This window comes from Streptomyces sp. NPDC052910 (assembly GCF_055585605.1).
Genome location: NZ_JBVJJR010000003.1, coordinates 848,658 through 906,328, shown reverse-complemented (window position 1 = coordinate 906,328; position 57,671 = coordinate 848,658). Strand labels below are relative to the sequence as shown.

Here is a 57,671-nt window from a genome sequence, read left to right as displayed (position 1 = left end):
GGGACGGCGCCCGTGGGCGCGGAGACCCCGGTCATCCGGTGGCCGCACACCTCGCACCAGTCGTCGGCCACCGACTGGTGACCGTTCGGGCAGGTCGGCATGTCGGTCGTTCCCCCTCTTGCGCCGTTTCCGGTGTTCCATGACCTTGCGGTGTTCGCCCGGCCGGCGTGCTACTTCTTCACGCGGACCGTCTTGGTCGAGCGTGTCTCCAGTGTCTTCTCCGCCTCGGCCGAGACCTTGGCCTTCAGCCGCACAGTACCGTTCACCGCGTCCACCACGTCCACCACCTTGGCCAGCAGTTTCGCGGTGTCCTCGTTGCCCGAGCGGCTGGCGAGCTGGACGGCCCGGCCGAGCTTGGCCGTGGCGCCGTCCAGGTCTCCGGACTTGCGCAGTTCCAGGCCCTGTTGGATGGCCTGCGCCAGTTCGGCCTGCCCGGTGTAGTGCGCGACCTGCGGGTTGATCGTGGTGGAGGCGGCGAGGTCGTCCGTCCACACGGCCCGGACCAGGCCCTGGGCGAGGACCTCCGCCGAGCCGTCGCGGGTGGGCCGTACCAGGGACGCCCGGGCGGCCAGCATCTCCCGGCCCACGCCGGCGTCGGGCACCCGCACGCACACGTGGTAGTCGCGGGACTCGTCGCCCCAGGAGCCGGTGGGGTAGTCGCCGGCGCGGGGGCCGGCCTCGGTCCGACGGTCCGTCAGGTCCCGTACGGTGGGCGCGACCTGCTTGACGAACTGCACCTCGGCGCCCTGCGGGGTCCACAGCCGGAGGGAGACGTCGGCGAGCTCCTTGCCCATGACGTTCTCCATCATCCCGGTGAAGTCGGCCGCCAGGCCCGTCGGGTCGGCGACGATGTCGGCGGTGCCCAGCAGGGCCGAGGCTATGCCGGTGACCTCCTTGACCTCCCAGTCCGTCCCGACACCCCGCGCGTCACAGGTGAACCGTCCGGCACAGGCGTCCAGGGAGGCCCGCAGGGCGTCCGGCTCCTCGTGCTCGTTGCGGCCGTCGGTGAGCAGGATGCCGTGGCGTATGGAGGCGTCGGACGAGGCCAGCAGCCGGTCGGCGAGCCGCAGCCAGGTGCCGATGGCGGTGCCGCCGCCGGGGCTCAGCTTGCGCAGGGCCTCCTTCGCCTGGGCGCGGGTGGTGGCGTCGGCGACCGCCAGCCGGCCGAGCCCGGGGTAGACCTCCTTGGCCTGGTGGGTGCCGGCCACCACCGCGAAGGAGACACCCTCGCGGAGCACGTCGATCGCCGCGGCCGTGGCCTGCCGGGCGTTGCGCATCTTGGCCGGCGGGTAGTCCATCGAGCCGGAGCAGTCCACCATGATCACCACGGCGGTGTCCGGCGCCGAGGCGGTCGACGCGCCGGTGGCCGTGCCGCCGCCGGTGGACGTCACCGTGACGATCGCGTTCACCTCGCGCCCGCCCTCGGGCAGGTACTCGTTCTGGTACACGTCGACCGAGAAACGCGGCACGTCCGGCCTGGACAGGTTCGACATCCGATCCGCTCCTTCGCACTCACCTGGTCACATGGCGACCGACGGACGGACGGACGCGCGCGGCGCCTCCCCTGGCACCGGCGTGCGGATCCCCCCGTGACGCTCGGGCGTCAGGCCGGTCCCGGCTCCGCGGAGCGGACGGGGAACGGCAGTACCGCAACGGTTACGTTGTCGTGGCCCCCGCCGTCAAGGGCGTAACCGACCAGCCGGCGCGCGGTCTCCAACGGCCGCTCGCGGGCGTCCGAGGGGACCACGGCGGCCATCCGCTCGGCGGTCTCCGCGTAGTTCCACAGGCCGTCGGTGCAGACGATGACGACGCCCGGGCGGTCCGGCTGGAACGCCGCGGTGTGCGGCTCGACCTCGTAGGCGTCGGCGCCCAGCCAGCCGGTGATGGCGTGGGCCCGCTCGTCCGCGTACGCCTCCGCCTCCGTCAGCAGGCCGGCCGCCACCATCTGGGCGGCCCAGGAGTCGTCCTCGGTGAGCCGGGCGGGCTGCGCGGAACGGTCGTCGGGCACCCAGTAGGCGCGGCTGTCGCCGACCCAGCCGACGGTCAGCAGCTCGCCGGTGACGACGGCGCTGACGATCGTGCAGGCCGGGGCGTTCTCCTGCTGGTGGTGGCGGTGCTCGCGGGGGCGGTGGCCGGACGCGGCCAGGGCGTCGACGGCCCGCGCGGCGTCCAGGATCGCCCGGTGGGTGGCCTCCCGCGGCGGGGTGCCCGCCGCGACGGCCGCCTCCAGGGAGGCCAGGGCCCCGGCGCTCGCGGCGGCCGACGCCTCGTCGGACCGCGCGGCGGAGGACACGCCGTCGCAGACGACGGCGAGCACGGCCGGACTGCCGTCCGACTGGCTGGTGGTGGACACCGCGAAGGCGTCCTCGTTGCGGTGGTGGCGCAGGCCGCGGTCGCTGACCGCGGCGACGCCCGGCGTCTCGTGCTCCATGTGATCCCGTTCGCGCGGCTGTGCATGCCCGCAGTGCTCGCAGTACCCGTCGTCGTCGATCATGCCGGACCGGCAGGCCCCGCAGACGCGCCGGCGGCCTGTGGCACCGGACGCGCCGGGAACCCCGGTTGACGGGAGCCCGGTCTGGCCCGGGACGGCCGGCGTCCCGGGCGGCGGGGGCAGCCGGTAGTCGTCCGGCTCGCGGTAGCGGGCGGTCCGCCGGGGTTCCCCGGCCGTACCGCCGGGGGAGACCGCCGCAGGGGCCGCCGCCGAGAGGTCCGCGCCGCAGCCGCCGCAGAAATTGTCGGCGGGGTCCAGCGGCTCATGGCAGACGGGACAGGCCGTCAGCTCTGCGGATTGCGGCAGTTGCGACATCGATCACACCCATGTCCTGGGGCGGAAGCGGTTGGCCCGTTCCACCAGTTCGATCCGTTCCCCGCCGTCCCGGGCGAGGCGTGCGAGCACGCGGTACGAGCGTTCCAGCCCGAAGCGCAGGCTCCGTTCGTCCGTGTCGGCCCCGAGCAGGACGGTCCGCCGGCCGTCCGCGACGGGCGCGCCCGCGCGGCCGGAGAGCACCCAGTCCAGGGCGGTGCCCAGCACTTCGGTGGCCAGCCGCTCGCGGCGCTCCGGGTCCAGGCCGACCTCGGAGAGCCGCTCGACCTGCCCGGCCGCCGCCGTCAGGTCGTCGAGCAGGTGCTCGTGCGGCGAACGCCGGCGCAGCCGGGCGCGGACCGCCGCGACCCGGGCCGCCGTGAAGTGGATGGACGCCTCGGGCACGGACTCCAGCACCTCCACCGCGCCGGTGCGGTCCCCGGCCGCCAGCCGCACCCGGGCCAGCCCGAAGGCGGCGCTGACGAAACCGGGGTCGGTGCTCCACACCAGACGGTAGTACTCGGCGGCGTTGTCGAGCTGGCCGAGCACCTCCGCGCAGACGCCGAGGGCCAGCTTGGGGGCCGGCTCGCCCGGGAACGCGTCGTAGACGGCGTCGAAGGAGAGCGCGGCGGTCTCCTTGTCGCCGGTCACCAGTGCGTGCAGGCCGCGGTACCAGACGATCCGCCAGTCGTCGGGGTACTCGGCCTCCAGGGAGGCCATCGCCTCGCCGGCGGGTACGAGCTCGCCGAGCTCCAGTTGGGCGCGGAAGCGGCGCAGCCGCAGCTCCAGCGAGTCGACGGGCGCGGTCCTGAGGGCGGCGTACGTCTCGGCGGGCCTGGCGGAGAGCAGGCCGGCGAGGAAGCCGGCGTTGGGGTCGGCCGGGTCGGTCATCGGGACGGGCAGGGCGAACGCGGCGGCCGGTACGTCGAGCGGGGCGAGGGCGGGCGGCCCGGGCGGGGGCGCGGCGGCGACGGGGACCGTCGGGCGGGGCGCCCGTGACAGGAGGGAGCGGGCGGCGCGGGCGCCGAGCACCGACGGATCCCGGCCCTCGTCCTCGAACAGGACGGTGTCCACCACCCGCGGCTCCGGCCCGAAGATCGTGGACAGGGCGGGGCGCGGAGTGCCCGTCTGGAGCGACACGACCTCCCGCAGGACGCCCGTGAGCTGGTCGGCCATCTCCGCGGCCGAGGAGAACCGGCGGGCCGGGTCGGGGTCCGTGGCGCGGACCAGCAGCCGGTAGAACGACTCGTAGCGGCTGAAGACCTCGATGTGGTCCGGGTCGGGCAGGCTGTCGGCGAAGACGTTGGTGTAGCCCTGGAAGTCGAAGGTGAGGACGGCGAGGGTGCGGGCCACCGTGTAGAGGTCGGAGGCGACGGACGGACCGACCTCCGCGACCTCGGGCGCCTGGTAGCCGACCGTGCCGTAGATGGCGCTCTCGTCGTCGTCCATCCGCCGGACCGCGCCCATGTCGATCAGCTTGAGCTGATCCTGCTGCTGTATCGCGTTGTCGACCTTGAAGTCGCAGTACAGCAGGTTGCGGCTGTGCAGGTGGCCGAGCGCCTCCAGGGCCTCGATGCCGTAGGCGCAGGCCTGTTCGACGGGCAGCGGGTCGCGCCGGCCGTCCGGCAGCCGGCGCTCGTTGGCGATGTCCTTGAGGGACTTGCCGCCGACGTACTCCATGACGATGTAGCCGTCGAGGCTGCCGGTCCGCTGGTCGAGGTGTTCGACGAAGTTGTAGATGCGGACGATGTTGGCGTGCTCGATCTCGGCCAGGAAGCGCCGCTCGGCGAGGGCGACGGCGAGGGCGTCCTCGTCACCGGTGTCGAGCAGGCCCTTGAGGACGACCCAGCGGTCGGAGACCGCACGGTCCATCGCCAGGTAGATCCAGCCCAGGCCGCCGTGGGCCAGGCAGCCCGCCACCTCGTACTGCCCGTGCACCACGTCGCCGGCACGCAGTTTGGGGACGAACGAGTAGGGGTGGCCGCACTTGGTGCAGAACCCCTCGGTGCGGCCGGGACGGTCGCCGCGCGAGCGGCCCACCGGCTCGCCGCAGTCGCTCTTGCTGCAGAACCGCTTGCGCTCGGGCACCTCGGGGTCGGCCAGGACGGCCGCGCGCGGGTCGGGGCGCGGCACGCCCGGCACGCTGATGAGGCCGGCCCCGAGCCTGTTCCGGGCGGAGGCGGCGGTCCCGGAGCGGGAACTGCGGACGGACACCGAGCGGGACGAGGCGCTCGCGCCGCCCAGCGTGGAGCGCGACAGCCGGCCCGAGACGGACCGGCGGGACGGCGCGGACCGTGCCGAACGGGACGACCGGGCGGACCCCGCCGAGCCGGTCGAGCCCCGCTGTCCCGCCGGCCCCGGCGCCCCGGTGCCGCCGCGGGCCGTGCCGTGGGCGACGATGCCCGTGGCCGGCGAGGAGAGCGTTCCCGCGGGCGAGACGACCGGCGCGAGGCCGCAGGTGTCGCAGTACGTCTCGCCGCCGCCGACGTCCTCGTAAGCGCCCGCGCAGCCCGGCCGCTGGCAGGCGGTGGTGCCGTTGTCCCCGTTCATCTTTCCCCCCTGTGGTCATGGACGCTGTGGCCCGGGTTCCCGTTGCCCGGTGGGGCCAGGATTCCGGCGACCGCCTGCTGGTAGCGCAGCACGGCCTGTTCGGCGGCCACCAGGTCGCAGGGGGCGGACCAGAGCATGCGGCGGGCGGCGTCGTACCGCTCGCCCAGGAACGGGTCCTCCGCCAGGCCGTGCCGGCCGGCCTTGGCCCGGTAGGCGTCGAGCCGGCCGCGCAGCTCGGCCCGGACGGCCAGGGGCGCGGTGACCGCGGTCAGCGAGGCGCGGGCGCGCAGCAACTCCTCCTCGGCGCGCTGCTCCAGGCTCTCCAGGAGCGGCGAGAGCCGGTGCCAGCAGGCGCGTCTGCGGTGCTCGGCGGCGGCGGACAACTGCTCGTAGAGGGCGGTCGGCGGGCCGGAGACGGCCGGGACCTCCGAGGCCGCGATCTTGGAGAGCACCTCCGCGCGGGCCTGCCGGGCCTCCTCCAGGGTGCGGTCCGCCCGGGAGAGGACGTCCCGCACCCGCATCAGCCGCTGCTCGGCGTCCTGCCGGACCGTCAGCACCGCCTCGATCTCCCGCCGGACCTCCTCCAGTGCCCGGGCGGCGCGGTCGTAGCGGGTGGTGTCGGTACGGCCGCCGCCCGGCGCGGAGCTGGGGGACGCGCCGGTCCAGAAGGCCAGCGGGTCGGATATCACCTCGGCGCGCAGGGCGGTCAGCTCGCGGGTGATCTCCTCCAGGTCGTCCCCGGACGGGTGTTCACCGGGGCGGACGCCGACCGAGTGGGCCAGCGAGCGGGTGCGCCGGAGCTCGGCGGCGAGCAGGTCGATCCGGGCGGGGAGCGCGGACCAGACCGCGTCGGCGACCACGACCACGTCCAGGGCCTGCGCGTACCAGCCGTTCATCCGGTCGACGAGCTCTTCGAGGGTCAGCCGCTCGCTGAGCTTGGCCGCGCCGCCGAGCGTCGTCAGCCCGGCGGCCGGGTCGCCGCCCGGCAGGGTGATCCGGGGGCCGCGCAGCAGGTCGGTGAGTTCCGACAGCTCGCTCTGGTGCGGCCAGCGGCGGCGGGAGCGCAGCTCGCGGGCGTGGGCGAGGGCCCGGGTGTAGGCGTCGAAGGACGTCCAGAGCCGGTTGATGAGCTGTTCCGCGACCGCCCACCGGGCTTTGGTGACGCCGGACAGGTCGGCGCCCTCCAGCAGCCTGCGGCCGGCGTGGTCCTGCAAGGCGAGCAGGGAGGACTCGACGGCCTCGTGCTCCGCGCCGAGCCGCGCCAGCGCGCGGTCGACCTCCTCGCGGCTCAAGACCGGCCCGGTGGGCCCCGCGACCGCCATCGGTCCCCTCTCCTGTCCGCGGCCCGCGCCGCTTCGTACCGGTGCTGTGCCGGGGGACCGCCGATCGGCCTCCCGGTGCTGCTTCCCGCCCGCTCCGTTTCTCGCTTCCGTCCTCTTTCGTTTGCTGCCCCTCAGGCTTCGTTTTCCCCCGCTTTCCGTCGTCTCTCGTCGTCTCTCGTTGTCTTTTGTCCTGACGTTCCGCTGCCGTGTACCGGCGGGTCGCCGGGGCTTCCGCCCCGGGCGCGCCGGCCCTCACCGGCGCCCGTCAGTCCCGGTACTTGGGCTCCGGGGGCGCCGTGATGCCGAGGTCGGCGCGTGCCAGCCACTGGCGGTAGGCCTGCATCCAGGGGCTCGACGCGCCGCCCGCGCGGTAGTCGTCCAGTACCGCGTTGACCCGGCGTACCAGGTCCTCCGCCCCGCGGTTCATCGCCACGCCGTAGTACTCGGTGGTGAACGGTTTGCCGACGAGTACCACGGACGGGTCCTGCGCCGCCTGTCCGGCGCCCAGCGCGTTGTCGGTGAGGATGGCGTCGACCTGACCGAGCTGGAGCCGTACCAGACAGTCGAGTTGGTTCGGGACGGTGGTCACGTTCGCGGCCGCCGCCCGCTTCGCCAGCTCGGACTCGGCCGTGGAACCGGCGGCGGCACAGACCTTCCGCCCGGTCAGGGAGCCGTCGTCGACGCCGGTGACCGGCGAGCCCTTGGGCGCCAGCAGTTGCTGGCCGGCCTGGAAATAGGCCGTGGAGAAGGCAACTTCCCTGATCCTGTCGCAGCTGATGCTCATCGTACGGGCGACGATATCCACCTTGCCCGACTTGAGGGCGGGAATGCGCTGATTGGTGGGGATGGCCAGGAACGTCACCTTGTCCGGATCGCCCAGGATGGCCTTGGCGACGGCCCGGACCAGGGCGATGTCGAAGCCGTCGAGCTTGCCCGTGGCCGGGTCGCGGTAGCCCCAGCGGTAACTGTTCTGGTCGACGCCGGCGATCAGCCGCCCGCGCTCCTTGATCCGGCGCACGGCCGGGCCGTCGGCCGTGGAGGGGCGCAGACTGGCCTCGGGGTCGGCACAGTCGGCGGCGCGCGCCGCCGCGGCCGGGCGCGCGCCCGCCGCCGCGCTCCGGCCGCCGTCCCGCCCCGGCCCGGTGCCGGGGAGGAACAGCGCCGCGACCGCGGCCAGGGCGCACGTCACCAGCACGGCCACCGTGGCCCCGAACACCGTCCGGGCGGTCCGGACCGGCCGGGCCGCTCCGGCTCGTCGACCGCGCATGGTGCCTCCCCCGTTCGTCCCTGCCGTCCCCGTTGCCTCTGACGTCCCTGCTGCTTCCGTCGCTCCCGCTGTTCCTGACGTCCCCGCTGTCGCGCCGTTCATCGGTACTCCGAGAGCCGGCGGCCGATGCCCGTCACCACGGCGGCCGCGCCCAGCACGGCGAGGACGCCGGCGCCAACCGCCAGCCCGGTCAGAGCGCCGCGCCCGTCGTCGGCGGCCCGCCGGAAGTCGTCCTTCTCGTGGTCCAGCGCCTTCCGCAGCGCGGTGTCCACCCGGTCGAACGACTCGCCCGTGCTGTTCCGTTCGCCGATGACCTGCGGCAGCGCCCTGTCGTACTCGCCGGCGACATCCGCCGCGCGCGCCGCGGCGTGCCGCCGCTTCCAGTCGCGCACCCCGTCGATCGCCTCCTTCACCGGGGCGCGGCCGTCCGCGCCGTCGGCGAGTGCTTCCGCCCGGTCCAGCAGGCTCCCGGCGGTCGGGGCGTCATCGGCGCCGCCGAAGAGGTCGCCCATCTCCCGCCCGTAGCCCTCCTCGTAGGCGTCCTTGCCGTCGTCCGTGAGGACGGCGCCACGGGCCACCAGCGACAGGCTCTCGGCGCCGTGCGCCTGGAGCGCGCTGATCCGGGCCATGCCGATCACCTGGAGGGACTTGGCGCCGTGGTCGTACGAGTCCTCCAGTTCCGCCCGGGCCAGGCCGTGGCCCACCCCAAGCCACACCAGCACCACCAGCGTGGCCGCCGTCGCGCCCAGCAGGCCGCGGTCGAACACCCGGTTCGTCCGCAGGTACGCGCGGCGCTGCGTCCAGCCCAGGGCGCCGAGGGCGAGGAGGCCCACGGCTATCGCGGCCCAGGGCAGTTCCTCGGCCTCGGAGTAGTCCGCCTCCAGCCGCTTCCGCTCCGCCTCGTACAGCCGGCGGGCGGCGGGCAGCAGGTCCTGGCGCATGCGGTCGCTGGCGTAGCGCAGGTAGGCGCCGCCCAGCGGGAGGCCCTGCCGGTTGTCGGCGCGGGCCTGTTCGACCAGGCCCGTGTAGACCGGCAGTTGTTCGTTCAGCGTCGCTATCTGCCGGCGTTCGGCGGGGGATCCGCCGGTGTTGGCGGCCGCCTTGACCAGCAACCGGGACGCCGTGGCGATGTCCTTCTCGTACCGCTGCCGGACCGCGCGGGTCTCGTTCGCGCCGGCGAGGAAACCGGTGGCGGCGGTGGTGTCCGCGTCCGCCAGCGAGGCGTAGATGTCCGCCGCGGCGGCGCTCAGCGGCTCGCTGCGTTCCACCACCGCGTCGGCGGCCCTGGCCCGGTCCGTGACCTGCCAGGCGGTGACCGCGCCGAAGAGGACCAGCACCGCCGCCAGCGCGGCGCCGATCACCCGGAGCCGGCCCGGCTCCGTGCGTCTCGCGGCCGTCCGCATCCGCGCGAACTGCGCGCGCCATGCGGCACGTTCCGAGCCGCGCGCCGGAACGCCCGCCGGTCCCGGCCCCGGTGGCGCGGCTGTCCTGAGCGGTTGTGACACGAGACCCCCCCTTGGTCGCCGGTGGTACCCGTCACCGCCCGGCGCGGGGTGGGACGGGGCACCTGGCCAGAAGTATGGCGGCAGGGACTGACAAAGACACCACACACTTCGCGATCTTGTTCGGATCGCGATCTACGGCGGGGGTGGTCGGCCGGTCTCTGTGCAGGTGTTCACGCGACGTGGGCGCCGGGCGGTTCCGCGCGGGACGGACGGGGCGGGGCGGGGCCCGGAGGCGGAGAGGGAGCGGGGACGGAGAGGGACACGGAGACGGTCCCCGCGGGCCGGTCCGCCGTCTGCCCCCGCCCCTACGCCCACCGGGCCCGCAACGCCGCGTACCCCTCCGCCTCCGCTTCCAGGCGGTCCAGGGCCAGCAGGGCCGCGCCGAGGACGGGCGGGGCCGTCACCACCACCGGCTCGGCCCAGGGGGCGTACGCGGCCAGTCCTCGGAGCACGTCGTCGTGGAGGAGCGGATGGCGGGCCGCCAGGACGCTGCCGCCGAGGACGACGGGCACCCGCTCGCCCAGGAGGTCCAGCCTGGCCAGCGCGGTGCGCGCCATGATCACGACCTCCTCGGCCTGCCGGGCGACGATCCGCCGCGCGACGGCGTCGCCGGCCGTCGCGACGGAGAAGAGGACCGGGACCAGCTCGTGCCTCCGTGCCCGCGCGATGGCACCCAGGTGCAGCGCCTCGATGAGTTCCGGCATGCCCGGCAGCCCGAAGTGCGCGGGCAGGGCGGCGGCCAGGGCGCTCGCCTCGCCCCGGCCGTCGGCGGCGCGGGCGGCCCACCACAGGGCCTCGCCCGCGAGGTGGCCGCCGCCGCCCCAGTCGCCCGAGATCCGGCCGAGGGAGGGGAACCGGGCGGTGCGGCCGTCCGGCGTCAGACCGGCGCAGTTGATGCCCGCTCCGCACACCACGGCCACACCGTTCGGCGCGGAGCCGTCCGGCAGTCCGGCGCGCAGCAGGGCGAAGGTGTCGTTGACGACGGTGACGGTCCGGCCCCAGCCGTACCGTTCGATCTCCGCCGCCAGCTTTTCCTCCTCCACCGGGAGGTCCGCGTTGGCGAGGCAGGCGTGCACGTGGTCCACGGGTGACGCGTCCGCCTTCGCTGCGGCCACCAGTTGGGCGAGCCCGGCGACCGCCGCTTCCACGCCGTCGGCGTGCGGCCGGAAACCGCCGCCGCGTGCCGTGCCGAGGATCCGTCCGGCGGTGTCCACCAGCGCCACGTCCGTCTTGCTGTTCCCCGCGTCCATCGCCAGTGCCGTGCTGGGGCGCGCCCCAGCGCCCGCGGCGCCGCCCGCGCTCCGGTCACCGCCCGCGCTCCCGTCACCGCGCGTGCCGCCGTCCGCGCTCGCGCGTCCTGGCCGGTTTCCGCCCGTACGAGTGCGTTCGCCGGAGCCCGCGTTCCGGCCGGGGCCCGCGCCTCCGCCGCTGCTCTCTGCGGCGCGTTCCCTGCTTTCCGTGGCGCGTTCGCCGGGCGGTGCGCCCCCAAGCGGGTACCCACTCCCGCCCGGGCTCCCTCCCGCCCCCACGGGCACGCCCCTTCCCGCCGTGACGCCCGCCGTCACGCCCACGCCAGGTGGTGGCGGTTGTGCGCGATCAGGGCGTCCGTCAGCCGGTCCGCGGTGGCGTCCTGGCCGATCAGCGGGTGGGCCAGCAGGGCCTGGAACACCCGGTCCCTGCCGCCTTCCAGGGCCGCGCGCAGGGCCAGGTGCTCGTACGCCGTGACGCCCGCGACCAGGCCCGAGAAGAGGGGTTCGAGCGGGCGTACGGGGAGCGGGTGGGCGCCGCGGGCGTCGACCGCCGCCGGGACCTCGATCACCGCGTCGTCCGGCAGGAACGGCAGCGTGCCGTTGTTCAGCGTGTTGACCACCTGCACCTCGCCGGTGTCCCCGAGCAGTGCCGAGGTGAGGGCGACGGCCGCCTCCGAGTAGTAGGCGCCTCCGCGCTTGGCGAGCAGGGCCGGTTTTTCGTCGAGCGCGGGGTTCCGGTACATCGCCAGCAGCTCGCGCTCCATCGCGGCCACTTCCTCCGCGCGCGACGGCTTGGTGCGCAGCTCCTCCACGACCTCGTCGTGCCGGTAGAAGTAGCGCAGGTAGTAGGAGGGGATCGCGCCCAGCCGGGCGGGCAGCTCGCGCGGCAGGCGCAGGTCGGCCGCGATGGCGTCGCCGTGTTCGGCGAGCAGCGTGGGCAGGACGTCCACGCCCCCGACGCGCACCTCGCGCTCCCAGGTGAGGTGGTTGAGGCCCACGTGACCGAGATCGACCTCCTGGGGGGTGACGCCGAGCAGCGCGGCGAACTTCCGCTGGAAGCCGATGGCCACGTTGCACAGGCCCACCGCGCGGTGGCCCGCGGTGAGCAGGGCCCGGGTGACGATCCCGACCGGGTTGGTGAAGTCCACGATCCAGGCGTCCGGGCTGCGCCGACGGACCCGTTCGGCGATGTCCAGGACGACCGGGACCGTCCGCAGCGCCTTGGCCAGGCCGCCGGCGCCGGTGGTCTCCTGGCCGACGCAGCCGCACTCCAGCGGCCAGGTCTCGTCCTGTGCGCGTGCGGCCTGCCCGCCCACGCGCAGTTGCAGCAGGACGGCCGCGGCGCCGTCCACGCCCGCGTCGAGGTCGGTGGTCCAGGTGACCCGGCCGGGGTGCCCCTGGCGGGCGAAGATGCGGCGGGCGAGCCCGCCGACCGGCTCCAGCCGGTCCGCCGCCGGGTCGACGAGGACGAGCTCGTCGAGGGGGAGGGCCGCCCGCAACCGGGCGAAGCCGTCGACGAGTTCGGGGGTGTAGGTCGAGCCTCCGCCGACCACTGCGAGTTTCACGGGATGAGACCTCTTCGCGTCACGGGTGAGGGAACGGACAGGAAGCGGAACGGGGTGAACGAAATTCGCATGACGTCACAACGGGCACACTGTTAACTTCTCGCCCCATGGAACCACTCGGCGAGAATGAGATACGAGCCTCTTTCATCAATTGCTCGAAAGGTGAGGCCCGCAGGATCAGCCTGCCCCGGGGACTGGCCGAACTCCCCTGGGCCGATCTCGACTTCCTGGGCTGGCGCGATCCCGGCGCCCCCGACCGCGGCTACCTCGTCGTCGTCCGCGACGGCCGGCCCCAGGGCATCACGCTGAGGGTCCCCCAGGGCGGTCCGCGCAGCCTCGCCAAGACGACCATCTGCTCGTTCTGCCTGACCGGTCACCCCGGCTCCGGCGTCTCGCTGCTCGCCGCCCGCAAGGTCGGCGCCTCCGGCCGCGACGGCAACACGGTGGGCGCCTATATGTGCGCCGACCTGGCCTGCCCGCTCTACGTGCGGGGCAAGAAGGTGCCGGAGTTCAGCGGGCCCCGGTACAAGGAGTCGCTGAGCGTGGACGAGCAGGTGGCGCGGATGCTCGGGAACGTCGACGACTTCCTGCGGAAGGTCGGCGCCGCCTGAGCCCACGGGCTGTGATGCTCCGGTCTTAAGCCCACGGGCTGTGAGCTTCCGGTCCTGAGCTCGCGGGCTGCGAGCCTCCGGTCCTGAGCCCAGGAGCCGGTACGACGCGACGGCGAACGGCGTTGTCGTACCCCTCCGTTACCTTGGCCGCATGGCTACCGACACGCCTTCCGCCCCCGGTCGCAGGGAGCGGCTGAGCGACTTCCTGCGCAGCCGCCGGGCCCGCCTCGCCCCCGAGGACGTGGGGATGCCCCCGGCGGTCCGGCGCCGCACGCCCGGGCTGCGGCGCGAGGAGGTCGCGCTGCTGGCCGGGGTGGGCGTCTCCTGGTACACGTGGCTCGAACAGGGCCGGCCCATCAACGTCTCCGCCGACGTCCTGGACGCGATAGCCCGTGCCCTGCGGCTGGACGCGCCCGAGCGCGAGCACCTGTACCTGCTGGCCGGGCTCAACCCGCCGCCGCGGACCGGCATACCGGGTGCCGATGCGGCGGCGGCCGGGCCCGAGCTGCGGCGACTCATCGAGGCGTGGTCGCCCCGGCCGGCCGTGCTGCTGGACCGCCACCAGAACTTCGTCGCCGTCAACGACGCGGCGCGGGCGGTCTTCGGCTACACCGACGCCGACCGCAACTGTCTGGTCGCCTTCTTCACCAGCGCCCGCTACCGGGCGCTGCACACCCACTGGGAGGCCGTCGCCCCCGGCGTCGTGGCCGCGTTCCGCGCCGCCGCGGCACGGCATCCGGGCGACCCGGAGTTCGACCGGATAGCCGACGGCCTGCGCGCGGTGAGCCCGGAGTTCGAGGCGCTGTGGGCGCGGCACGACGTCGGGACGGCGGCCCAGGCGGTGAAGGCGGTGTGCCACCCGGAGGCGGGGGAGCTGCTCTTCGACACCACCACGCTGTCGCTGCCGGACCGGCCCGGGCTGCACGTGGAGCTTCAGAATCCGCGGCCCGGCACGGGGACGGCGGAGCGGCTGGAGCGGCTGGCGGCGGCCGGGTTCCGTACCCCGGCGGGTGCCGGGCTGGTGGTGGTGGACCCATGTTGAACCAGCACTGCCGGAGGTGATCGCCGGGCAGCAGGCTGAGGTCCATGACCAGTAGCGCTTCCCACAGTCCTTTCCGTTTCGACGACAAGATCGCCCTCATCACCGGCGGTGCCCGCGGCATGGGCTTCGCCGTCGCCCGCCGACTGCTGTCCGAGGGTGCTCAGGTGATCATCACCGGCCGTGACGGCGCGCGGCTCGACGCCGCGGTCGGGGAGCTCGGGGGGCCCGGGCGCGTCCACGCGGTTCGGGGTGACGTGTCGCGCGTCGCCGACGCGGACGCTCTGGCCGACGGGATCCGTGAGCGGTACGGGCGGCTGGACGTGGTCTTCGCCAACGCGGGCGTCGCCTCGTTCGCCGCCTTGCCCGAAGTGAGCGAGGAGGAGTTCGACCGCGTCGTCGGCGTCAACCTGAAGGGTGTCTACTTCACGGTGCAGCGGGTCCTGCCGTTGCTGGCCGACGGTGGCGCCGTCGTCGTCAACGCGTCCTGGACCGCGCATCGCGGGTTGCCTTCCGCGTCCCTGTACTCCGCCACGAAGGCGGCGGTGCACAGCCTGACGCGGACGTTCGCGGCGGATCTCGCGGCGCGGCGTATTCGGGTGAACTCGGTGAGCCCCGGTTACATCGATACGGACATGTACCGGGCGGCTGTGTCCTCTGTCGAGGAGGCGGCGGTCGTTGAGCGGGTGGTGGCGGGGCGGGTGGGGACGGCTGAGGATGTCGCCGGCGCGGTCGCGTTTTTGGCGTCGGGGGAGGCCGCGTATGTGAACGGGCAGGATCTGGTGATCGACGGGGGGTTGGTGGCGGCTCAGGTGGGGGGTGGGCTGAGGGGGGAGTAGGGGGGGTGCGCCTGCGGCGGGCTGTGCCCCTGTCCCGCCCCTTCGCCGTTTCCTGGGGCTGCGCCCCAGACCCCGCTTGTCGCGGCTTCGCCGCTCGTCCTCAAGCCCGTCCGGCGCTTGAGGACAACCGCGCGGAGCGCGGTTTCGGGGGTGCGGGGGCTTGCCCCCGCAAGAAACGGTGAAAGGGCGGGACCGGGGCTCACTTCCCCAACGTCGCCCCCGGCGGTATGGGCGCCGTGGCCAGCGCCTGCGGTGACGTCGGATTGGCGAGCACCGACGGCGGCGCCACGACGGCGGTGGGGTCGGCGGGATCCGTCTCCTCCGCCACCGCCGGCGGCGGCCCCATCCGGATCCCCGCCGCGTCCAGCGCCCGCTTGATCCGCCAGCGCAGCTCCCGCGCGACGGCCGCCGCCTCACCCGGCGCGGCCTTCGCCTGGACGCGGACCACGACGGAGTCGAGGGAGACCGAGTCCAGCCCCATGACCTCGACGGGCTCCCAGAGCTTCTCGTCCCAGGGGGCGGTCTTGGACATCTCCTGGCCCACCTCGCCTATCACCTGGCGGGCGTGGTCCAGGTCCTCGTCGTAACGCAGGGTGACGTCGACCTCGGCCATGGCCCAGCCCTGGCTCAGGTTGCCGATCCGCTTGACCTCGCCGTTGCGGACGTACCAGATGGCGCCGTTCGCGCCCCGGAGCTTGGTCACGCGGAGTCCGACCTCGACGACCGTGCCCGTCGCGACGCCCGCGTCGATCTCGTCGCCCACGCCGTACTGGTCCTCCAGGATCATGAAGACGCCGGAGAGGAAGTCCGTGACCAGGTTGCGGGCGCCGAAACCGATGGCCACACCCGCCACACCGGCGCTGGCCAGCAGCGGTGCCAGGTTGATCTTCAGCACCGACAGCACCGTCAGCGCCGCCGTTCCCATGATCAGGAACGAGGCGACGCTGCGCAGCACCGAGCCGATGGCCTCGGAGCGCTGACGGCGGCGTTCCGCGTTGACGAGGATGCCGCCCAGGGCGTTGTCCACGGCCTGGGCCGTGCGGTTCATCCGGGCTATGAGCTTGGTGATGCCCCGGCGGACGAGCGAGCGCAGCACGACGGCGATCGTAAGGATCAGGACGATGCGCAGACCGTTGCTGATCCAGACGGACCAGTTCGCCTCCAGCCAGCCGGCGGCGTCGTTGGCGGTCTTCTGTGCCTCGTCGAGGGACGAGGGACGGGGCGTCGAGTCAGCGGCGACGAGGGCAGCGGACCAGGACACAGCGGGAACCCTTCGTAATGGACATGCCCGGCGCCGAGCATCGGCAGGGGCAGAATCACCACACTAACGGGGCAGAGCGGGTCCCCCGTTGTTGTGTTCGAGAAGGGACGGGTCCTGCGCGCAGTTGACCGAGGTGTGTTCCAAAACACCTGAGACCCGTTACCCGCCGATGGTGGCGCACCGGCCAGGGGCCAGGGGACACTTGCAGGAGATCGTCCCGGCGCGAGCCACGCGCCGCCGGCGTACAAGGAGGCACCCGTGCCGCATGTCCTGGTCCTCAATGCGTCGTACGAGCCGCTCGGCGTCGTACCGCTCCGCCGCGCGCTCATACTCGTCCTCAACGAGAAGGCCATCAGCCTCGAGGACACGGGCGCCTACCTGCACAGCGCCAGTTGCACCATCCCCGCCCCCAGCGTCGTGAGGCTCAAGCGCTTCGTGCGGGTTCCCTTTCGGGGCCCCGTCCCGCTCACCCGCCGGGCCCTGTTCGCCCGGGACGGCGGGCGCTGCGCCTACTGCGGTGGCGTCGCAACCAGCGTCGACCACGTCGTCCCGCGCAGCCGGGGCGGGCAGCACGCCTGGGAGAACGTGGTGGCCGCGTGCCGCCGCTGCAACCACGTCAAGGCCGACCGGCACGTCTCCGAGCTGGGCTGGCGGCTGCGGCACCAACCGGCCCCGCCGTCCGGTCTCGCCTGGCGGATCATCGGCACGGGGCATAGGGATCCGCGCTGGCTGCCTTACCTGGAGGCATACGGCGCGGAAGACGCGATGGCCCGGATCGACGGCATTTCCGCCTGAGACCACCGGGCCTTCTTCGTTCCCGGCCCGGCTTCCTTGGCCCCGCTCCGGTCCCGGCCCGGCTCCTATGGTCCCCGCTCCGGTCCCCGCTCCGGTCCCGGCTCCGGCCTCGGTCCCGGTCCGGTGCCCAGGCGGAGCGGGGAGGGCCGGGAACGAACGCTCCGGCGAGCCTCACCCCCGGCCCCGGCGGGGTTTCGGCGGGCGGGCCGGGGTCCTGGGGCGGTCGCGGACGACGGCGCGGAGTTCGTCGACCCGGCGGCGGACGGTGTCCTCGGTCCCGGGGGATGCGGCGGTGTCCGGCGTCGTTCCGTGGCAGACGCGGCACAGGCCGCCCGGCAGGGCCTCCGGCGGGCCGGGGACGTGGCAGTCCGTGCACTCCATGATCCGGCTCCGGCCCGGGGCGGGCTCGTCCGGACGGGGTGCGACGCGTTCCGGTGGCATGCGGTCCGTCAGCCTCCTGCGGGCGAACGCACCCGGTGCGGCGATCACGTCCGGCAGCGCGTTGACCAGGGCGTGCCTGATCGCCGCCGGGCTCGCGCCGCGCGCCAGCCACTCCGCCGCCAGCGGTTCCAGATCCGCGCACTCGCGGGCGGACAGGCCCATGCGGGGGTCGGCCTGGCCGACGGAGGCGAGGACGTCGTGGGCGGGGGATCGGTGGGCGGGGGAGTGCTGGGCGGGGGAGTGCTGGGGGGCCGTTGCCGGGGGTGTCTCGTGGGGCGGATGCGCTTGTCCGGACGGAGGCGTTTTCCGGGCCGGGGCGCCGGCTGTCCCTCCGGCCGGGGGCGCCGCCGTGCCTGCGGTCCCGCCCGCCGCCGAGGCCGTGCCCGTGCCCATGGCTGCCCCCGTGCCCGTGCCCGTGCCCGTGCCCGTGCCCGCATCCGCGTCCGAGGACGGCGGCGTGTCGCCCCGCAGGAACGCCGACCACCAGGCGTCGTCGCGCGCCGTGCGGGAGAAGTACGTCCGCGAGACCCACTGCGTCCGCTCCGCGCCGACCCGTTCCCGGCAGATGCGCAGGTGGCCCGCCTCGGAGAGGAGCCGCAGTGCCGTGCGGACGGCCTGCTGGCCGTAGGGGAGTTCTCTGGCGAGCGTCTTGTGGTCCATCGCCGCGCCGTCGGGGAGGCGGTCGAGGTACGCGGCGATGTACGCCTCGCGGGCGGGCAGGTGCGCGAAGTCCCGTGCGGTGCGCGGGGTTTGGTCGGGTGCGGAGCGCTTGCCGTAGCCGGGCCTGGCCATGGGTGGCTGCTGGGGCGGGAGGGGCGAAGGCGGCGTGCACGGGCGCGCGTCGGCGCTAGGATTGGCGACAGCCATGGGATCGAGGCCTTTTCGATCTGGGTGGTCAGGCCCTCGCTCGGTGTTTGCCGCACCGGCGGGGGCCGTTTCGTTGTCTGCGGGGCACGGTACACGGTCGCGGCGCTGCGTCGCGACGCGGTTGCGGAAAGTGAATCGCGTGTGCTCGGGCGGGGGTTGGGAGGGTGGGTGGGATCGAACCCACACCACCCATTCCCTGGAAAGAGGGCTCGGGTTCCGAGGCTCGAAGCTCGGGTCTTGGGCTTCGGGGGCGCGGTGCGCGGATCGTCGCAGGTGGGCCGGGCGAGGGGAGTTGGGGCGGCCGGACCCGGGCTTCGAGCGTCGAGCTTCGGGCGCGGGTGACGCTTCGCCTGCCGCTCAGGTGAATGTTCGCACCCGCCACGAAAGGGTGAATGTGTACCCGTCGCCCCAACTCGTCCGAAAAGGCGCCTGGTTGGCGCTAGGCTCGGCCGCGTGACGTGCCCTTCGTGAGCCTTCCTCCGGGTCGGCTCGCTCGCCGCGTTCGGGGCTCCATCCAGGGGTCTCGGGCGGGGTCGGCCCGTGTGCCGTTCTGTCCGAGGTCCCCTCGTGGAGCCTCGCAGTCGGCGGGGTTCCGATCCAAGGGAGAGGGACTACATGGCCCGTCACAGGAGGCTGAGAAGCGCGATCGACTGGCGCCGGGTGCGGAGTGGGGCGAAGGCGGTGACACCGTGGGTGGAACTGTTCGTCGCCGTGACCACGCTGATCCTGGTGGTGATCGGCAAGGGATGATCGACGGGGCCTATAGCCATTAGGCCCCGGCGATCCATCCGTCAGCCTGTCCGTCACGGGGAACGGTCCCCCGTGGCGGACTTTCCTCTTGCGCTTGGCCTACGTGGCCTATACCCAGTAGACCCCGGCGACCAACCGCTGAGCACTTCCACGATAGCGGCACCCACCGCCCGCCGTCCGCCCCATCGCAGCCCCCGGCCCGGGCGTCACGCTCCCGAGTGTCCCCGCCGACCACTGGATCGCCAAGCTGTTCGGAAAGTCAGTCGGAACGCCTCCTCTCGAGTGCACCCACCCCCGGCGCACCCCGCAGCAGACCGACCCCGATCCGGTCCGTCTCCTCGGGCGCTCCACCGAGACGGTGCACGAGGACCCACCGCCTGTCCGGGAAGGCCCCCGCGAACACCGACGCCTTGCGCGTGGCGCCGTTGTGCCAGGTCAGTTCGCCGGAGTGCTGCCAGCTCGGCGCCGGTTCGCCGAGGAGGCGATCGAGGACGAGGCCGGTGAGGACGCGGGCCGCGGCGCGCGGGGTCGCCCAGAGGCCGCCGGCCGGGAGGATCGCGCCGTCCATCGTCCAGGGGCGGGACGGCCGCCCGAACAGGCCCTTCGGTACGAGCCTCGGGCGGCCCGCCGGGGGCCGGGGCGCGACGTCGTCGGCGACGCCGAGCGGGACGAGGACCCGTTCCCGCAGGGCGTCGGCGTACGGCCGCCCGTCCGCCGCAGCGAGGGCGGCGCCGAGGGCCGCGTAACCGAGGTTCGAGTACGTCTCCCGTTCGCCCGGCGGGGTGGTGACGAGGTCGCCGAGGCGGGGGAGGAGGGCGCGCAGGGCCTCGTCGGTGAAGGAACGGTAGGGGTCGGTGCGCGAGGTGAGGCCCGGGGGAGGCGGGGGAGGCCGGAGGTGTGCTCGGCGAGGTGCCGCAGGGTGATGCCCGTGCCCCGGGTGGCCGTCGTGAGCCACTTCTCCAAGGGGTCGTCCATCCCCAGGACGCCGTCCGCCGCTAGCCGCGTCAACAAGGTGCCGGTCAGCACCTTGGTGAGCGAACCGATCTCGACGAAGGCGTCGGGATCGTGCCCGGCGCCGGCGGCCGGTGCCCCGCCGCGGGCCGAGGACAGGACGCAGGTCGGAACGGTGGAGTTCGGCATCCGTTCATCATGATCACCGATGGTCGTCGCCGACAAGGCAGTTCGGGAGTACGCACTTAGGGGGAGGCTGTCGCACATGCCGGTGCCATCGGTCCAACTTGGGCGCATCATCGCGGACATGAACCAGAAAGCCGGGCAGCAGGAGAGGTTCCCGAGGACGATGTGCGAGGGAGTGCGGTGCACCCGCTGCATGGACCGCACCATGGTGCGCGAGATCCACATGGGCCACGACGGCACCATCTCGCGCTACGACGACTGGGTCTGCAACTGCGGCTACCGCCGCCCGAGCCGCGAACAGGCCGGGCGGGGCGGGGTGCGGGTGGGGTGACCGGGGGAATCGGGAGGCCCCTGTCCCTCCCCCGGAGGGGTACCCCCCGACTTCGTCGTTTCCTGCGTGGGCTCCGACCCGCCCCCGGAACCGCCGCGCGTGCGGCTGTCCTCGGCTTCCGAGGGGGCGCACCCCGACGGGCTGGCCACGGCTTATTTCCGCACCGCGTACGCCTCCACGTCCACCAGCGAGTACCCCGCCGACTCCACCGCCCGCTTCACCCCCTGGACGCGGACGAACCGGGTGCCCGGGGCGTCGAAGCGGACCGTTTCGGTGCCGCCCTTGCCGTCCGTGACGGTGGCCGCGTCGCGCCAGGTGCGGCCGTCGGGGGAGACCTGGACGCGGTAGCGGGTGGCGTGGAGTTCGTCCTGCCAGCGGAGGACGAGACGGCCGAGGCGGGTGGGGCGGGGGAGTTCCAGTTGCCACCAGGAGTCGTCGGCGGGAGGGGAGGACCAGCGGGTCTTGGGGTCGCCGTCGAGGGCGGCGAAGGGCGGGAAGTCGGAGGCCTCGTCGCCCGACGAGGTGGCCTGGCCGGTGCGGGAGAGGTCGGGGCCGCCGGCGGCCGGATACGCGCGGACGGTCACCGTCCGCTCCTGGTCGCCGAGGCGGATCGGGACGGTGAAGACGCGGGACGCCGCGTCGGCCGGGACGGACAGTTCGACGCGGGTGGTGGTCACCCCGCCGCGCACGGCCGTCACCTCGTCGGGAGCCTTGACGGTGACGCCCTTGGGCGCGCGGACGGTCAGTTTCTGCTTCACCGTCCCCGGGCGCTGGTTGACCACCCGGGCCTCGACCACCGCGGGCGCCCCGCCGGCCTCCGCCGTCGCCTCCGCGTGGGTGAGCTCGAAGTGGGTGGCGGCCGTGTCCGCGAACCAGGGGGTGATCTCGTGGACCGCGGCGGGGCGGGTCGGACCCGACCAGACCAGCCGGAGGGCGTCGGCCCGGACCCCCTTGCCGGGCAACTGCGTCCAGCCGCTCGCCGAGAGGGCCCCCAACGGCTGCCATCCCTTGTCGGGGGTGTGCGCCTCGACCGTGCCGCGCGCGCCGGGAGCGGCGGCGGTGAGAACGGTGACGGCGGTCATCGGGTGGGGTTCGCGGAGCTTCACGGTCAGCGGGCCGTCCGCCGGCGCGGGGACGGTCGTCGTCGGATCGCCGTCGGTGAGCGCGCCGGAGGTGCGCAGCGGGCGGTCGACGCCGAGCCAGCCGTTGGCGCGGGCGAGGGCCTGCTGGAGGAAGGGCGTCAGCACACCGGCGCCCACGGTCACCCGTTCGGAGGCGATCCGGTCGCGCAGCCGCAGCACGTCGAGCTCCGCACGCCAGGCGTCCGCGCCGTCGCCGCGCGCCTGCGCGGTGAGCATGTCGACGGCGCGCAAGCCGGCCTCGCCGTGCCGGGCCAACTGCCGTACCCACGGCCGGACCTCCACGCCCAGGGCGTCCGTCAGCCGGCCGGGCGCGTCCGCCATGGTGCGGAAGGCGGCGCGCAGCTTGTCTGCCGCCGTCTTCAGCCGGTCGGCGTCCGTACCGGAGAGCGCCGCCCAGAAGTCGTCCATCAGGGGCCGCAGGTACGCCGACTCCTCGCCGCCGAGGACGGACGAGGCGTCGTTCCCGGCCAGCGCCCGCAAGGCCTCACGGGCCTTCGGGTCGGTGCCCGCCAGGTCGTCGACCGCGGCCTTCCACGACTCCTCGGGGCGGTAGCCGCGCGGGTTCCAGGCGTAGTCGGCGGTGGTGAACAGCGGGATGCGGGACGCAGTGGGCTGCGCCGAGGCGTTGGCGAGCAGCGCCGCCGAGCCGACGGCGACGGCCGGTTCCCGCCCGGTGTAGGGGCCGAGGAAGATACGGTCCTGCGCGAAGTCGTTCACCGGATAGTTGTCCATGGTGACGAGCTGGTGACCGAAGGCCGCGCGGGCGGCGGCCAGTTCACCGCCGGTGATGGTCCGCGGCACCACGCCCACACCCGTCCACGCCACCTCGACACGCGGGTCGAGGCGTGCGGCGAGCGCCCGCCGGAAGGCGGTCCGGCCGTCCTGGAAGTACTCGGTGGGCAGCAGGGACAGCGGCGCCGCCTCGCCACCCTTCGCGGCCAGATGCGCGGCGAGCGCCCCCGCCACCTTCGCCTGCGCCTCCGCCGCCGCCTTCGGGCCCGAACCGAAAGCGTCCCGGTCGGCCCCGCAGTGCCACTCGCTGTAACTGACGTCCTGGAACTGGAGCTGGAACGCCCGGACACCCAGCGCCCACATCGCGTCCACCTTGCGCTTCAGCGCCCGCAGGTCCTCGGCCGAGGAGAAGCACATGGCCTGGCCGGGCGCCACCGCCCAGCCCAGCGTCACATGGTTGCGGCGCGCCCGGTCGGCCAGCGTGCGGAACTCCTCGCGCCGGTCGGCGGGGTACGGATCACGCCACTTCGCCAGGCGGTACGGGTCGTCGCCGGGCGCGTACAGGTACCGGTTCAGCTTCGTCCGGCCCATGAAGTCCAGTTGCGCCAGGCGCTGCGGCGCCGACCACGGCTGCCCGTAGAACCCCTCGGTGATCCCGCGCACGGCCGTCACCGGCCAGTCGCGGATCACGGCCCCGGCGACGGCCGTCGCGCCGTCCCGCCGCACCACCATCTGCCGCAGCGTCTGCGCCGCGTGGAACAAGCCGTCGTCACCGACGCCCGCCAGGGCCACCGTCGGCCGGCCGTCGCGCTGTCCGGACGCCAGCCGGTAGCCGCCCCGGGGCAGGTCCCCGGCCGCCGGGGCACCGAGCGCGCGCAGCGCCTCCTCGGCCTGCCTGCCACCCGCGTACACGATCAGCCCGCGCGGCGGCGGGGTGCCGCCCGGCTGGGCGTCCACGACCGTCCTGGCCCCCGCACCGCGCAGGATCTCGCGGAGCGCCGACAGGGTGTACGGGTCCGTGCCCGGTTCCGCCATCAGGGTGACCTCGGTACCCACCGGCACCGGCGCGCCCTGCGCGCGACCCGACTGCGGGCGCGGCCAGACCGGGGGCAGCGCGTCCGCCCTCTCCGGGTCGGCGGCGTCCGGGCTGCCCGCCGCCGGGGCGGCCGGCCCGGCGGGCGCGGCGGCCGCGGGCCCGCTGCCCAGCAGCCCGCCGAGCAGCGCGACGGCCAGCACGGTCACCCCGGCGCGGCGCGGCCGGGCGGCGAACCGGCCGGTGCCGAGCGCCCGCCCAGGCCGGCCCATGGGCCGGACGGCACCCCGAACGTGCTGCTCGGAGCCGTGATCGCCGCACGAGGGGTCGTCGCCCTGGAACCGCACGCTTCTCCTCGCCCCGCTGCCGTACGTCATGGTGGTGATGTGAGCGATGAGCCCATCACCAGGGGCGGAACGTGTCAACGCGGGTGACCGAACTGCCGGTATTGCCCGGCTGGGGGGTTGCGGGGGGTGGTGGTGTGTGGGACGGACGGGGGGTGGCCCGGTGCGCCGGGGGCCGGGGGCCGGGTGGACGTTGGGCGGTTGCCGGTGAGAGTGCGGGCGATGGCCGGTTGCACGGACGGCCGGTGAGCGGGCGATGGTCGCGTGAGCGACGGCCGGTGGGCGAGTGATGGCCGCGTGAGCGACGGCCGGTCGACGGGCAGTCGGAGGGCGTGCAGTCGGTGGGCCGTCGGAAGATGACCGGCCGAAGGGCAGCCGCTTGTCGGCCGATGCGGCCGGAAATATGCCAAAGCCCCGTCAGGTCCGTGACCGGAACCGTAAGCTGACACGGTCCCGGCCGTCACCGGGGAGCACCGTGCCGACCGCCGTGCGACCCCCGCGCGGGCCGCGTGGTGCCGTCCCCGCCGTCCTCTGGAGGCAGGCATGGACCGCTTGGCGGCAGACACGGACCGCGCGCGCCTCGCCGCGCTGCACGGTGTGGCCACGTCCTACGAACCAGCCCCCGGGCAGAGCGTGCCGGTACCCGAGGACACGGTGGTCGCCGTCCTCGCCGCGCTCGGCGTCGACGCCTCCACCCCGCGGGCCGTCCGCGACGCCCTGGACGCCCACGCCCGCACCGCGCGCAACCGGCTCCTGCCTCCCGCCGTCGTCCTGCGCGGCAGTGCCCGGCCCCGGCCGCCGGACCTGCCCCAGGACACCGCGCTGCGCGTCGAGACGGCCGACGGGGAGTGCCTGGCCTGGGACGGTCCGCTGCCGCTCGGCACCCACCTGCTGCGTGCCCGGACGTCCGACGGGCGGTCGGCCGCCGCGCCGCTGATCGCGGCCCCGGAGCGGGTGCCGCAGCCGCCCGAGCGCTGCCACGGCTTCCTCGTCCAGCTCTACTCCCTGCTGTCCGCCCGCTCCTGGGGCATGGGCGACCTCGCCGACCTGGCGGAGCTCGCCGCCTGGTCGGGCCGGGCCTTCGGCACCGACTTCCTCCAGGTCAACCCGTTGCACGCGGCGGTCCCCGGCACCCCGGGACGGCCCGCCGACCCGTCCCCCTACCGCCCGTCCTCCCGCCGTTTCCCCGACCCGGTACACCTGCGGATCGAGGAGATCACCGAGTTCGGCTACCTCGACGGGCCCGCCCGGGAGGAGGTCCTGCGCCTGCTCACGGAGGCCAGGGAGCTCACCGCGGCCGTCCTCCGCCGGGGCGAGCCCATCGACCACGACGCCGTCCGCGCCCTGAAGCTGCGTGCCCTGGAGCTCGTCCACGCCGTACCGCTCGGCCCGGGGCGCCGGGCCGCGTACTGCCGGTTCCTCGCCGAGCAGGGGCAGGCGCTCGATGACCACGCCACCTGGTGTGCCCTCGCCGAGGTGCACGGTCCCGACTGGCACTCCTGGCCCGCCGGCCTCAGGGACCCCCGGTCCTCCCGAACGGCCCGCGCCCGGGGCGAGCTCCTGGACCGCGTCGACTTCCACTGCCGGCTCGCCTGGCTCACCGACCGTCAGCTCGCCACCGCGCAGCGCGCCGCGCGCGACGCCGGTATGCGGGTCGGGCTCGTCCACGACCTGGCGGTGGGCGTGCACCCCGGCGGCTCCGACGCCTGGGCGCAGCAGGAGTCGCTCGCCGCCGGGATGTCCGTCGGCGCGCCTCCCGACGCGTTCAACGCGCGCGGTCAGGACTGGGGGCTGCCGCCCTGGCGCCCCGACGCCCTGCGCGCCACCGGCTACGCCCCCTACCGCGACCTGCTGCGCGGCCTGCTCCGGCACGCGGGCGCGCTGCGGATCGACCATGTGATGGGGCTGTTCCGGCTGTGGTGGGTGCCCGAGGGCCGCGAGCCCGGGCAAGGCACGTACGTCCGCTACGACGCCGAGGCGATGCTCGGCGTCCTCGCCGTCGAGGCGCACCGCGCGGGGGCCGCCGTCATCGGCGAGGACCTGGGCACCGTCGAACCGGGCGTCCGGGAGGCGCTGGCCGAGCGCGGAGTGCTCGGCACCTCCGTCCTGTGGTTCGAACGCGACTGGTCGCGCGGCGCCCGGCGGGCCGCGCCGCTGCCGCCCGAGCGGTGGCGCGAGGGCTGCCTGGCCACCGCCACCACCCACGACCTGCCCAGCACCGCCGCCCGCCTCACCGGCGACCACGTCGCCCTCCGCCACCGCCTGGGCCTGCTGCGCCGGCCGCTCGCCGTCGAGCAGCGCGAGGACACCAAGGAGGTCGCCGAATGGCTGGCCTTCCTCGGCCGGCTCGGGCTGCTGCCCGAGGGGCCGGACGACGAGGAGGCGGCCGTCCGCGCCGTCCACCGCTTCCTGCTGCGCACCCCCGCGCGGATGGTCGGCGTCTGGCTGCCCGACGCGGTCGGCGACCGCCGCCCGCAGAACCTGCCGGGCACCTGGGACCAGTACCCGAACTGGCGGCTGCCCGTCGCCGACCCCAGCGGCCGGCCGCTCTCCCTTGAAGACCTGGCGGCCTCACCCCGGCTGCACGCCCTGATGGAGGAGATCCGCTCGCTGACGGCCCGCCCGCGCACGGTGCCCCCGAAGGCCACCCCGGACGCGCGCGGTCCACGGGGGTCCGATATTTTGAGCCCGTGAGCAATAAGAAGATGAACGCCAAGCGCGCCGGGGTCGTGTCCGCCGGCACGCTGCTGATGCTGCTGATGTCGTCCCCCGCGTTCGCGCTCACCCGCGACGACGGCGACGACCCGGGCCCCGGCCTCAGCGTGATCAACACGCTCGGCCTCTACGTCGCCGCGCCGATCGTGCTCTTCGCCGTGATCGCCGGCCTGACGATGGTGCTGGCGCGCAACTCCGACAACGTGCGCACGCACGACACGCACTACCCGCGGACGTCGCGCTAGCCGTTCGCGGGGGCGCGCCCGGCGAGGGTGCGCCTGTCGCGCGCCTTCCCGTTCCCCGTACGCACGCCGGACGGGCCGCCTCGGCCCGCCCGGCGTTCGGCGTGCCGTTCTGCCGGCCGCCGGGCGGCAGAACGTTCGTCGGCGTTCGGCCCGTCCCTACAGCCACGGGCCGATCAGAGCGAGCGCGGCGCAGCCAAGGCCGCCGAGAGCCATCAACGTGAACACCACCAGGCCGAGGAAGACGAAGGTTCCCAGCCCGAGCGCGCTCCACCAGGCCCCCCGGACGCTGATGTCCTTCGGGTGCGCCGGATCGTAGGTGAGCTCCACGGTCTTGGCGCCCGCCGGCCAGGGTGCGGTGGCGTTGAGATGGATGCGCTCGACGCCGTCGGCGTCCTGGTAACGGTAGCTGTACTGCAGGTCTCCCCCTGCGCTGAGCCGGGTGTCCGTCAGGTAGCCGAGAACCGTCACCCCGCGAACTCTCAGGCGCAGGGATTCGAGAGCGAAACCGCCGAGCGCCCCCAGGCAGAGCAGGGATGGTACGAGGGGCAACGGAGCGAGCGTCCAGAGGAAGCCCCAGACAGCCGGTTTCCGCGCGGTCGCGATGATGTACACGAGCCCGGCCACATAGAGCGCCACGCTCGCCCACGTGATCCGCGCCGTGCGGGAGAGCGGCCGGCGTCCGGGCGTCGGAACCGGGCCCTTGCGGACGAGGGAGCGTCCGTCGATCCGCCGCGCTTCCCGGTCCCGGACCGGTAGCGCGGCCGTGACGCCCGCCGCGAAGGCCCGGACCGCCGGCGCGCTGCGGCCCCGCACGGTATACGTCCTGCCCTTGCCGGACGCGGCGGTGAGGACGATCCGCAGGGTGCGGCCCCCGGGGCCGGCCGCTTCCGCGCGCTCGACGGCGGTGGGCGGGATGGTGGTGCGGGTGCCTCGGCGGTCCAGCAGTACGCCCTGCCGGTGGAGTTGCGCCCGGGTGCCCCAGCCGCGCAGGACCAGGGCGGGAGGAACGGCTATGGCCGAATCGTCCGTCACATCGCTCACAGTAGAGCGCTGCGAGCCCTCAGACCAGGGGAGTTCTGTGAGGCGTCACCAATCCTCCCGCATCACCCGCACCGCTTCCAGCGCGGTAGGCACCGCGAGGTCCAGGCCGAGCCAGAGCAGGAGCAGGCCGATGGCCCCCAGGGCGGCGTGTACCGGGAAACTCATCCGGTCGCCGGGGGCGTAACTCCGCTCCGGTGCGCGGGAGTCGTAGCGGATCGGCGTCGTCCTGCCGTCCAAGGACAGGGGCCAGCCATGGCTCTCGTGATGGTGGTCGGTTCCGTCCCGGTCCGTGAACGTGTAGTGGTACACGGCCGGTTCACCGACGCCGTCGCCCGGACGGACGGCGGTGAGGGTGCCGGTGGCGGTGATGCCCCGGAGCCGCAGGAGGAGGGCGGTGCGGGCGGTGGACACCGTCAGCCGGGCGAGGACCGCGCCGGGCAGCAGGAACACGGCCGCGTAGAGCCAGTCGCCCAGGGCGTCGAAGGAGGCGAGGGAGCGGTCGAGGTCTTCCGAGGCCAGGAAGACGACGGGAGCGGCGACCGCGTAGAGGACCGCGAGGGTACGGAGCGTGGGGCTCCCCCCGGTCCGCAGCAGGTCGCGGGCGGGGGCGAGGCCGATCCGCTCCACGCTCGTCAGCCGGCCGCCGTCGCACCGCGGCCCGTGCGCGGTGCGCGGCGGCAGGGACGACGCGAGGGCGGCGGCGAACGCCGCGACCGCCCCGGCGTCGTCACTCCGCAGCGTGACGGCCTCGCCCGTGCCGTGCGGCGAGGTGAGTTCGATGCGCAGGGTGCGGCCGTCCGGCCCAGGCCCGCCGACGCGCTCGACGGCCTCGAACGGTATGCGGCGGCGCGTCCGCTTCCGGACGAGCACGACGGCGGCGTCGTACAGGAGGGCCGTGGTGGCTCCGGCCGGGAGGGCGGCCCGGGGGAGCCCGGGCGTCTCCGATCGCTCGGCCGTCTCCGATTCTTCGCACATCCGAGCCACCCTAGAGCGCCCCTGGCCCGGCTCACCGGTCAGGGGCGCTCCGCCGCGATCGGCGTGCGGTCAGGCCGCGGCGGCGTCCGCCGCCTGGGCCTTCAGCGCGCGCTCGACACCCGCGCGGGACTCCAGGACGAGCCGGCGCAGGCCCGCGCTCGGGTTCGCGGAGGCGAGCCAGGCGTCCGTCGTGTCCAGGGTCTCCCGGGAGATCTGGAGCGTGGGGTAGAGACCGACGGCGATCTGCTGGGCGACCTCGTGGCTGCGGGTCTCCCAGACGTCCTTGACGACGGCGAAGTACTTCGCCGCGTAGGGCGCCAGCAGCTCGCGCTGGTCGGCGACGACGAAACCGCTGATCACGGCTTCCTGGACGGCGTTGGTGAGCTTGTCGGACCCGACGACCGACGTCCACGCCTCCGCCTTGGCCTCCGCCGTCGGCCGGGCGGCGCGGGCCGCCGCCGCGTGCTGCTCGCCGGCCGAGGTGCGGTCGCGGTCGAGCTCGGCGGCGATGGCCTTCTCGTCGGCGCGGCCGGTGGCGGCGAGGCGGGTGAGCAGGTCCCAGCGCAGGTCGGTGTCGACGGCGAGGCCGGTGACGAGCTCGGTGCCCTCCAGCAGGCCGGCGAGGAAGTCCAGGTGCTCGTCGGTGCGGGCGGTGGCGGCGAAGGCGCGGGCCCAGGCGAGCTGGTGGTCGCTGCCCGGCTCGGCCGCGCGGAGCTGCTCGAGCGCGGCGTCCGTCCACTTCCGGAGGCCGGTCTCGCGCCAGTCCGGCGCCGCGTACAGGTCGAGGGCCAGCTTGACCTGCCGCTGGAGCGACTGGACCACGCCGATGTCGGACTCCTTGGCGATGCCCGAGAGCACCAGCGCCAGGTAGTCGCGGGTGGCCAGCTCGCCGTCGCGGGTCATGTCCCAGGCGGAGGCCCAGCACAGGGCGCGCGGCAGCGACTCGGCGAAGTCGCCGAGGTGGGCGGTGACGACGCGCAGCGACTCCTCGTCGAGGCGCACCTTCGCGTACGACAGGTCGTCGTCGTTGAGCAGGACGACGGCCGGGCGGCGCTGCCCGACGAGAGCGGGGACCTCGGTGCGCGCGCCGTCCACGTCCAGCTCGATCCGCTCGGTGCGGACCAGCTTTCCGTCCTTCAGGTCGTACGCGCCGATCGCGATCCGGTGCGGGCGCAGCGTCGGCTCGCCCTTCGCTCCCTCGGGCAGCGGGGTGGCCTCCTGGCGGACGGCGAAGGAGGTGATGACGCCGTTGTCGTCCGTGGTGATCTCCGGGCGCAGGACGTTGATGCCGGCCGTCTCCAGCCACGCCTTCGACCAGGTCTTCAGATCGCGGCCGCTCATCAGCTCCAGGGCGCCGAGCAGGTCGGAGAGGCGGGTGTTGCCGTAGGCGTGGGTCTTGAAGTACGCCTGCACGCCCTGGAAGAACTTGTCCTCGCCGACGTACGCCACCAACTGCTTGAGCACCGAGGCGCCCTTGGCGTAGGTGATGCCGTCGAAGTTGACGAGGACGTCGTCCAGGTCACGGATGTCGGCCATGATCGGGTGGGTGGACGGCAACTGGTCCTGGCGGTAGGCCCAGGTCTTCATGGAGTTGGCGAACGTCGTCCACGAGTGCGGCCAGCGCGAACCGGGCGCGGCGGCCTGGCAGGCGATGGACGTGTAGGTGGCGAACGACTCGTTCAGCCACAGGTCGTTCCACCACTTCATGGTGACGAGGTCGCCGAACCACATGTGGGCCAGCTCGTGCAGGATCGTCTCGGCCCGCACCTCGTACGCCGCGTCCGTCACCTTGGACCGGAAGATGTACTGGTCGCGGATGGTGACCGCGCCCGCGTTCTCCATCGCGCCCGCGTTGAACTCCGGGACGAAGAGCTGGTCGTACTTGGCGAAGGGGTAGTGGTAGTCGAACTTCTCCTGGAACCAGTCGAAGCCCTGCCGCGTGACCTCGAAGATGGCGTCCGCGTCCAGGTACTCGGCGAGGGACGGCCGGCAGTAGATGCCCAGCGGGACCGTGCGGCCGTCCTTCTCGTAGGTGCTGTGCACGCTGTGGTACGGGCCGGCGATCAGCGCGGTGATGTAGGTGGAGATGCGCGGGGTCGGCTCGAAGCGCCAGATCCGGTCCGCCGGGACCTCGGGAGTGGGCGAGTTGGAGATGACCGTCCAGCCCTCGGGGGCCTTCACGGTGAACCGGAACGTCGCCTTCAAGTCCGGCTGTTCGAACGACGCGAAGACGCGGCGGGCGTCCGGCACCTCGAACTGCGTGTACAGGTACGCCTGGTCGTCCACCGGGTCCACGAACCGGTGCAGGCCCTCACCGGTGTTGGTGTACGCGCAGTCGGCGACGACGCGCAGCTCGTTCTGCCCGCCGTGCAGCGACGGCAGGGTGATCCGGCTGTCCGCGAAGACCTCGGCCGGGTCCAGCGCCGTCCCGTTGAGCACGACCTCGTGCACGGTCGGGGCCACCAGGTCGATGAACGTCTCGGCGCCGGCCTCGGCGGAGTCGAACCGCACGACCGTCTCGGAGCGGAACGTCCCGCCCTCCTGCGCGCCGGAGAGGTCGAGGTCGATCTCGTACGACTCCACCGTCAGCAGCGTGGCCCGCCGCTCGGCCTCTTCGCGGGTCAGATTCGTGCCTGGCACCTGGGCATCTCCTTCGCATCACGCGTGTCATGACGTTCCCGGCCATCCTTCCACGGCGGCGGTGCCGGGCGCCTGCCGTGAGCCCTCCGCCGTGAGCCGCCAGGCCCGGTGCGCGCGCACCTGGAGGCAACCGGTCGGCACGTGGTGCACGCCGGTGCCGGCGGCGACCCGGTGCAGCGGCGACAGGTGTTCGTCGAGTGCCCACAGCTCCGGCCGGGGGATCTCGTCGAGCAGCGGCTCGCCGTCGTCGAAGTCGTAGTCGAACCGGACGGGCCCGGGCGCGCCCGTCCAGCGGACGACGTCATGGCCATGGCCGTCGATCGTGGCGGCGAAGGACCGGATCTCCTCCGGCGGACGGAGTGTCAGCTCCCACGACCGGTCGCCCGCCGCCGTCACGAGCACGTACGTGGGCGCGCCGGGCCGCGCGCGGAGCGGGCCGCGGGCCGGGCGCGGGGTGTGGGCGCGGGTCACCCGCACCCGGGCCAGCCCGCCCGCCTCCAGGCTGGTGACGTGCACCGGCCCCGGTTCCGCGGACGTCAGGGTGAGCGCCGCCGGCGGACCGGTGTGGACGAGGACGTCGCAACCGGCGCCCGTGACGGCGCCGGTCAGCGGCCGGGCGGCGGAGAGCGGGCGGAGACGGAAACGCCAGCGGGTGAGGGCGCCGAGCTCCAGGCGGGTCGAGGCGGGCTCGCCCGCCGCGCCCGTGAAGAGGAGACGGCGGCCCTGGAACCCCTCGTCCTTGGAGATCAGCTCGCGCGTGTCTCCGTACGGGTCGATCTCGGTGACGGCGAAGAAGTCGGAACCCTCCAGGTCGTACTCCAGGATCACGGGGGACCCGGGGCTCGGGTGGGCGATCTCGACGACCTCCAGGTTCCGGCCCTGGCCCGCGTACTCGGCGAGGACCCCCTCGTCCGGCGGCTCGGGCGCGGCGGACGGGGCGGTGGACAGCGACCAGGGGCCCTCGGCGTCCACGAGCAGCAGACAGGGGCCGGCGACGGGCGTCACGTCGATGAGCGCCCCCCGGCCTCGGGCGAGCACGTCGGCACCGTCGCGGTCGGCCGGGTCGCCCCCCGGGTAGACGGCGCGCAGGGTGAGGCTGCCGCGGTCGGCCCGGCCGCCCGTGTGGTTGACCCGCAGGTCGGCGGCGGGCCCCGAGTAGCGCAGCACGTCCGGGCCGGTGCCCTGGAGCGAGCCGGCCGGCTCCAGGACGCGGGCCTCGGCGAGCGGCAGGAACGTCAGGCTCCACTGCCGCCTGGCCGTTACCCGCAGCATCGGCGGCCGGCCGGGCCGCGGCGCGAACACCGCCCGCCCGCGGAACCGGCCCGTACCGGACAGCAGGGGGCTCGCCGCCCGCTGCTCCCCGTCGGCCGTCCCCACCAGCTCCACGGCCTCCACCGCGGCCGGTCCCCCCGGGCTCGCGAACTCCACGAGCACCGGCCCGTCGGGCAGCGGCCCATCGGGGACGACGTCCTCGTCGCCGTTGCCGGTCTGCTCCCAGGGGGTGAAGCGGGGGCCCTCCTGGAGGAGGGCGCTTTCCGGACCGGGGGTGGGGGAGGGTGTGGGGGCGGATGCGGTGTCTCGGGTCGGTGCGGCGCTCTGGGCGGGTGTGGCGTCTGGGGTCTGTGCGGCGCCCTGGGCGAGTGCGGCTTCCTGCGCCAGTGCCGCGTCCGTGATCTCACCGGCCGGGTCTTCCGCGAACGGCGGGTGGGTGGGCGGCCGGTCGGCGCCCGTGCCGTCGACGACAGGCGGGAAGCCGGCTGCCCCCGCACCCCCTTCGCCGGTGCCCGGCGGCGGCCGGTTCGTGATCCGCCCCACGACGGCCCGCTCCTCCGTGAGCGGCGCGTCCGCCGACGCCCCCGGGGTCGAGGCCTGCCGAACGGGCGTCTCGGTGACGGACAGGCCGACGACCGGGATGTCACCGCCCGGCGCGACCCCCGTGACCGCCGAACCGTCGAACCGCGCCCCGGCCCCGTCACCCGGCCCGGCCTGCGGTCCGGCCTGCGGTCCGGCCTGCGGTCCGGCCTGCGGCCCGTCCTCTGGCGCGCCGGGCCGCAGGACGGGCCCGAACGGCACAGCCGTGGCGGGCTCGGCGCCGGAAGCGGCAGCGCTCGCATCGACGGCGACGGGCCGGGGGAGACCCGGACCGAGGAGGTCCCGCGCGGGGACGCCGGCCCCGGGCGCATCCGTGCCGGGCACATCGGTCCCAGCCACGTCAGTCCCAGCCACGTCAGTCCCAGCCACGTCAGTCCCGGGTACGCCCCTCCCGGGCGTGCCGCCCCCAGGCGCGTCCGGGGGATAGGCCGGCATCTCCGGCACGCGCGCCGGGGGCACGGCAGCGCCCGCGCCGTCTCCCCCGAGCGCCCCGCCCGCGTCGGCCTGCCCGCGTCGGCCCGCCGCATGCGCACCGGCGTCCGCCGGCAGCAGCCCGCTCCCGGCGAGGGGGTCCCCCGCCGCCGCGTGGACAGCGACACCCGTCGTGGAATACGGCCCGGCCTCCGGCCCAAGACTTCCAGGCGTCCCCGTCGCCCCCGCCTCACTCCCGGCGCCGACGCCGACCAGTGGCTCGCCCGCCTCAGCCATGTAGGCGCCCCCGCCCGCCTCGTAGGGCGATTCGCCTTCCCGCGTGAAGCCGCTCGCGCCTTCAAGGCCTTCGGCTCCGGCGCCGGGTGTGCTCCCGGTTCCGTTCAGGAGCCCTGTCTGGGGTGTGAAGGCTCGTGCGTCCGCCTGGTAGGTGGGTTCGCCCTCCCGTGCGAGGCTGCTCGCGCCTTCGGGGCTCTTAACTCCGGCGCCGGGCGGGTTTCCGGCGTGGGTTTCGGTCAGGGGCCCGTCCGTCTGGGGTGCGTAGGCCCGCGCGTCCGCCTGGTAGGTCGGTTCGCCCTCCCGTGCGAGGCTGCTCGCGCTCTCGGGGCCTCCGGCTCCGGCATCGAGCGGGTTCCCGCCGCCGGTCCCGGTCAGGGGCCCGCCCTGCTCGGGTGCGTAGGCTCGTCCGTCCGCCTGGTATGGCGGTTCGCCCTCTCCCGCGAGGCTGCCCGCGCCGTCGGGAATTCCCACCCCGGTACCGGCAGCCGCCCCGACTCTGGCCTCGGTCCCGAAGCCGGATGCGCCGGCTTCCGCTCCGGCCGGGTGTCCGTCTGGCGCGGTGGCGGACCCGCTCACGTCTGCCGGGAGGAAGACCGCGGCGTCCACCGCGTACGGCGGTTCCGCCTCCGCTACCGGCGCCCGGCCCCCGGTCCCGGCCGTGAACGCGTGGGGCTCCGTCCCGGACGGCCCCGTCTCCGCCCGCAGACCGTCGGCCGGGCCCGCCGGGTACGCCTCGCCGCCTCCGAGAGCGGCGACGTGCCCGTACGTCGTGCCCGCACCGTCCGGCGGGCCGTCGCCGTGGCCTGCGGCGGCGAACGGTCCCGCCCCGACGGCGTCGTAGGCGCCGCCGCCCGTCGCCCCGGCGCGATGCGCCTCGACCACGCCGCCGAGTCCGGAGGCGTACGCCCGGAGGACGGCCGCGAACCGCCAGCCGCCGTCGTCCTGCCGCCGGAACTCGCCGAGGACGGCGGCGGTGGCGGACCCGGCCGCTCCGGCGCCCCCGCCGGGGCCCCCGTCGCCGCCCGCTCCGAGCGCGTCGGGCCCTCCCGTCGCCTCCCCGCCGTCCTCGAAGCGCACGCCGTCCTCCAGGGCGACGTGCGCGACCGGGTCGCCCGTGGCCGTCGTGACGGCCAGGCCGAGGCCCGGGACGCGGCCGAGGGCACGGCCCTTCGTGGCGACGGCCACGACGATCCTTGTCACGTCCGGCTCGATCAGCGCGGGATCGATCACCAGCCACTCGGCCACCAGTCCCGCCTCGCCCTCCGAGGTGCCCAGGTGGTGCACGGCCCCGGAGGGGTGGGCGGCCTGGTGGGAGGAGACGAGATCGGCGTCGGCGCGGAGCGTGCCGCGCGCGTCGAGGAGCAGGGCGGCGACGGTGAGCGCCCCGGCGTCGGGGAGTGCGGGCACGGCGGTCCAGGTGACCGCGGCGTGCAACGGCTCGGCCGGGACGGTCAGATGTTCGCCTCTGGCTATCCGGTTCATGAACGGCACTCTCCCACGGGGGTCGGACAGTGCGGTCCCAATTACGCCCGGACACGGCGCGGGGCGGGGCCCGATGGACCCCGCCCCGTACCGTCGGCCCGCCTCCGGGAGGCGCTCAGCCGCGCAGCTCCGCGGCCACGAGCTCCGCGATCTGCACCGCGTTCAGGGCCGCGCCCTTGCGCAGGTTGTCGCCGACGACGAAGAAGGCGAGGCCGTGCTCGACGGTCTCGTCCACGCGCACGCGGCCGACGAACGTGGCGTCCTTGCCCGCCGCCTGGAGCGGGGTCGGGATCTCGGACAGCTCGACGCCCGGCGCGCCGGCGAGCAGCTCGTAGGCGCGCTCGACGCTCAGCGGACCGGCGAAGGAGGCGTTGACCTGCACCGAGTGGCCGGTGAAGACCGGGACGCGGACGCAGGTGCCGGAGACCTTGAGGTCGGGGATCTCCAGGATCTTGCGGGACTCGTGGCGGAGCTTCTGCTCCTCGTCGGTCTCGAACAGGCCGTCGTCGACGATCGAGCCGGCCATCGGCAGCACGTTGAAGGCGATGGGCCGCTTGTAGACGCCGGGCTCGGGGAACTCGACGGCCTCGCCGTCGTGCGCCAGCTCGGTCGCCCGGTCGGCGACCTTGCGCAACTGCCCGTCGAGCTCGGCGACACCGGCCAGGCCGGAGCCGGAGACGGCCTGGTAGGTGGTGGCGACGAGGCTGCGCAGCCCGGCCTCGGCGTGCAGCACCTTCAGGGCCGGCATGGCGGCCATGGTGGTGCAGTTCGGGTTGGCGATGATGCCCTTGGGGCGGTCGGCGACCGCGTGCGGGTTGACCTCGGAGACGACGAGCGGCACCTCGGGGTCGCGGCGCCAGGCGGACGAGTTGTCGATCACGACGGCGCCTTGCCCGGCGACCTTCTCCGCGAGCGCCTTCGAGGTGGCGCCGCCGGCGGAGAAGAGGACGATGTCCAGCCCGGTGTAGTCGGCCGTGGCCGCGTCCTCGACGGTGATCTCCGTCCCCTGCCAGGGGATCGTGGACCCGGCGGACCGCGCCGAGGCGAACAGACGCAGTTCCGTCACCGGGAAGTCGCGCTCGGCGAGGATCCTGCGCATGACTCCGCCGACCTGTCCGGTGGCTCCGACGATTCCGACTCTCACAGGGGGCTCCCAATGCTCATCAAGGACACATGCGTCACTACCGGACGACGGTGGGGCCGGTAGGCGCGGTTCCATCATGCGGGAGCGGGGGGCCCGAAAGTCCAATCCATTGTCCGGAGGGTGGGACGAGCCGGGCGGCCAGGAGTGGCTTTCGATCGCCGCCCCGGCGAGTGAACCGTCGCCGCATCCGGTGCGCGGGGGGCACGTCCGGCCGTAGGTTCGCCGGACAGGCGGGGGCCCGCGGAGCCTCCGACGCGTGGGCAGAGGGGGAGACGCGACGTGACGGAACTGCCGTGGGGCAAGGTGCGCGGCGAGACGCCGGAGCGCCGCCCGCGGTCCGGCTCCGACGAGCCCGTGGCGCAGTGCGTCCGGGAGCGTTTCGCGGCGATCGACGCCGACATCGCCCGGACCGAAGCCATGCCCGCCCCCGAGGGGGCGGAGCCCGAGTTCTCCGCCGAGGAGCTCGCCGCCGCTCGGGCCGGCCTGGCCCGGGCACTCGCCGCTGCTCGGCAGACGGAGTGAGCTCACCCCAGGTGCGCGATGCGCACGACGAGGATCGTCGACTGCCGTCGGTGTTCCTGGTACCAGATCATCAAACGGCCCTCGGCGGGGTCCAGGAGCCGGGAGACGCCGGACTCGTGGGACGGCGGGTCACCCAGGTATTTGACCGAGGCCGCGTCCGCCAGTCGCGCGGCGAGCTTTTCCACGTCGCGGCGCAGCGCGGGGTCCAGGCCGCCGACGACATGCTCGGCGTCGGGCAGGTACTCCCAGGTCCAGTCGCTCACTCCGCCGCCTCGCGCGCCGCCACGTCCAGCAGTGCCGCGATCTCCGTCGACGCGGCCCGCGCTTCCTCGAGCGTAGGGGCCCTGCCGACCGCCCTTTCCAGTTCGTCCAGCCGAGCGGCGCGGGAAGGGATCCGGCGCAGGGCGACGAACACCCCCCAACGGTGCAGGAAGGTGTGCATGGGCACGGTGCTGTCCGTCTGGACGGCTTCCTGCCAGGCGGCGTGGAACTCCCGCTCGAAACGGACGGCGGCGCTCAGGTCGACTCTGGCGACCGCCACCCGGAGGGCTGCCTCGGTAAGCGGAGGCATGGGGAACAGCGGTTCGTCCGGGTCGCGGTGGTGTGCGGGGTCTGCGCTCACGAGGCTGAATCTCTTTCGACGTCCACGCGTCACATCAGTCTGCCGTACCGGTCCCCGACGCTACCCGTGCGACCGGAAACAACAGAGCGGGCGCCCGGAAACCGGACGCCCGCCCCATCCCGATCAGTCGGCGACCGGTCAGGAAACGACCTTCTCGATCGTCACCCTCCCGCTCCCCGCGACCGTGCCGCGCTCGTTGACGAGCTGCACCTCGCCGGAGAACGTCCGGCCCTCGGGGGCGGCGCCCGCGACCACGACCTCGGCCGTCACCTGGGCGGACTGGCCGTTGCCGAGCTTGACGGACTGCCCGGCCGGGACCTTGACCTCGCCCAGGGAGGGGGCGAAGTAGACGTCCCGGTAGTCGTAGGCGGTGGTGCCGGAGGGCACCTCGTAGCCGGTGACCTCGATCGTGTACTCGCCGGCGGCGGGCTTGCTCAGGACGACCTGCTCGTCGGAGCCGCCGCTGGTGGAGGAGCCGACCGGCTTGCCGTCCTTGTAGACGGTCAGGTCGAGGTCGGCCTTGGGGTCGGCGGCGCCGCCGATGGCGGCCTCGAAGCGGGTGACGCCCTCACCGATGGTGACCTTGGACGTCTGCTTCTGCCCCTTGGCGATCTCCTGGCGGGCGACCTTGGACGAGCCGAGGCGGCCGCCCTGCAGCTTGCCGTCCAGCGGCGCGAAGTCGTTCGTCGCCTTCCAGGTGACCGCGGCCGGGGTGCCGACCTTGGCCTCCGCCACCTTCTGCACGGCCGGGTCGAAGGAGGCGCCCAGCGCGGAGGCGGTCAGCGTGTAGGGGTTGTCCAGCAGCGGCGAGGTGCGCCGCGACTCGACCTCGATCTCCCAGACGCCCGGCAGCGGGTTGGCGTACGAACGCACGTCCGGGCGGCAGGTGTTGGCCGGGTTGCCGTAGTTCGGGTAGCAGTTGACCGTGGAGGTCGGGTCGACCGGCATGCCGTAGGAGTTGATGGCGATGAACCGGGTCTGGCTGTCCTTCGCCAGACCGCTCATCGCGATCTCCAGCGTCTTGGCGCCCTTGGGCACGGTCACGAAGTACGAGGTGGTGGCGTTGCGCTGGGCGGTGGCGCTCTTCTGCACCCGGAAGGCCGGGGCTGCCAGCGGCTCGGCGACGACCACGGTCGTCATGATCTGCTTGTCGATGCCCTCGGTGCGGTCGTCGTCCACGGTGAGGATCGCGCTGTGGATGCCCGCCGACTTCGGCTTCGCCGTGACCTTGACGGTGACGGGCTTGTTCAGCGGCAGCCGGACCTCGTCACGGCTCGCCAGCTTGAACGTTCCGTCGTTGTTCCGCCACTTCAGCTCGTGCCAGACGTCCTTGTCCGGACCGGAGGTGCGGGTCACGGTCACGTCGTACGTCTTCGACTCGCCGGCCTTGAGGCCGCCCTCGCGGTCGTAGAGGCCGGTGCCGAAGCCGGGCGTCTTCAAGGAGCCGGAGAGGGCGGTGGCGACCGGTGCCTTCACCGTGTACTCGTGCGCGGTGGCCTTGTGACGCAGCGCGTCCCACGCCTCGTTGATGTCGATCAGGCCGGAGCCCTGTTCGTACGCCTGGAAGCCCTTGATCTTCTTGGCCGTGCTGGTGAGGGCCGTGCGCAGGTCGGCGGGGGTGAGCTTCATCCCCTTCTGCTTGGCGGCCGAGATCAGCAGTGCCGAGGCGCCGGCGGCCTGCGGGGAGGCCATCGAGGTGCCCTGGAGCATCCCGTAGCCGGGGGGCAGGTCGTAGCCGGACTCGGCGACGGGCGCGCCCGGCTCCCAGGTCGGCGTGGTGTTGATGGACGCGCCGGGGGCGGTGATGATCGGCGCGAAGCCGCCGTCCTCGCGCGGGCCGCGGGAGGAGAACGGCATCATCGCGTACTTGGTCCGCACCTCGGACCCGTAGTTGGCGGCCCAGGTCTCCTTGGAGACGGAGGCGCCGACGCTGAGGACCTTGTCGGCCAGGCCGGGGTCGCCGATCGTATTGGCGCCGGGGCCGCTGTTGCCCGCGGAGATGACGAGCTGCACGCCGTAGGTGTCGATGAGGCGCGTGTAGAGCTCGGAGCGGGCGTTGTTGCCGTCGTTGAGCGCCGGCAGACCGCCGATCGACATGTTGACGATGTCGACGCCGTGGTTGACGACCAGGTCGATCATGCCCTCGGTGAGCGCGACGTTGGTGCAGCCGCCGCTCCAGGTGCAGGCGCGCGAGGAGACGATCTTCGCGCCGGGCGCGGCGCCGTTCATCCTGCCGCCGAACAGGCCGTTGGCCGCGGTGATGCCCGCGACGTGCGTGCCGTGCTCCGACTCGATGACGCCGATGTTGACGAAGTCGGCCTTCTTGCCGACCCAGCTCCCGCCCTTGGGGTCCATCGGGACGTCCTTGCGGACCTGCACGACGAACGGGATGCGCTCGGCGATGGCGGTCTTCGGGTCGTCCTTGCCGAAGTAGCCGACCTGGTAGCCGTCCTTGTACGGCTTCATCTCGGCGTCGTTCCGGAAGTCGCCGTCGTCGTCGAGGTCGACGCGGACGGTGCCCTTGGCCTTGTCGTAGAGGACGGCCCAGGAGTCGGTGGTGTCGCCGTCCCGGTTGAGGTCGCCCTTCATGTCGCCGCCGGCGGTCGCGCTCTCGCGGAACAGGGACACCTGGTAGGAGCCCGCGGGGGCGGAGTACGTGCGGCCGTTGAAGGAGAACGAGGGGCCGGACGCGTCCTGCGTCATCGGCAGCCAGGTGCCGTCGTCGTCCGTCAGCGGGTCGGTGGACGTCACCCAGTCGACGATCTTGCGCTCGCCGGTGCTGGTCTTCTGCAGGGCGGGGTGGGCCAGGTCCACGCCGGAGTCCAGGACGCCGATGGTGACGCCCCGGCCGTCGGCCTTGGGGTGGTCCTCGACGAAGTCCACGGCACCGGTCTCGAAGGCCGGCTGGTACGGGTTCTTGGCCGGGGTCTGCTTTCCGGGCGCCGGGTAGGAGCGGCTCTTGGGCCCCTTGGCGCCCGCCACCGCGTCACCGCGCGGCGTCGGGTCGGGAAGCTTGATCTCCTGCTTGAGGTCGATGCCGTGCACCGACGACAGCTTCTGGGCCTCGGCGATCACGGCGTCGGCCTTGGCGGTGGGGACGGTCGCCCGGACGTAGCCGAGCTTCTCGTACTCCTTGCCCACCGAGGCGCCCCGGACGGAGTCCAGCTTCCCGGCGATCTGCCCCGTCTGGCCGGGGGCGGTGGCGATCATCATGGTCACGGTCCGCTCGCCCGCGGACTTGGCCTTGGCGAGCAGGTCCGCGCCGTGCGAACCGAGCTTGTCCTGCTCCGGGCCGGCCGGCTTGACCGGGCCCGGGGCCGGGGGCTGGGGCCCGTCCGCGAAGGCGGGGGCCGCAGCCGTGGCGGCGAGTGCCACCGCCGCGGCGGCGGCGACGGCTATTCGGGACGCGCGTCTCGCGCCGCCGCGGGAAGCGTGGCGAGATGTGGGGGTGGTCATGGACATCCCTGGCTGGTGAGTGAACGGCTGCCGACGGCAGGTCCGGATATCGGAACCGGATGGGGGCTCACTTTTATGGAAGTGACGGGCTTTTGGGGAGAGTTGCCAGGGACGGAAAGTAAGGATGGCGTAAACCCGCCAGCGGGCACACTGGGAGGAAGCGGGACGGAGGCCGTGAACGACTCGGAGCGGTGTCCCCTGGGAACCGAGAGGCGGGGGTCCATGGTTCAGCCATTCAGGGCAAACGGAGTACACCGGGACCGGCGGGGCCATAGGGTTTCCCGGGATGCGTTCCCGGTCGGGTGAACGCTGAGTGAGGCTCAGCGTTCCAGGGGACGAGTCCTCCATGTCGGTTCGCAGTAGCCAAGATCGATGTGCGGTGATCGGCGGCGACCGTTGCCGCCCCGTTCACGCCCGGGTCATCCGCGCTGCCAACGATCCTCGGTGACAGCAGCCGCAGCTCACCTGCACCTCCGCTCGCATTCGCGTTCGCACTCGGGGAGACCGCCATGCACAGCAGATCCGGCAGATCCGCTCCGCACCTCGACCGCCGGGGGTTCCTGGCCGCCGCGGGTGCCGTCGGCACCGGCCTCGCCCTGGGCCCCTCCGGCGCGGCCGCCGCCGACGAGCCCGCCCCCGGAATCCCGGGGACGGCCGGCACCGAGACCGCGGCGGCCCCCACGGGCGCCGGCACCACCCTCGCCTCCGTCGCCACCCCGCGCGGCACCGGCGCCTACAAGCGGCTGGGCGACGGCCCCGGCTGGCCCCGCGTCGTCCGCACGGAGCTGGCCCCCGCGCGCGCCGAGCGCACCCGGCGGCGCACCACCATCGCGTCGTTCGTGCAGTTCACCGACCTGCACCTGACGGACGTTCAACACCCGCTGCGCTACGAGTTCTTCCGCGCCGGCGGCGAGGGCGCCTGGCGCCCGCACGAGGCCCTGACCCTGCCCGGCGTGGTCTCCCTCGTCGAACGCGTCAACAAGCTCCGTCGCGGCCCGGCCACCGGCACCCCGCTCCGCTTCGTCATCACCACCGGCGACAACGGCGACGAGAACGCCCGCATCGAGGCCGAGTGGTTCCTCACCGCCCTCAGCGGCGGCCGGATGAACCCCAACACCGGCGACCCCCGCCGCTACGAGGGCGTCCAGAACAGCGGCCTCAAGCTCTACTGGCACCCCGAGAGCTCACTCCGCGACCAGGACAAGGCCGTCGGCTACCCGCGCATCCCCGGCTACCTCAACGCCGCCATGCGCAGCGTCAACAGCCCCGGCCTGACCATCCCCTGGTACTCCACCTTCGGCAACCACGACCTGCTCTCCGGCGGCTGCTACCCGGCCGCGGGCTCGTTCATCGCGGACGTCGCCGTGGGCGGCAAGAAGCTGTACACCGTCTCCGCCGACGAGGCCAAGTGGCTGATGGACGGCGAGCTGCACGGCGCCGACCCCAAGGGCAAGCGCATAGAGGAACTGCTGCGCAAGCACAAGAAGGAGCTCCGCGGCGTCACCCCGGACGCCCGCCGCGCCCCCCTGACGCAGCGTCAGTACGTCGGCCTGCACCTGGATCGCCGGTTCACCGGCCGCGGCCCGGTCGGCCACGGCTACACCAAGGACAACCTCGACTCCGGCACCCTCTACTACAGCTTCCGCGTCTCCGACCGGGTCGTCGGCATCAGCCTCGACTCCACCGACCCCGGCGGCCACTACCAGGGCTCCCTCGGCACCGCCCAGCTCGACTGGCTCGACCGCACCCTCAAGGCGCACAAGAACGACTACGCCCTGATCTTCAGCCACCACCCGAGCTGGAGCATGAACAACACCGTCCCCGACCCCGCCCGCCCCAACGAACAGCGGCACGGCGGCGACGAGGTCATCGCCCTCCTCCAGCGCCACAAGAACGTCCTCGCCTGGATCAACGGCCACAGCCACCGCAACCGCATCCGCCCCCGCGGCACCTTCTGGGAGATCGCCACCGCCTCCCACGTCGACTACCCGCAGCTCGCCCGCGTCATCGAGATCACCGACAACCGCGACGGCACGATCTCCCTCTACACCACCCTGATCGAGTCCGCGGCCCCCCACCGCACCGACTACCACGACCTCTCCCAGACGGGCCTCGCCTCCCTCTACCGCGAACTCGCCTACAACGCCCCGGGCAGCGACCGCACCCTGGCCGGCGACCCTACGGACCGGAACACGGAGCTGCTCCTCAAGCGGTGACGGCCCCCACCACCGGCATGCGCCGCGCCGACCGGCCCAGGGCACCCCACCCCTCCCCGCATGACGAGCCGTCGCCGAGCGGGCGGCAGCGACCGGGGTGCCCGGCCGGTCCGACGCGGAGCGGGCCGCGGGCCGGCGGCTGACGGGCCGCGTGACCCCCTCGGCACGTGTTCAGCCGCGGCCCTCGGACTGCGCCTTCGCGTCGAGGGCGTCCAGCGCCGCTTTGTCCAGCGCGACGAACGGTTCCTCGGAAGCGAACGCGTTCCGCTCCTTGAGGGGCACGAAAAAGGGATCCGGCTGTAGGTATGTTTCTCTAGGCTCGAGGGGGAGGAGCCAGGGGCGAAACCTGGCCATCCGGCCGACCTCGACCGCGAATTCGCCTCCTCGCTCGAAAAGCGCGAGCAGCGGCTCGTACGGATCCGGCAGTCGCGGAAGGGACACGCCCTGATCGTGCAGGTATGCCCACGTGACGGCATGCATGCAAAGCATGCGGGTGTGTGCGTAGAAGATTCGTTCTTCGAGGTGCGCCACCAGTCGTTCTCTCACGTCAACAGGTATCCGCACGGTGTGATCGACGGCGTACGCCAAATTCGGGTACGGCCAGGTCCCTGATCCCAGGTGCTCTGCCCAGAGTGCGGTGCGCCTCAAGTGCTCGCGCATCAGCTCCAAGCGGGATGGGGAGTGCATGTCGCTCCCGCCGGCCGGGCGCCATTCGACGGCCAGCAGGCGTCGGACGACGGAGGTTGCCGAAGTTCCCATTCTCTGTGCTCAACCTGCCTTCGTCTCACGTCGGTGCCGGTGTCCATGGAGAACTAGGGGAGCGCCGTCACACCCGCCTGAGGAAGCCGGTCGACAGCGGACGCGACCGCGTCGACGGAGTAGTACGGGACATCGTCGTCCGAGACGAGGACACAGGCCTTCGTCACCGCCGCATCGGGCGTCACCGCCCAGTACGCACTCGGAGCGACGTCATCGGTGGGATGGAACACCACGGTCCGAGTGCGCGCCGCGAATCCCAGGGCGAGTTCGCGCTCGGTCGGCCGCTCGGTCACGGAGTCCCGCAGGTAGATGTCCAGGGATAGTGAGACGTGCCCGACGAGCTCCCGCCAGTCGCACAGAACAGGGGAGTCCCAGTCGCGGAGGTCCGGGGCATCGTCCGCGCCGGCGATATCGACAGCACCCGATCCCGTCCGAAAGCAGGCGGCCAGCGCATGGGCGATCGCGTCGGCCGGCAAGCGGTCGACGGTGAGGAAGTTATAGGTCACCGAACGATCCTCGCCGGATGGGACCCTTCGGGACGAGCACCTCGACGTGCGCCCCTCTCGCTCTGAGCCACTCCCGCAACTCCGCCCCCTTCAGTTCGTGTGAGTGGCCGTTGGTGTCCACGGTGGCCGGGCCGAAGACGGAACCCGAGAGGCCCCGCACCCGCGTCGACTCGTCCAGCCGGACGTCGAAAGGGTTCTCGCTCACGACGGCGCCCGTCAGATCCGCGCCGCGGAGATCGGCTCGCAGGAGAAGAGCCCCCATGAGCCGAGTCCCTCGAAAGCTCGCCCGGGCGGCATCGACCGAATCGAGGGAGGCTCCGGCCATGTCCGCACCGTCCAGCCGGGCCGACCGGAGGGTCGCTCCGTCCAGAGTGGCGCGTACGAGGTCGGCTCCGGACAGGTCCGTGACGCTGAGGTCGGCCGCTTGCAGGTCGGCTCGGTAGAAGCTCGTGTCCGCCAGCCGGGCCCCCGTCAGCACCGAGTCGGTGAACCACGCGCTGGAGAAGTCTCCGCCCGACAGGTCGGCGCCGCGGAAGTCCCCGTCCATGGCATAGAGAACGCTTTGATCGGAGAGCAGCCAGTCGCGGAGCCGTCCCGCCGTCTCCCGGTCGGCGGGAAAGGAAGCCGGCGACCACTTACCGCGGTGATCAGGGGGCACGGCACCCTCCGGTTTCTCTCCCTGTGCGTGCACCGTATGGAGACGATGGCATTACAGGCCCAATGACCGCATCGCGCAATCGATTTGATGTGACGGCGCCCGGCCGCCCGCCCTCACCGTGGCAACACCACCACATACCCCCGCGCCCCCCGCTCCGCCGACGTGGCCAGGGCCGTGCGGATCACCGCGGCCTGTTGGTCGGGGGACTCGCGGAGTTTGCGGGGGGTGAGGTGGATGACGGTGAGGCCGAGGTGTTCGAGGTGCTGGCGCTTGCGGGACTGGTGGTTCCAGACGGCGTCGGGTTCCTGGCGGGGGGCGCGGGCGTCGATTTCGACGACGACGCCGTGGTCGGGCCAGTAGGCGTCGGCCGGGCCGAGGGACGGGCCGCCGGGGAGGCGGAGTTCGACGTTCCAGAGCGGGGCGGGCAGGGCGTGGTCGGCGACCATGGCGTAGAGGCGGTCCTCGGCCAGGGAGCGGCCCTCGGCGAGGAGGACGTCGACGGCGTCCACGATGTGCGGGCGGTTCAGCAGTTGGGCCCGGGAGAGTTCGCGGACCAGGCGGGCCGCCTCGCAGTGGCCGCCGCGGACGGCCTCGGTGAGCAGCCGGCGGATCTGTTCGGGGTCGGTGAGACGGGTGACGGCGTCCGAGACCGCTCGGGCGACCGGGGCCACCGGGACGCCGGTCACCAGGCGGGGCCGGGGGATGGTGTGGGTGCGCACGGGGCGTACGAAACCGGCCTCGCGAAGCCGGCGGGTGCCGGGGACGAGGACGTCGATGTGCTCGATGCGCAGCAGCGGGGGAGCGCTGGTGAAGCGGTAGAGGGCCAGCGCCGCCAGCCCGGTGATCATCGCCTCCCCGTAGGGGGCTTCGGCCTGGGCGCCCCGGGGTTCCTGGGCGGGGAGGCCCTGGGTACGGGCCCGGGTGTACATCAGGGCGGCGTGCAGCCGCTCCTCGCTGGTGGCGGGACCGGTGTGGAGCAGGTAGACGCCGGGCAGCAACTGCTGCCAGGGGCCGCCGGGGCGGCAGCGCTCGGCGGCCATGGAGGAGGGGACGCCGTGCTCGCGCAGTTGCCGCGCGGTGAGCACCCGGTGGCGGACGTCGGAGAGGTGGTGGAGCGGGCGCGGGGAGAGGGGGGTCTCGTAGCTCATGACCCGGCCATTCCCGCTGTGCGCCCGCTCCTTAACCCCTGTTACAGGCTCGTCGCCAAGTGGGGACAACCCCGCGCACATGCACGGGAGTTCGACGGCGAGCGGAAGCCGGCGGGCGTCACGCCGCCGCGTCGCACTCCTGTGCCTTCAGGGCCCGCGCCAGGTCGTCCCGGGCCTCCAGCACCAGCCGGCGCAGGGCCGGCGGGGCGTCGGGGTGGTCGGCCAGCCAGGTGTCGGTGAGGTCCAGGGTGCGCCGGTCGTCCTGGAGCATCGGGAACAGGCCGCGCACGATCGCCATGGCGATCTCGATGGACCGCTCCCGCCAGACACGCTCCAGTGCCGCGAAGTACGGCTCCACGTAGGGCGTGAACAGCTCCCGCTGCCCCGGCTGGTCGAAGCCCGTGAGGGTGGCCTCGGTGAGGGCGTTGGAGAGGGTGTCGGATTCGACGACGGTCGCCCACGCCTCGGCCTTGACCTCGGGGTCCGGGCGCGAGGCCAGGCAGCGGACGTGGTGGCGGCGGCCGGACGCGGTGTCGTCGCGGGCGAGTTCGGCGTCGATCAGCGCCTTGTCGGCCGCGCCCGCCGAGGCCAGGGCGGCCAGGAAGGACCAGCGCAGCTCCTGGTCCACGTCCAGGCCGTCGATCCGGGCGGTGCCGTCGAGCAGCCCGCGCAGGAGCTGGAGGTCGGCCTCGGTGCAGGCGGTCTGGGCGAGGAACCGGGCCCAGGTGAGCTGGTGGCCGCTGCCCGGCTCGGCCAGCCGCAGCTCGCTCAGCGCGCCGCGGGCCAGCTCGGCGGCGCCCCGCTCGCGCCACTCCGGCGCCGCGTAGTGGACGAGCGCGGTGCGGGCGCAGAGCTGGAGCATCTGGAGGACGCCGATGTCCGTCTCGGCGCCCGCGAAGCGCAGCACCAGGTCCAGGTAGTCGCGGGCGGGCATCAGCCCGTCGCGGGTCAGGTTCCACAGCGCGGACCAGCACAGGGCACGGGCCAGCGGGTCGGTGAGCTCGCCCAGGTGGGCGCGGAGGGTGGCGAGCGACTGCTCGTCGAAACGCATCTTGCAATACGTCAGGTCGTCGTCGTTGACGAGGACCAGGTCCGGCCGCTCCACGCCCCGCAGCTCGGAGACGACCGTGCGCGGCCCGGTGACGTCGGCCTCGACACGCGCGTAGCGGACCAGCTCACCGGCCTGCCGCCGGTAGAGGCCGACCGCCACCCGGTGCGGACGCAGCTCGGGGTGGCCGGCCGGCGCCTCCTGGAGGACGGCCAGCTCGGTGACGCGGTCCGCTGCGTCGTAGGTGAGCTGCGGGGTCAGCGAGTTGACGCCCGCGGTCTGCAGCCAGGACCGCGACCAGGCGGTCATGTCGCGCCCGGAGGTCTCCTCCAGCACGGACAGCAGATCGCCCAGGCGCGTGTTGCCGTAGGCGTGGCGCTTGAAGTAGCGGCGCGCGCCCTCCAGGAAGGCCTCCCGGCCGGCGTAGGCGACGAGCTGCTTGAGGACGGAGGCGCCCTTGGCGTACGTGATGCCGTCGAAGTTGAGCTTGGCGTCCTCCAGGTCGTGGATGTCCGCCGTGACCGGGTGGGTGGAGGGCAACTGGTCGGCCCGGTACGCCCACGCCTTGCGCTGGTTGGCGAAGGTGACCCAGGCGCTGGTGTAGCGGGTGGCCTCGACCTGCGAGAACGAGCCCATGAAGTCGGCGAACGACTCCTTGAGCCACAGGTCGTCCCACCACTCCATGGTCACCAGGTCGCCGAACCACATGTGCGCCATCTCGTGCAGGATCACATTGGCCCGGCGCTCGTACGCCGCCTGCGTCACCTTGCCGCGGTAGACGAACTCCTCACGGAAGGTGACGCAGCCCGGGTTCTCCATCGCGCCGATGTTGTACTCCGGGACGAACGCCTGGTCGTACTTGCCGAAGGGGTACGGGAAGTCGAAGTGCTCGTGGAAGAAGTCCAGGCCCTGCCGGGTGACGGTGAGGATCTCCTGCGCGTCGAAGTGCGGGGCGAGGCCCTTGCGGCAGAGGGCGGCCAGCGGGATCTCCAGCGTGGTGCCGTCGGGCAGCTTGTGGCTGTAGTGGTCACGGACGACGTGGTACGGGCCCGCGACGACCGCCGTGATGTAGGTGCCGATCGGCTTGGTGGGGACGAAACGCCAGGTCGCCGCCGTGTCGTCGGCCGGCTCGACGGGACCGTCCTGGGCACCGTTGCTGATCACCGTCCACTCGGCGGGGGCCGTGACGGTGAAGGTGTAGGGGGCCTTCAGATCGGGCTGCTCGAAGTTGGCGAACACCCGGCGGGCGTCGGCGGGTTCGTAGTGCGTGTAGAGGTAGACCTCGCCGTCCTCGGGGTCGACGAAGCGGTGCAGCCCTTCGCCCGTCCGGCTGTAGGCGCACCGCGCGTCCACGGTCAGCACGTTCTCGGCGGCCAGGCCGCGCAGCGCGATCCGGGCGCCGTCGAAGACCTCGGCGGGGTCCAGCTCCCGGCCGTTGAGCGTCACGGACGTGACGGAGGGGGCGAGGAGGTCCGCGAAGCTGTCCGCCCCCGGCTCGGCGCAGCGGAAGCGGATGGTGGAGACCGACCGGAAGGTGCGGGGGCCGCCGTCCGCCGGGTTCTCCGGACCCACCGCGGACCGCAGGTCGAGCGCCACCTCGTAGGCGTCCACGGTCAGCAGCGCGGCCCGTCGCCGGGCCTCCTCACGGGTCAGGTTCTCACCGGGCACGGCGGGGCTCCCTCGGTCTGGTCGGCGTCGTCGGCGTCGTTTCCCGACGTGTTTCGAACATCAGGAATCATGGCACGCACGTCGTCGTTGCAACCGTGACCGTCCTGCTTCGTCGCGCTCGCCGCGCCCCACCGAGGAGAACCGCATGGAGAACCGCACCGAGGAGAACCGCATGACCGGGACCGGGGCCGAGAAGGTCACCGCCGACTTCTGGTTCGACCCGCTGTGTCCCTGGGCCTGGATGACCTCCCGCTGGATGCTGGAGGTCGAGAAGGTCAGACCGGTCGAGGTGCGCTGGCACGTGATGAGCCTCGCCGTGCTCAACGAGCATCGGCTGGACGAGGTGGACGAGAAGTACCGCGAGCTGATGGTCCGCGCCTGGGGCCCGGTGCGGGTCTGCGTCGCCGCGGCCAAGGAGCACGGCGAGGAGGTGCTCGGCCGCCTCTACACCGCGATCGGCACCCGCTTCCACCACCAGGCGCTCCCGCAGGACCGCGCGACGCTCGTCGCGGCGCTGGAGGAGGCCGGCCTGCCCGCCTCGCTGGCGGACGCCGCCGACACGGACGCGTACGACGAGGAGCTGCGCGCCTCGCACCGGAGCGGCATCGAGAAGGTCGGCGAGGACGTCGGCACCCCGGTGATCGCCGTGCCCGGGCCGGACGGCTCGGAGGTGGCCTTCTTCGGCCCGGTCGTCACTCCCGCCCCGAAGGGCGAGGCGGCGGCCCGGCTCTGGGACGGCACGCTGCTCGTCGCCTCGACGCCGGGCTTCTTCGAGATCAAGCGGACGCGGACGGTCGGGCCGATCTTCGACTGACCGCGGCGGGAGGGGCGGTCCCCCGACCGAACCCGGTCGGCGCGCGCCCGCCCCTGCCCTCCCTTAGGGTCCGAACCATGGGCCAGACCGACCTCTCCAGGCCGCTGGGCCGCGACGGCGGCTGGGCCGAAGCGGAGCCGCCCTGCCGCAACGCGGCCTTCGCCGAGCTGCCCGTACGCCCGTACGACCTGCTCACGTTCGGTGCCTGCCGGGCGCTGGCGGCCCTGTGGTCACTGCTGGGGCTGCGCCGGGCGGCGGGCATGCTGCGGCACTATCTGCGTGCCACGGGCGGCAACCGCCGGGTCGACGCCGAGGAACTGCTGGCCCTCCCGCCCGTCCGGGCCGCGGTCGACGAGCAACTGTCCCGCTGGCGCGCGGAGGCCCTCGCCCGCTGGTTTGGGGACGAACGCGGGGCCGGACACCGGTCCGCGGACGAGCCGTGGCCGGGCGGCGAGCCATGGCCGGGCGGCGAGCCGTGGCCGGCGGGGGAGCGGACGCCCGCCGCCTACCCGGCGGACAGCGGCTGGCGCGACCTGCTGATCACCCGCCGCGTGCACCCCGACTGGTGGCTGGCCCTGCGCTGCGTGGAGTTCCGGCTGACCGGCACGGTACGGGTGGACGCCGCCGGGGAGGCGGTCGTCGACTACCGCTTCGCGGTGCACAAGGCGTGGAACTTCGACCGGGGGAAGTCGGAGCTCGGTGTTCCGTTCGCGCCGTTCGCGCGGCTCCACGAGACGGGTCTGGCCCGGGAGTTCACCGTGACGGGCGAGGCGTTCGGGCACGGCTGACCCGCCGAAGGGCCCCTGGGGATGCCCGGGGGTGAGAGCATGGGGGAGGAAGGCCCCGCGCGCATCGACCGCGCGGGGCCTTCCCGTGCCTGCCGCGTGACACGGGTGAGAAGACGATCACGAGCAGGCCGTTCGAGTGGCCTCTCCGGGAGACCTTTCCGGGAGGCCTTTCCGGAAGAGCCGGGCTCAGGGAGCGAGGAGCAGCGCGTTGGTGCGCTCCTTGGCGGCGGCGTAACGCTTCGCCACGTCCTGCCAGTTGACGACCTGCCACATGGCCTCGATGAAGTCCACCTTCTGGTTCTTGTACTGCAGGTAGAAGGCGTGCTCCCAGGCGTCGAAGACCAGGATCGGGGTGGACCCCTGGCCCACGTTGCCCTGGTGGTCGTAGACCTGCTCGACGATCAGCTTGCCGCTGAGCGGCTCGTAGGCGAGGACGCCCCAGCCGGAGCCCTGCGTGGTGGCCGACGCCTTGGACAACTGCGCCTTGAACTTGGCGAAGGAGCCGAAGGACTCGGCGATGGCGTCGGCCAGCTCGCCGACACCGTCCTTCTCCAGGGGCTCGCCGCCGCCGTCGCCGGTCATGTTCTGCCAGTAGATGCTGTGCAGGATGTGGCCGGAGAGGTGGAACGCGAGGTTCTTCTCCAGGCCGTTGACCGCGCCCCACTGGTCCTTGTCCCGGGCCTCGGCGAGCTGCTCCAGCGTGTCGTTGGCGCCCTTGATGTAGGCCGCGTGGTGCTTGTCGTGGTGCAGCTCGATGATCTTCGCGTCGATCACCGGCTGGAGCGCCGCGTAGTCGTACGGAAGTTCAGGAAGTGTGTAGATGGCCATGCCGAGCCCTCCGACTGCTTATTGCAATTAACTTGCAGGTAGACGCTATCAGCAAGTGCACCTTCTTTCCCTTCGGACCATGGGTCAAGGGGCCTTCTCCGTCAAAAGACCGAGGCGGGGTCGGTCCTGGAGCTCAGGACCGACCCCGCCTCGGGGACGCGGGAGAGTTACGGGTCGTCAGTTCCGGCGGTGCGCCGTGGCGCGCTGGCGCAGGTAGCCGATGAGGGCGAGCGCGATCGTGAGGCCGGCCGTGGCGTAGAGCTGCTGGGCCGTGTCCTCCTCGCGCAGCATCAGACCGAGGGTGCAGAGGATGCCGACGAGCGCGGCGATGGTGAGGTACGGGAACCACCACATCCGCACCACGAGCTTCCCCGGCTGCTCCTGCTGCATCCGGTACCGCATCATCAGTTGGGTGACGGCGATGAAGCCCCACACCACGAGGACGGCGGCGCCCGTCATGTAGAGCAGCCACTTGAAGACGGTGTCCGGCCACCAGTAGCTCAGCAGCACCGCGAAGAAGCCGAAGGCGGAGGACGCGACCACGGTCCGCCGGGGGACGCCGGAGGAGACCTTGCCGAGGAAGCGGGGGCCCTCGCCGCGCTCGACCAGAGAGTGCGCCATCCGGGACGCGCCGTAGATGTTGGCGTTCATGGCGGAGAGCAGGGCGATCAGCACGATCACGTTCATGATCTCGCCGGCGGCCGGGACGTCGAGGTACTTGAGGACGGCCACGTAGGGGCCTTCCAGGACGGACTTGTCGGTCCACGGGATCAGGGTGACGACGACGAGCATGGAGCCCACGTAGAAGAGGGCGATCCGCCACATCGCGGTGCGCACCGCCTTGGCGACGCCCTTGACCGGCTGCTCGGACTCGGCCGCGGCGATGGTCACCGTCTCCAGGCCGCCGTAGGCGAAGACGGAGGCGAGCAGGCCCGCGACCAGGCCGTCGGTGCCGTTGGGGAGGAAACCGCCGTGACCGGTGAGGTTGTCGGTGCCGGGGGCGTCGGTGCCCGGCAGCAGACCGCAGATGGCGAGCACGCCGAGCACGAGGAAGACGCCGATCGCCGCGACCTTCAGGGTGGCGAACCAGAACTCGAACTCGCCGAAGTTCCCGACGGCCGCGAGGTTCGTCCCGCAGAAGACCGCCATGAACAGCAGGACCCACATCCAGGAGTCCGTGGCCGGGAACCACTTGACCATGATCGTGGCGGCGCCGATCGCCTCGACGGCGATGCCGACGCAGAGCTCGATCCAGAACATCCAGCCGGCGGTGAAGCCGGCCCACGGGCCGATGGCCTTCTCCGCGTGTACCGAGAAGGTGCCGGACGCGGGGTTGGCCGCGGCCATCTCGCCCAGCATCCGCATCACGAGCATCACCAGGAGCCCGGACACCGCATAGGCGAGGACGATTCCCGGGCCGGCGGCGGCGATGCCGGTGCCCGAGCCGACGAAGAGGCCGGCGCCGATCACGCCGCCCAGGGCGATCATCGAGAGGTGGCGCTGCTTGAGGCCGTGCGACAGGGCGGCGCCGGGGGCCGGCGCCGTATCGGTGACCTCGCGCTCGGGCGCGGGGGTCGCATCTGTCCGAGTCATGGTCGTGTCTGTCCCCGTGGAATGAGTGATGAAAGGGTTGCTACAACGGGCAACAACCCGGAAAAGTTGCCTCAGTGTGGGGGTGATGTTCGCTCAGGACAACACTTGTCACACAGATGTCCGGTATTTAGACACGGGGATTACTCTCCGCACCTGATATATCGCCAGAATCGGCGTCTTTACGTGTTACGCCCGGGCCCGGCGGCGGAGCCGGAGCTCCCGGATCCCGGCGACGGCGAGCACCGCGCCGGTGGCCGCCGCCGACCACAGCAACTGCGGGCGGGCGGCCTCGTCGGTGAGCATCAGCACCAGCACCGCGGCCATTCCGGCCAGGGCGGCCCAGGTCAGATAGGGGAAGCACCACATGCGCAACGTCAGGCGCTCGGGCATCTCCCGTTCGATCCGGCGCCGCAGCCGCAACTGCGAGGCGGCGATCAGACCCCAGACGAAGAGGAGCACCGCGCCGACCGAGTTGAGCAGATAGCGGAAGATCGAATCCGGCCACTCGAGGTTGAGGACGACGGACGCGAAACCGAACGCCACGGAGGCGAACACCGCCCGGCGCGGCACCCCGCCGCGCGAGACGGTCAGCAGCGAGCGCGGCGCCTCGCCGCGCTCGGCGAGCGAGAACACCATGCGGGACGAGCCGTAGAGGTTGGCGTTGAGCGCCGACAGCAGCGCCACGAAGATCACGACCTGCATGATCTGGCCGGACGCCGGCACCCCGATCCGGTCCAGCACCGCCACGTAGGGGCTCTGTCCTGGCTTCAGGGACGACCAGGGGAGAAGGGTGACGATGACCAGCATCGAGCCTACGTAGAAGAAGAGGATGCGCCACACGGCGCTGCGCACCGCCCGGCCCACCGCGCGCTCCGGGTCCTCGGACTCGGCGGCGGCGATCGTGACGACCTCCAGGCCGCCGAAGGCGAAGGCCACGGCGAGCACGCCGGAGATCACGCCGCTCCAGCCGTTGGGCAGGAAACCGCCCTGGCCGGTGAGGTTGGAGAGGCCCACGGGGTCGGTGTCCGGGAGCAACCCGAAGATCGCCAACAGGCTGAGGCCGAGGAAGAGGAGGATCGCGCCGATCTTCAGGGCGGCGAACCAGAACTCGAACTCGCCGAAGTTCTTCACGGCGGTGAGGTTCGCGGTGGTGAACACCACCATGAACACCAGCACCCAGGCCCACTGCGGCATCCCCGGCACCCAGCCGTGCGCGATCTGCGCGGCGGCCGTCGCCTCCACGGCCAGCACGATCACCAGCAGGAACCAGTAGAGCCAGCCCACCGTGAACCCGGCCCAGCGGCCGAGCGCCCGCTCCGCGTGCACCGAGAAGGAGCCGGACGCGGGCATCGCCGACGACAACTCGCCCAGCATCCGCATCACCAGCATGGCGAGGGCGCCCGCCAGCAGGTACGAGACGATGATCCCGGGGCCCGCGACGGAGATTCCGGCGCCCGAGCCGACGAACAGGCCGGCGCCGATCACGCCGCCCAGCCCGAGCATCGTCAGATGCCGCTGCTTGAGCCCCGCGGACAGCGGCTCTCTCTCACCGGCGAGCGGCTCGGCGGCGGGGGGTGCGTCGTGCATGGGGGCTCGTACTCTCGGTTCGTGCGGCGCGCGCGTCGGAGGCGCACATCTGCGGTCGCGCGAACTCGGCGGTGCCGGCGGTGCCCGCGCCGCCCCCGGACCGGTGGCGGGCGCAAAGCATGCGACACGTGAAAAGTGCGCGCAAGTCTCACCATTCTCCCGGTGCGACGGCGGGAACCAAGCCGAGCGGCCCTTTCGGTGACGAGCATCACTCGGCTCGTCGCCGCATTTCGGAACCCACCAAAGCGGGTGGGGGCCCTTTGTGACGGCTGCCTCATGCCGATTCGAGTGAGCTGGGCTAACGTCGCGGTGTTCTTGTATGAGCCCCGTAAGTTCTTGTACGAGTCACCTATCCGACCCTTCGTCCAGCGGAGTACCGATGGCCAGCGCCGCAGTTTCAGTCCCCCGGACCGGTACGGTCCTCGCCGATCTCCTGCCCGCGTCCTCCTCCCGCGCCCGGGACGTCGCCCTCGTCGTCGGCGGCGCCGCCCTCACCGGCATCGCCGCCCAGCTCACCGTCCCGGTGCCGGGCTCGCCCGTCCCGGTCTCCGGCCAGACCTTCGCGGCCCTCCTCGTCGGCACCGCCCTCGGCGCCCGCCGCGGCTTCCTCTCCCTGGCCCTCTACGCGCTCGCCGGCATCGCCGGCCTGCCCTGGTTCGCCGACGGCAAGGCGGGCGCGGCCTTCCCGTCGTTCGGCTACGTCCTCGGCATGCTGCTCGCCGCCACCGTCGTCGGGGCCCTCGCCCGTCGCGGCGCCGACCGCTCCGTCCTGCGCACCGCGGGCACCATGGCCCTCGGCACGGCGATCATCTACGCCGTCGGCGTCCCGTACCTGGCCCTCGCCCTCCACATGCCCCTCGGCGACGCGGTGGCGGCGGGCCTGACCCCGTTCCTCATCGGCGACGCCCTCAAGGCGGCGCTGGCGATGGGGGCGCTGCCCACGGCCTGGAAGCTGCTGGGGCGGCGGGGCTGAGGTCTCCTTTTCCGTACGGGCGCGGGCCCGCACCCTCCTGAGCGAGGGGTGCGGGCCCGCGCCCGTACGCACTAGCGTGTGTAGCGCGGCAGGTGCTCGGTCGCCAAGTCGCCACCCAGATGCTCGGGGAGGGGGGCGGGATCCCCGTACTTGCCTTGGGTGACGGTGCGATAGCCGTTGTCGGACGGCCGTGAGTACAGCGCCCAGTCGCCGCTCGCAGGGTGCAGGTAAAGCAGTACGGGCACACGGGCCTCCGCGTACCAGGCGATCTTGTCTGCGATGCCGACGGCACGCTCGGACGGGGAGGTCACTTCGACCGCGAGGTCGACGTCCTCACCGGGCAGCAGCCAGTCGTCGGAGTCCATCGCCTCGACCTGGCACACCACCCCGTCCGGGGTGGCGTAATCGTCCGGGTCCGAAGGGAGCGGGATGGAAGTGACTTCGAAGAGGTCGCGGTCCGGGTCGATGTGCGGAGCCAGGAGCTTGCGCAGACAGCGGATGGTGAGGTTGTGCCGCCGCCGCGGGGTGGGGGACATCATGAGCGTTCCTCGGATGATCTCGACCCGGAGGCCGGACGCCTGCTCGATCTGTTCGGCGATCTCCCGTGGCTCCCCCGTGATCCTCGGCATCGCCTGCGCGTCCCTGCGGGGCTCGTGGTCCGGGTACTCGTAGTGGACGGGCTGCGCGGACATGCTCACTCCTTCCCGTGGTGATGCCCAGTCTGCCCGGTGACGGGAGGGGGCGGCCCGGTTGCCGTCCCCCGACGGTAGATGGCCCGATGATCTGCGGGGCGCACGGACGGCTTTCTTCGCTTGCATGCTCGCTTTCCGCTCGGTTGTGCCCGGCAAGGTGTGCGAAACCGCTCGTTCCGCGGCGGAAAGCGAAAACGCCCGGCTCGTCACCCCGAGGGGCGACAGGCCGGGCGCTCGTCTGTTCGTTACTTCACCGCCCGCCGGCGCCGGTCCATGACCAGGCCGATGGCCAGGACCACCGCGGCCACCAGGACGGAGAGGGCGACCTGCTCGCGGTTGTCGCCGCCGTCGTAGACCATGTAGCCGAGCACGAAGAGGATCATGCCGATCGTGGCCCAGGTCAGGTACGGGAACAGCCACATCCGCACGACCAGCTTCTCCGGCGTCTCGCGCAGGATGATGCCGCGCATCCTCAACTGGGTGAAGCAGATGACCAGCCACACGAACAGGGCGACCGCGCCCGACGAGTTCAGCAGGAACTTGAAGACCGTGTCGGGCCACATGTAGTTGAAGAAGACCGACAGGAAGCCGAAGACGACCGATCCGAGGATCGCCGCCTGCGGCACGCCCCGGCCGTTGACGCGGGCGAACGCCTTCGGCGCGTCGCCGCGCCGGCCGAGGGAGAAGGCCATGCGGGAGGCCGTGTAGAGGCCGGAGTTGAGGCAGGAGAGGACGGCGGTCAGGACGATGACGTTCATGACCTGGCCGGCGTGCGGGATGCCGATCGAGTTCAGCGCCGCGACGTAGCTGCCGTCCTTGGTGATCTCCTTGGAGTTCCAGGGCAGCAGGGTGATGACGACGAAGATCGAGCCGAGGTAGAAGACGGCGATGCGCCAGATGACGCTGTTCGTCGCCTGCCGGACGGCACGCTGCGGGTTCTCGGACTCGCCGGCGGCGAGGGTGACGATCTCGCTGCCCATGAAGGAGAAGACGACCATCAGCACGCCGGTGAGGATCGCGCCGGGCCCGTTGGGCAGGAAGCCGCCCGCGTCGGTGAGGTGCGCGAAGCCCGCGCCCTCGTTGTCGGAGCCGGGCAGCACGCCGAAGACCGCGAGCCCGCCGATGATGACGAACGCGCCGATGGCGACGACCTTGATGCCCGCGAACCAGAACTCAAACTCGCCGTACGAGCTCACCGAGGCCAGGTTGGTGGCGGTGAGCACGACCATGACGATCAGCGCCCACGCCCACTTGGGCACGGCCGGCACCCAGCCGTTGAGGATGGACGCGCCGGCCGTGGCCTCGACCGCCAGGACGACGACCCAGAAGAACCAGTAGAGCCACCCGATGGTGAAACCGGCCCAGCGGCCCAGGCCGCGGTCCGCGT

44 protein-coding genes and 1 pseudogene (2 of these 45 cut by a window edge) are annotated in these 57,671 nt (G+C 73.1%); 13 read left to right on the top strand and 32 right to left on the bottom strand.

What is annotated here, in order from left to right; genetic code table 11:
* The 9 genes from ACZ6X9_RS15035 to ACZ6X9_RS14995 form a co-directional block, all read right to left on the bottom strand.
* Window positions 1-101 carry the start of an FHA domain-containing protein gene (locus ACZ6X9_RS15035; protein WP_469778404.1) on the bottom strand. It extends 808 nt beyond the left edge of the window, so 101 of the gene's 909 nt are visible here — the first part of the coding sequence; it begins with the start codon at window positions 99-101; the stop codon falls past the left edge of the window.
* A 69-nt stretch (window positions 102-170) separates the two neighbouring features.
* Entirely contained in the window at window positions 171-1,493 is a 1,323-nt protein-coding gene (locus ACZ6X9_RS15030) for a VWA domain-containing protein (RefSeq protein ID WP_469778403.1), read from the bottom strand.
* Window positions 1,494-1,603: 110 nt separating this feature from the next.
* Window positions 1,604-2,806 carry a protein phosphatase 2C domain-containing protein gene (locus ACZ6X9_RS15025; protein ID WP_469778402.1) on the bottom strand — a complete coding sequence of 401 codons (1,203 nt, stop codon included), beginning with the start codon at window positions 2,804-2,806 and terminating at the stop codon, window positions 1,604-1,606.
* A gap of 3 nt (window positions 2,807-2,809) precedes the next feature.
* Window positions 2,810-5,353, bottom strand: a complete 2,544-nt coding sequence (locus tag ACZ6X9_RS15020) for a serine/threonine-protein kinase (RefSeq protein WP_469778401.1) — start codon at window positions 5,351-5,353, stop codon at window positions 2,810-2,812.
* The gene (locus tag ACZ6X9_RS15015; RefSeq protein ID WP_469778400.1) at window positions 5,350-6,675 is read right to left on the bottom strand and encodes a hypothetical protein; all 1,326 of its coding nucleotides are present in this window, start codon (window positions 6,673-6,675) and stop codon (window positions 5,350-5,352) included. Before ACZ6X9_RS15015 ends, ACZ6X9_RS15020 begins: the two co-directional genes overlap by 4 nt.
* Window positions 6,676-6,940: 265 nt before the next feature.
* A complete protein-coding gene (locus tag ACZ6X9_RS15010) occupies window positions 6,941-7,942 on the bottom strand; it encodes a glutamate ABC transporter substrate-binding protein (protein ID WP_469778399.1) in 1,002 nt (333 codons plus the stop codon).
* Window positions 7,943-8,040: 98 nt separating this feature from the next.
* A complete protein-coding gene (locus ACZ6X9_RS15005) occupies window positions 8,041-9,345 on the bottom strand; it encodes a hypothetical protein (RefSeq protein WP_469778398.1) in 1,305 nt (434 codons plus the stop codon).
* Between the two features lie 407 nt (window positions 9,346-9,752).
* The gene (locus tag ACZ6X9_RS15000) at window positions 9,753-10,697 is read right to left on the bottom strand and encodes an N-acetylglucosamine kinase (RefSeq protein WP_469778397.1); all 945 of its coding nucleotides are present in this window, start codon (window positions 10,695-10,697) and stop codon (window positions 9,753-9,755) included.
* 311 nt (window positions 10,698-11,008) lie between these two features.
* Window positions 11,009-12,262 carry a 6-phospho-beta-glucosidase gene (locus ACZ6X9_RS14995; protein ID WP_469778396.1) on the bottom strand — a complete coding sequence of 418 codons (1,254 nt, stop codon included), beginning with the start codon at window positions 12,260-12,262 and terminating at the stop codon, window positions 11,009-11,011.
* 107 nt (window positions 12,263-12,369) lie between these two features.
* Here ACZ6X9_RS14995 and ACZ6X9_RS14990 point away from each other — a divergent pair, with 107 nt between their 5' ends.
* From ACZ6X9_RS14990 to ACZ6X9_RS14980, 3 genes are all read left to right on the top strand, one after another.
* Entirely contained in the window at window positions 12,370-12,873 is a 504-nt protein-coding gene (locus ACZ6X9_RS14990) for an FBP domain-containing protein (RefSeq protein WP_469778395.1), read from the top strand.
* A gap of 151 nt (window positions 12,874-13,024) precedes the next feature.
* On the top strand, window positions 13,025-13,915 hold the full coding sequence (locus ACZ6X9_RS14985) for a helix-turn-helix transcriptional regulator (RefSeq protein WP_469778394.1): 891 nt from the start codon (window positions 13,025-13,027) through the stop codon (window positions 13,913-13,915).
* A 44-nt stretch (window positions 13,916-13,959) separates the two neighbouring features.
* Entirely contained in the window at window positions 13,960-14,751 is a 792-nt protein-coding gene (locus ACZ6X9_RS14980; protein WP_469778393.1) for an SDR family NAD(P)-dependent oxidoreductase, read from the top strand.
* 199 nt (window positions 14,752-14,950) lie between these two features.
* Here the strand turns inward: ACZ6X9_RS14980 and ACZ6X9_RS14975 are convergent, their stop codons facing one another.
* Entirely contained in the window at window positions 14,951-16,012 is a 1,062-nt protein-coding gene (locus ACZ6X9_RS14975) for a mechanosensitive ion channel family protein (RefSeq protein ID WP_469778392.1), read from the bottom strand.
* A 258-nt stretch (window positions 16,013-16,270) separates the two neighbouring features.
* On the opposite strand from ACZ6X9_RS14975, the gene ACZ6X9_RS14970 reads away from it, so the two are divergent.
* Window positions 16,271-16,807, top strand: a complete 537-nt coding sequence (locus ACZ6X9_RS14970) for an HNH endonuclease (protein ID WP_004950088.1) — start codon at window positions 16,271-16,273, stop codon at window positions 16,805-16,807.
* Between the two features lie 171 nt (window positions 16,808-16,978).
* On the opposite strand, the gene ACZ6X9_RS14965 is transcribed toward ACZ6X9_RS14970, so the two are convergent.
* Window positions 16,979-18,040 carry a MarR family transcriptional regulator gene (locus tag ACZ6X9_RS14965; protein ID WP_469778391.1) on the bottom strand — a complete coding sequence of 354 codons (1,062 nt, stop codon included), beginning with the start codon at window positions 18,038-18,040 and terminating at the stop codon, window positions 16,979-16,981.
* Window positions 18,041-18,730: 690 nt separating this feature from the next.
* Here ACZ6X9_RS14965 and ACZ6X9_RS14960 point away from each other — a divergent pair.
* Window positions 18,731-18,865 carry a hypothetical protein gene (locus ACZ6X9_RS14960; protein ID WP_398278637.1) on the top strand — a complete coding sequence of 45 codons (135 nt, stop codon included), beginning with the start codon at window positions 18,731-18,733 and terminating at the stop codon, window positions 18,863-18,865.
* A 259-nt stretch (window positions 18,866-19,124) separates the two neighbouring features.
* On the opposite strand, the gene ACZ6X9_RS14955 is transcribed toward ACZ6X9_RS14960, so the two are convergent.
* Window positions 19,125-19,820, bottom strand: coding sequence for a serine hydrolase (locus ACZ6X9_RS14955; RefSeq protein WP_469778390.1), 696 nt, complete (start codon window positions 19,818-19,820; stop codon window positions 19,125-19,127).
* A pseudogene (locus ACZ6X9_RS14950) lies at window positions 19,799-20,005 on the bottom strand (serine hydrolase); the annotation flags it as partial. The pseudogene ACZ6X9_RS14950 and the gene ACZ6X9_RS14955, both read right to left, overlap by 22 nt.
* Window positions 20,006-20,123: 118 nt before the next feature.
* Here ACZ6X9_RS14950 and ACZ6X9_RS14945 point away from each other — a divergent pair.
* On the top strand, window positions 20,124-20,333 hold the full coding sequence (locus ACZ6X9_RS14945) for a hypothetical protein (protein ID WP_469778389.1): 210 nt from the start codon (window positions 20,124-20,126) through the stop codon (window positions 20,331-20,333).
* Between the two features lie 152 nt (window positions 20,334-20,485).
* Here the strand turns inward: ACZ6X9_RS14945 and ACZ6X9_RS14940 are convergent, their stop codons facing one another.
* Entirely contained in the window at window positions 20,486-23,617 is a 3,132-nt protein-coding gene (locus ACZ6X9_RS14940) for a beta-N-acetylglucosaminidase domain-containing protein (protein WP_469778388.1), read from the bottom strand.
* A 510-nt stretch (window positions 23,618-24,127) separates the two neighbouring features.
* Here ACZ6X9_RS14940 and malQ point away from each other — a divergent pair.
* Complete coding sequence (malQ, locus tag ACZ6X9_RS14935; protein ID WP_469778387.1) at window positions 24,128-26,278, top strand: 4-alpha-glucanotransferase; 2,151 nt, start codon at window positions 24,128-24,130, stop codon at window positions 26,276-26,278.
* A gap of 11 nt (window positions 26,279-26,289) precedes the next feature.
* The gene (locus ACZ6X9_RS14930) at window positions 26,290-26,544 is read left to right on the top strand and encodes a hypothetical protein (protein WP_469778659.1); all 255 of its coding nucleotides are present in this window, start codon (window positions 26,290-26,292) and stop codon (window positions 26,542-26,544) included.
* Window positions 26,545-26,700: 156 nt separating this feature from the next.
* Here ACZ6X9_RS14930 and ACZ6X9_RS14925 read toward each other — a convergent pair whose 3' ends face one another.
* From ACZ6X9_RS14925 to ACZ6X9_RS14905, 5 genes are all read right to left on the bottom strand, one after another.
* Entirely contained in the window at window positions 26,701-27,576 is an 876-nt protein-coding gene (locus ACZ6X9_RS14925) for a hypothetical protein (RefSeq protein WP_469778386.1), read from the bottom strand.
* Between the two features lie 54 nt (window positions 27,577-27,630).
* Window positions 27,631-28,560: a hypothetical protein gene (locus ACZ6X9_RS14920; protein ID WP_469778385.1), complete on the bottom strand. Its 930-nt coding sequence runs from the start codon at window positions 28,558-28,560 to the stop codon at window positions 27,631-27,633.
* 69 nt (window positions 28,561-28,629) lie between these two features.
* On the bottom strand, window positions 28,630-31,200 hold the full coding sequence (gene pepN, locus ACZ6X9_RS14915) for an aminopeptidase N (RefSeq protein ID WP_469778384.1): 2,571 nt from the start codon (window positions 31,198-31,200) through the stop codon (window positions 28,630-28,632).
* Between the two features lie 27 nt (window positions 31,201-31,227).
* A complete protein-coding gene (locus tag ACZ6X9_RS14910) occupies window positions 31,228-35,262 on the bottom strand; it encodes a TerD family protein (RefSeq protein WP_469778383.1) in 4,035 nt (1,344 codons plus the stop codon).
* A 115-nt stretch (window positions 35,263-35,377) separates the two neighbouring features.
* Window positions 35,378-36,406: an aspartate-semialdehyde dehydrogenase gene (locus ACZ6X9_RS14905; RefSeq protein WP_469778382.1), complete on the bottom strand. Its 1,029-nt coding sequence runs from the start codon at window positions 36,404-36,406 to the stop codon at window positions 35,378-35,380.
* A gap of 279 nt (window positions 36,407-36,685) precedes the next feature.
* On the opposite strand from ACZ6X9_RS14905, the gene ACZ6X9_RS14900 reads away from it, so the two are divergent.
* A complete protein-coding gene (locus tag ACZ6X9_RS14900) occupies window positions 36,686-36,928 on the top strand; it encodes a hypothetical protein (protein WP_469778381.1) in 243 nt (80 codons plus the stop codon).
* Window positions 36,929-36,930: 2 nt separating this feature from the next.
* Here the strand turns inward: ACZ6X9_RS14900 and ACZ6X9_RS14895 are convergent, their stop codons facing one another.
* From ACZ6X9_RS14895 to ACZ6X9_RS14885, 3 genes are all read right to left on the bottom strand, one after another.
* Complete coding sequence (locus tag ACZ6X9_RS14895; protein ID WP_469778380.1) at window positions 36,931-37,191, bottom strand: hypothetical protein; 261 nt, start codon at window positions 37,189-37,191, stop codon at window positions 36,931-36,933.
* Window positions 37,188-37,550, bottom strand: coding sequence for a hypothetical protein (locus ACZ6X9_RS14890; protein ID WP_469778379.1), 363 nt, complete (start codon window positions 37,548-37,550; stop codon window positions 37,188-37,190). Before ACZ6X9_RS14890 ends, ACZ6X9_RS14895 begins: the two co-directional genes overlap by 4 nt.
* A 138-nt stretch (window positions 37,551-37,688) precedes the next feature.
* The gene (locus ACZ6X9_RS14885; RefSeq protein ID WP_469778378.1) at window positions 37,689-41,006 is read right to left on the bottom strand and encodes a S8 family serine peptidase; all 3,318 of its coding nucleotides are present in this window, start codon (window positions 41,004-41,006) and stop codon (window positions 37,689-37,691) included.
* Window positions 41,007-41,515: 509 nt separating this feature from the next.
* Here ACZ6X9_RS14885 and ACZ6X9_RS14880 point away from each other — a divergent pair.
* Entirely contained in the window at window positions 41,516-43,222 is a 1,707-nt protein-coding gene (locus ACZ6X9_RS14880; protein WP_469778377.1) for a TIGR03767 family metallophosphoesterase, read from the top strand.
* A gap of 171 nt (window positions 43,223-43,393) precedes the next feature.
* Here ACZ6X9_RS14880 and ACZ6X9_RS14875 read toward each other — a convergent pair whose 3' ends face one another.
* From ACZ6X9_RS14875 to pepN (ACZ6X9_RS14855), 5 genes are all read right to left on the bottom strand, one after another.
* Window positions 43,394-43,753 carry a hypothetical protein gene (locus tag ACZ6X9_RS14875; protein WP_469778376.1) on the bottom strand — a complete coding sequence of 120 codons (360 nt, stop codon included), beginning with the start codon at window positions 43,751-43,753 and terminating at the stop codon, window positions 43,394-43,396.
* 281 nt (window positions 43,754-44,034) lie between these two features.
* Window positions 44,035-44,487, bottom strand: coding sequence for a hypothetical protein (locus tag ACZ6X9_RS14870; protein WP_469778375.1), 453 nt, complete (start codon window positions 44,485-44,487; stop codon window positions 44,035-44,037).
* Entirely contained in the window at window positions 44,477-45,145 is a 669-nt protein-coding gene (locus ACZ6X9_RS14865) for a pentapeptide repeat-containing protein (RefSeq protein WP_469778374.1), read from the bottom strand. Before ACZ6X9_RS14865 ends, ACZ6X9_RS14870 begins: the two co-directional genes overlap by 11 nt.
* Window positions 45,146-45,258: 113 nt before the next feature.
* A complete protein-coding gene (locus ACZ6X9_RS14860; RefSeq protein ID WP_469778373.1) occupies window positions 45,259-46,293 on the bottom strand; it encodes a hypothetical protein in 1,035 nt (344 codons plus the stop codon).
* Between the two features lie 118 nt (window positions 46,294-46,411).
* Window positions 46,412-49,009 carry an aminopeptidase N gene (pepN, locus tag ACZ6X9_RS14855; RefSeq protein WP_469778372.1) on the bottom strand — a complete coding sequence of 866 codons (2,598 nt, stop codon included), beginning with the start codon at window positions 49,007-49,009 and terminating at the stop codon, window positions 46,412-46,414.
* A 145-nt stretch (window positions 49,010-49,154) separates the two neighbouring features.
* Between pepN (ACZ6X9_RS14855) and ACZ6X9_RS14850 the strand changes: the two genes are divergently transcribed.
* Both ACZ6X9_RS14850 and ACZ6X9_RS14845 read left to right on the top strand, forming a co-directional pair.
* Complete coding sequence (locus ACZ6X9_RS14850; RefSeq protein ID WP_469778371.1) at window positions 49,155-49,823, top strand: mycothiol-dependent nitroreductase Rv2466c family protein; 669 nt, start codon at window positions 49,155-49,157, stop codon at window positions 49,821-49,823.
* A 77-nt stretch (window positions 49,824-49,900) separates the two neighbouring features.
* Complete coding sequence (locus ACZ6X9_RS14845) at window positions 49,901-50,611, top strand: hypothetical protein (protein ID WP_469778370.1); 711 nt, start codon at window positions 49,901-49,903, stop codon at window positions 50,609-50,611.
* 186 nt (window positions 50,612-50,797) lie between these two features.
* Here ACZ6X9_RS14845 and ACZ6X9_RS14840 read toward each other — a convergent pair whose 3' ends face one another.
* The 3 genes from ACZ6X9_RS14840 to ACZ6X9_RS14830 all read right to left on the bottom strand — a co-directional run bounded on the left by ACZ6X9_RS14840 (window position 50,798) and on the right by ACZ6X9_RS14830 (window position 54,619).
* The gene (locus tag ACZ6X9_RS14840; protein WP_469778369.1) at window positions 50,798-51,439 is read right to left on the bottom strand and encodes a superoxide dismutase; all 642 of its coding nucleotides are present in this window, start codon (window positions 51,437-51,439) and stop codon (window positions 50,798-50,800) included.
* Between the two features lie 177 nt (window positions 51,440-51,616).
* Window positions 51,617-53,032, bottom strand: coding sequence for an amino acid permease (locus ACZ6X9_RS14835; protein WP_469778368.1), 1,416 nt, complete (start codon window positions 53,030-53,032; stop codon window positions 51,617-51,619).
* A 186-nt stretch (window positions 53,033-53,218) separates the two neighbouring features.
* Window positions 53,219-54,619 carry an amino acid permease gene (locus ACZ6X9_RS14830; protein ID WP_469778367.1) on the bottom strand — a complete coding sequence of 467 codons (1,401 nt, stop codon included), beginning with the start codon at window positions 54,617-54,619 and terminating at the stop codon, window positions 53,219-53,221.
* Window positions 54,620-54,998: 379 nt separating this feature from the next.
* Between ACZ6X9_RS14830 and ACZ6X9_RS14825 the strand changes: the two genes are divergently transcribed.
* Entirely contained in the window at window positions 54,999-55,592 is a 594-nt protein-coding gene (locus tag ACZ6X9_RS14825) for a biotin transporter BioY (protein WP_469778366.1), read from the top strand.
* Window positions 55,593-55,663: 71 nt separating this feature from the next.
* On the opposite strand, the gene ACZ6X9_RS14820 is transcribed toward ACZ6X9_RS14825, so the two are convergent.
* Window positions 55,664-56,284 (bottom strand): Uma2 family endonuclease, encoded by a 621-nt coding sequence (locus ACZ6X9_RS14820; protein ID WP_469778365.1) that lies wholly within the window; start codon window positions 56,282-56,284, stop codon window positions 55,664-55,666.
* A 245-nt stretch (window positions 56,285-56,529) separates the two neighbouring features.
* On the bottom strand, window positions 56,530-57,671 hold the 3' portion of the coding sequence (locus ACZ6X9_RS14815) for an amino acid permease (RefSeq protein ID WP_469778364.1). The gene runs 292 nt beyond the window's last position; 1,142 of the gene's 1,434 nt are visible here — the last part of the coding sequence; its start codon lies beyond the right edge, outside the window; its stop codon occupies window positions 56,530-56,532.

Coding starts and splice junctions, on each gene's coding strand:
- ACZ6X9_RS14930 (WP_469778659.1), top strand. CDS start 26,290: ATGAACGCCAAGCGCGCCGGGGTCGTGTCCGCCGGCACGCTGCTGATG.
- ACZ6X9_RS14985 (WP_469778394.1), top strand. CDS start 13,025: ATGGCTACCGACACGCCTTCCGCCCCCGGTCGCAGGGAGCGGCTGAGC.
- malQ (WP_469778387.1), top strand. CDS start 24,128: ATGGACCGCTTGGCGGCAGACACGGACCGCGCGCGCCTCGCCGCGCTG.
- ACZ6X9_RS14850 (WP_469778371.1), top strand. CDS start 49,155: ATGGAGAACCGCACCGAGGAGAACCGCATGACCGGGACCGGGGCCGAG.
- ACZ6X9_RS14885 (WP_469778378.1), bottom strand. CDS start 41,006: ATGACCACCCCCACATCTCGCCACGCTTCCCGCGGCGGCGCGAGACGC.
- ACZ6X9_RS14825 (WP_469778366.1), top strand. CDS start 54,999: ATGGCCAGCGCCGCAGTTTCAGTCCCCCGGACCGGTACGGTCCTCGCC.
- ACZ6X9_RS14845 (WP_469778370.1), top strand. CDS start 49,901: ATGGGCCAGACCGACCTCTCCAGGCCGCTGGGCCGCGACGGCGGCTGG.
- ACZ6X9_RS15010 (WP_469778399.1), bottom strand. CDS start 7,942: ATGCGCGGTCGACGAGCCGGAGCGGCCCGGCCGGTCCGGACCGCCCGG.
- ACZ6X9_RS14920 (WP_469778385.1), bottom strand. CDS start 28,560: ATGTGCGAAGAATCGGAGACGGCCGAGCGATCGGAGACGCCCGGGCTC.
- ACZ6X9_RS14820 (WP_469778365.1), bottom strand. CDS start 56,284: ATGTCCGCGCAGCCCGTCCACTACGAGTACCCGGACCACGAGCCCCGC.
- ACZ6X9_RS15025 (WP_469778402.1), bottom strand. CDS start 2,806: ATGTCGCAACTGCCGCAATCCGCAGAGCTGACGGCCTGTCCCGTCTGC.
- ACZ6X9_RS15030 (WP_469778403.1), bottom strand. CDS start 1,493: ATGTCGAACCTGTCCAGGCCGGACGTGCCGCGTTTCTCGGTCGACGTG.
- ACZ6X9_RS14960 (WP_398278637.1), top strand. CDS start 18,731: ATGGCCCGTCACAGGAGGCTGAGAAGCGCGATCGACTGGCGCCGGGTG.
- ACZ6X9_RS14880 (WP_469778377.1), top strand. CDS start 41,516: ATGCACAGCAGATCCGGCAGATCCGCTCCGCACCTCGACCGCCGGGGG.
- ACZ6X9_RS15000 (WP_469778397.1), bottom strand. CDS start 10,697: ATGGACGCGGGGAACAGCAAGACGGACGTGGCGCTGGTGGACACCGCC.
- ACZ6X9_RS15020 (WP_469778401.1), bottom strand. CDS start 5,353: ATGAACGGGGACAACGGCACCACCGCCTGCCAGCGGCCGGGCTGCGCG.
- ACZ6X9_RS14835 (WP_469778368.1), bottom strand. CDS start 53,032: ATGACTCGGACAGATGCGACCCCCGCGCCCGAGCGCGAGGTCACCGAT.
- ACZ6X9_RS14965 (WP_469778391.1), bottom strand. CDS start 18,040: ATGGCCAGGCCCGGCTACGGCAAGCGCTCCGCACCCGACCAAACCCCG.
- ACZ6X9_RS14990 (WP_469778395.1), top strand. CDS start 12,370: ATGGAACCACTCGGCGAGAATGAGATACGAGCCTCTTTCATCAATTGC.
- ACZ6X9_RS14980 (WP_469778393.1), top strand. CDS start 13,960: ATGACCAGTAGCGCTTCCCACAGTCCTTTCCGTTTCGACGACAAGATC.
- ACZ6X9_RS14940 (WP_469778388.1), bottom strand. CDS start 23,617: ATGACGTACGGCAGCGGGGCGAGGAGAAGCGTGCGGTTCCAGGGCGAC.
- ACZ6X9_RS14840 (WP_469778369.1), bottom strand. CDS start 51,439: ATGGCCATCTACACACTTCCTGAACTTCCGTACGACTACGCGGCGCTC.
- ACZ6X9_RS14910 (WP_469778383.1), bottom strand. CDS start 35,262: ATGAACCGGATAGCCAGAGGCGAACATCTGACCGTCCCGGCCGAGCCG.
- ACZ6X9_RS14830 (WP_469778367.1), bottom strand. CDS start 54,619: ATGCACGACGCACCCCCCGCCGCCGAGCCGCTCGCCGGTGAGAGAGAG.
- ACZ6X9_RS14860 (WP_469778373.1), bottom strand. CDS start 46,293: ATGAGCTACGAGACCCCCCTCTCCCCGCGCCCGCTCCACCACCTCTCC.
- ACZ6X9_RS14945 (WP_469778389.1), top strand. CDS start 20,124: ATGAACCAGAAAGCCGGGCAGCAGGAGAGGTTCCCGAGGACGATGTGC.
- ACZ6X9_RS15005 (WP_469778398.1), bottom strand. CDS start 9,345: ATGCGGACGGCCGCGAGACGCACGGAGCCGGGCCGGCTCCGGGTGATC.
- ACZ6X9_RS15015 (WP_469778400.1), bottom strand. CDS start 6,675: ATGGCGGTCGCGGGGCCCACCGGGCCGGTCTTGAGCCGCGAGGAGGTC.